We start from the raw sequence: 57,671 nt of genomic DNA, 5'->3' as shown, positions 1-57,671 counted from the left end.
AGCGCCTCGGCGTAGCGCTTGGACTCGTCGTACACCGCTCGCGGACCCACAGGGTTCACATTGCCCCAGTAGGACTCCGGCTGGGGGTGCTGGGCGGGATCGCCGTACACCTCCGAGGTGGAGGCGAGGACGAAGCGCGCCCTGTGCGCGGCGGCCACCCGCAGCGCGTTCTCCGTTCCCGCCGACCCCACCCGCAGCGTCTCCAGCGGCATGCGCAGGTAGTCCAGCGGCGACGCCGGCGAGGCCAGATGGACGACGTAGTCGACCGGCCCGTCCACGGTGAACGGCTCGGTCACGTCGTGGCGGATCAGGTGGAAGCGCGGCGACCGCTCCACGCCCGCCAGGTTGCCCGGCTCACCGGTACACATGTTGTCCACACAGATCACGGAGCAGCCCTGCGCGACGAGTGCCTCGCAGAGATGGGAACCGATGAAACCGGCCCCGCCCGTGACGACCGCGCGGGCGCCTTCCAGGCTCTTCATCGGGCCACCAAGGGGTCGTGAACTCGATCACGATGGTCCCGCGCCACCTGGCTCACTGGACCGGCTCCTTCCTGCACGCGGCGACGATGTCGCACACCTCCGCCGACACCCGCTCGTGCAGGACCTCGATCTCGGTGAAGCCCGCGTTCTTCAACGCCGCGAAGAGCGACGGGCGATCCAGCCAGCGCACGTCCACGCTGAGCCCGCGGGCCTGGGGTTCGGGGTGTCCCTCGCGGACGTTCTTGACCGCGTACCCGGCCAGCGCGTCCAGCCCCTCGGAAGCGCCCCAGTAGTGGGTCGAGAGGTACAGGCCGCCGGCGACGCTCGCGATGTTCTCCAGCAGGGTCCACGGTTCCTGGACGTGGTACATCAGCCCCGCACACAGCACCACGTCGAACGCGCCGAGCTCGGCGAAGTCGAGGCTCTCGACATCGGCGAGCCTGAGCTCCACGTTGGTCAGGCCGAAGACCTCCACCACGAACTCGGCGCGGCTCAGGTTCTCCCGGCGCCCTTCCAGCGCCAGGACGGAGGTTCCCGGGCGCCGTGCCAGCGCCACGGTGTCGGCCCCTTCCAACGCGCCGAGTTCGAGAATTCTGCCGGCCCGGGGAAAAGCGGCGAAGAATGCCTCGGCCCGCTGCTCCGGGTCCTGGCTCAGCAGATAGTCGTGGGAAGATCCTTCGGCATAACGCACCCCGCTGTATTCAAATCCGTTGACCCATGGCTCCAGCTCGCGCACACGGCGCTGAATTTCCTCGGCGTCCATCACAATCCTTATCGGTTCGCCCGGTGCAGAGTGTCGGTGTTTTCCAGTCTCTTCTCTACGAGCCGCGCCCATTCCGGAACCCGGTCGCCGCCGATTTCCAGGGCGAACGACGACTGCAGTTCCGCCGGACCGACGGATGCCGCCCATTTCGCGGTCCGCGCGAGCCCTTCGGCCAAAGGCGTGTCCGCCCAGTTCCCGAAGATGGAGCGCGCCTCCTCCGTGGCGGTGTAGGCCACCGTCACCTCGTTCCTGGACGGCAGGTGGGCGATGGGATGCTCGGGCACCCCGGCGGCCGACCGCACGGCCAGCGCCAGCTCCAGCACGGTGTTGGTGCTCGCCGATCCCACATTGAGCACCCGTCCCCGGGCGCCCTCGGTCTCGGGGGCCCGGCTCACCACGTCCACCACGTCCCGGATGTAGGTGAAGGCCCGCACCTGGCCGCCGTCGCCGTACACCGTGATCGGCTCACCGCGCATGATCTGGTTGAAGAAGATGGCCACCGCGTTGCGGTAGGGGTCGCGCATGTTCTGCCACTCGCCGTACACGTTGTGCATGCGGAAGGCGGTGAACGGAAGCCCCTGCATCCGCATCGTGATCTCAAGCTCGCGCTCGATGACGTGCTTGGCGTTGCCATAGCTGTCCACCGGCACCGGGACCGAGGACTCCCGCATGGGGGTCTGGCCGTGGCCGTACACCGCTACCGACGAGGCGAAGCAGAAGAACGACACCCCCGTCTGCAGTGCGGCGTTGATCAGGGTGATGCTGCCCATCACGTTCGTTCCGTAGTTGAGGCTCTTGACCGAGTGGCTGATCGCCTCGGCGGCGAACGCGGCGAAGTGAAACACCCGGTCGAAGCGGCGCTCGTGGAACAGGGTGTCCACGAGCGCGGCGTCGGTCACGGAACCGACGACCAGTTCCGCCCCCGCCGGAACACGGCTTTCGCTGCCCCCGCTGAGATCGTCGAGAACGGTGACCGTGTGACCGTTCTCGAGCAGACGCTCAGCCAGGTGGGAACCGATGAAACCGGCTCCCCCGGTCACCAAACAGTGGGTCATCCAGCCTCCTCGGGCTACGCGACGGCGCGCGATTGCTTGAGCGGTTCCCACGAGTCACGGTGGGCTTCGTACCAGCGGACGGTCTCGATCAGACCGTCCTCGAAGGCGACGCGCGGCTCGTATCCCAGCCGCCGCAGTTTGGCGTCCGACAGTGAATATCGGCGGTCGTGTCCCTTTCGGTCCTGGACGCGCTCGACCCGGTCCCAGCCGACTCCGCAGGCGTCAAGCAGCCGCCGGGTAAGCTCGATGTTGGTCAGCTCGGCGGTACCCGCGATGTGGTAGACCTCCCCCGGCTCGCCGCGCTCGGCGACAAGTTGAATGCCACGGCAATGGTCGTCCACATGGATCCAGTCACGGACGTTGGCGCCGTCTCCGTAGAGGGGCACCTTCAGGCCTCGCAGGAGCCGGGTGGCGAACAATGGAATGATCTTCTCTGGATACTGGTACGGGCCGTAGTTGTTGCCGCAGCGGGTGATGCTGACCGGCAGCCCATGGGTGCGGAAGTACGCGCGGGCGATCAGGTCGCCACCGGCCTTGGCCGCCGAATAGGGAGAGTTGGGTGCCAGCGGGCTGTCCTCGTCCCACGAACCGGTCTCGATGCTGCCGTAGACCTCGTCGGTGGAGACCTGAACGACGCGGGTGCCCCCCGCGTTCAGACACGCCTTCAGGAGGCACTGAACGCCCAGCACATTGGTGCGCACGAACGCGGCGGAGTCGGCGATCGACCTGTCGACGTGCGACTCGGCGGCGAAGTTGATCACGATGTCGTGGCCGGGCACGAGGTCGGCGAGCAGGTCCTCGTCGCAGATGTCGCCCCGCACGAAGACCAGTCGATCCTTGACCGGTTCCAGGTTGGCCAGGTTGCCGGCGTAGGTCAGCAGGTCGAGGACCGTCACCTCGGCCCCTCGCCAGGCCGGATAGGCGCCGGACAGCAGCGCGCGGACGTAGTGCGAGCCCACGAAGCCGGCGCCACCGGTGACGAGAAGACGGGGCATCAGTGGCCCACCTGCACGTCGCTGTGGTCGCCCAAGACGAACCTGTGGGTCTTGGAGACGTCCTGGGTGGCGACCACCCGCGTCTCCCTGCCGATGAGTGACCGCTCCAGGCGGGCGACGCTCTCGATGTGGGCGCCGCGCAGCACGATCGAGTGCTCGATCTCACTGTCGATCACCACGCAGTCCCGGTCGATGGAGGTGAACGGCCCTACGAAGGAGCCGTGGACCACCGATCCGGCGCCGAGGACGACCGGGCCAACGATCTTGGAGTCGGTGACGACGGCGCCCGCTTCCACGACGACGTGGCCGATCAGCTCGCTGGCCGTGTCCACCTCGCCCGTCACCGCGGGCTCGATGCCCTCCAGGACGAACCTGTTCACCGCAAGGATGTCCTGGACGCTGCCGGCGTCGCGCCAGTAACCCGAGGTGACCACCGAATCGACCCGGTGGCCGTGATCGATCAGCCACTGGATCGCGTCGGTGATCTCCAGCTCGTTCCGCCAGGACGGCGTGATCTCCACGACCGCCTGGTGCACGGTCGAGTCGAAGGCGTAAACGCCGATGAGGGCCAGGTCGCCCTTGGGATGCCGGGGCTTCTCCTCGACGCCGACGACGGCGCCGTCCTCGCCCAGTTCCGCCACCCCGAACGCCTGCGGGTCGGTCACCTTCGTCAGCATGACCTGCGCACGCGGGCCTTCGCGACGGAAACGGTCCACGAAATCGTTGATGCCGCCGATGACGAAGTTGTCACCCAGGTACATGACGAAGTCGTCATCCGCCAGGTACTCGCGTGAGATGACCACGGCGTGCGCCAGCCCGCGCGGCTCGGACTGGAAGATGTAGGTCACCTCCAGCCCGAACGCCGAGCCGTCGCCGACCGCCGCCTCGATCTCTTTCCCCGTGGTGTCGCCGATGACGATTCCCACCTCACGGATGCCCGCGTCGCGGATCGATTCGAGACCGTAAAACAACACGGGTTTGTTGGCGATGGGGAGAAGTTGTTTGGCGAATGTGTGCGTGATCGGACGTAATCGTGAGCCGATTCCGCCCGCCAGCACAAGCGCCTTCACGAGTCGACTCCGACGGACGGGCCGACAGTGGCAGGCTGTTTCACGTAGGCTCCAGTGGTGTCGGCGATCTGGATTCTTCGCAAAGCTACCAAATTCAGATTCATAATTTCCCTACTCTCGTCCTCCGGCCCGACGGACAGATCCGGACGTCACTGATTTCACCGTCTTCCAATAACCGAAAGCGCTTATTTTTCGGGAAATTATCTTCTGCTGCCGTCAGACCTCCGCCAGCAGCCCGGTCAGATAGTCGGCGATGCCCTGGACCGTGGGCCGCTGCCAGAACAGGGTGGCCGGCAGGCTCTGCCCCAGGCGTTTCTCCAGCCTCCGGCGGATCACCACCGTCATGACCGAGTCGAGTCCCTGCTCGGCGAGTGGGCGCCGGAGATGCAGATCCGCGGCGGACAGCCGCATCTCCGTCGCGATCTGGGCGCGTACCTCCTCCAGCACGTGCTCGCGCAGCCGCTCGGGCGGCAGGTCGGCGAACGGCACGGCCTCCTCGGCCGCCCCGTGGCCGTCCTCGGACGACGCGGGCGCGTCGATCACCTGGTAGCGCAGGCCGACCACGCTCGCGAGCACATGCCCCGCCTCGTCGGCGACCACGGCGTCGACCGCGTCGGGCCGGTCCTCGTCGAGCACCACCTCGATGGTCGCGGTCTCCGGCGGCGCGCCGGCCGTGACCATCTCTTCGATGTGGACCGCCATTCGCAGCAGCCGGACCCCCGGGAAGGCGACCGGGGCTATGGACATCACCGCGTCCAGCGCCGGCGCCCAGGTGCTCGCGTCGGCGAAGCGCACGCGTGTTCGCAGGACACCGTTGCCCGACAGCAAACTCTCGATGGTCCATTCGAAACCGGTCGACGGCACGCCGACCTCGGACAACGCCCGGCGCACCAGGCCGGGGTCGGCCGGTTCCAGGCGATACTCCGCGGCGTCCACCAGCGAACCGGGCGCGTGCACGGGTTGCTCACCGACCCTGGCCTCGGCGTGGACGAGCCAGCTGGGATCCTCCCCGCCGTCGTCACCGGCCATGCGTGACGCCAGTCGTACGGCATGGCCGTCGTGGACGACCTGGACCTCCCTGAGGTCGGCCGTGATCAGCGGGTGGCGCATCGCGAGCTCGGCCAGCACCGGCGATCGGCCGTCGCGCGCGGCCACGTCGAGGAAGGTGACGGCGAACACCGCGGCGGGAACGATCTCCACGCCGTTCAGCGCATGGCTGCCCGGATACGGGCGGCTCGCGTCGTCGAGCGCGGTCTGCCACACCATCAGTGGGCTTCCGGCGATGCTGGTTCTGGTGCCCAGCAGGCTGGCCGAGGCCACGCTGTGGCCTCGGCCCCTCACCCGCGTCCGCGGACCCGGCCGGTGCCAGTGCGTGCGGTGCCGCCACGGATAGACCGGCAGCGTGGCCGGCTCGCCCTTCGGGTGCAGCACCCGCCAGTCGACTGCGATCCCGCCGCAGTGGGCCTTGGCCACGGCGGTGAGGAAGGCACGGGCTTCCGGCGTGTGCCTGCGCAGAGTCGAGCCGACGAAGGCGTCCTCCACACCGAGCTCGGCCAGCGTCTCGTGGATGGAGTGCGTCACCACCGGATGCGGGGAGATCTCAAGGAAGGCGCGGTGGCCGTCGGCGACGGCCTCGCCGACGGCGGCGGCCAAGCGCACCGGGTTGCGAAGGTTCGCCGCCCAGTAGGCGCTGTCGGCCGTCATCGCCGCGCGCGGATCGTCCAGGGCGGTGGTGTAGATCGGAATACGGGTCTGCTTCGGCGTGAGGTCGGCCGCCGCGGTCGCGAGGTCGTGAAGCAGCGGGTCCATGTGCGGGCTGTGGAAGGCCACGTCGGAGGAGACGCGTCGGACCCCGACGCCCTCTCCCGGCCACTGCTCGATCAGCGCCTCGATCGCGTCCCGGTCACCGGACACCACCGTGGAGTGGGGCGAGGAGGCGATCCCCGCCACCACGTCCGTCCGGTCGCCCAGTCGCGCGGCGGCCTCCGCGAACGGCAGCGTGACCATCGCCATCGCCCCCTTGCCGGAGACCCGGCGCAGGAGCGCCGAACGCCGACAGATCAACCGGGCCCCTTCCTCCAGCGTCAGGACCCCCGCGACGACGGCCGCCGCGATCTCGCCGACGGAATGCCCGATGACGGCGTCCGGGCTCACCCCGCGAGAACGCCAGAGCGCTGCGAGCCCGAGCTGCATCGCGAAGATCATGGTCTGGACGCGGTCGACGTCGTCGAGCGCGTCCTCCAGCAGCACCTGCCTCGGGGAGAACCCGATCTCCTTGCGGTAGATGGGCTCCAGAGCCTCGATCACCTGCTCGAACGCCGGCTCGGCCAGCAGATCGCGGCCCATGCCCGGCCACTGGGAGCCGTGCCCCGAGAAGACCCAGACCAGCCTGGTGTCCTCCCCGGCAGGTGAACCCGCGACGACACCGTCCGTGGACTCCCCCGCGGCCAGCGCGCGCAGTCCCCCGACGAGTTCGCCGCGACCGGCGGCCACCACCACCGCTCGCTCGGCCAGGTGCGAGCGGCGCAGGGCCAGTGTGTGCCCGATGGAGGCCAGGTCCCCACCCTGCTCGATCTGGTCGGCCAGGGCCTCGGCCATGGCGGGGAGCGCGGACGGCGACGCGGCCGAGAGAGGAAAGAGCGTCTCGACTTCGCGCGTGTCCTCTCGCTGTGGCGTCACCCGGGCCGGGGCCTGCTCCAACAATACGTGCGCGACGGTCCCGCCGTACCCGAAGCCGGACACGCCCGCACGGCGCGGGTGGCCGCGCTCGGGCCACGGGGTCTGGCCGGTCACCAGCTCCAGCCCCAGCCGATCCCACTCGATCGCCGAGTTGATCCCGGTGGCCAGCACGGTGGACGGGATCTCGGCGCGGTCCAGCGCCAGGACCGCCTTGATGACACCGGCGACGCCGGCCGCGCCCTCCAGGTGGCCGATGTTGGACTTCACCGAGCCGACCAGGCAGGGATCCGTCTGGCCCACGCCGTAGACGGCGCCGATCGCCGCCGCTTCCATCGGATCGCCGAGCGGGGTTCCCGTCCCGTGGGCCTCGATGTAGTCCACCGTACCCGGCTCGATCCCGGCAGCCCGCAACGCGCCCGTCATGACATGTTCCTGCGCCTGGCCGCACGGCGCCATGATCCCGTTGGTCCTGCCGTCCTGGTTGACCGCGCTGCCGCGCAGTACGGCCAGCACCCGGTCACCGTCGCGCTCGGCATCGGCCAGGAGCTTCAGCACCACGACGCCGCAGCCTTCGCCACGACCGTAGCCGTCGGCGGAGGCGTCGAACGACTTGCTGCGCCCGTCAGGGGCGAGCGCTCCCGCGGCGTCGAGCGTGAGCGACTGTCCGGGGGAGACGAGCAGGTTGACGCCGCCGGCGAGCGCCACGGTGCTCTCCCCCAGACGCAGGCTCTGCGCCGCGAGGTGCAGGGCCACCAGCGAGGCGGAGCACGCCGTGTCCACCGTCATGCTCGGCCCGCGCAGGTCCAGGGCATGCGAGACGCGGTTGGAGACCGCGCAGTTCGCGGAGCCGATGCCGGTCCAGGCGTCGAGGCTCGGCAGGTCCTCCATCTGCCGGCCGCCGTAGTCATAGGTGCAGATGCCCGCGAAGACGCCCGTGTCGGTGCCGGCCAGTGCGCGGGGCGGGATGCCCGCGTGCTCCAGCGCCTGCCAGGCCACCTCAAGGAAGATCCGCTGCTGCGGGTCCATCAGTTCGGCCTCTCGCGGGGAGATACCGAAGAACTCCGCGTCGAAGCCGTCGATCCCGCTCAGGAAGTTGCCCGCCCTGATGACCCGCCGCAGCATGGTCTCGAACTCGGGCCCAAGGTCCCCGTAGGCGTCCCAGCGGCCTTCCGGCACCTCTCCCACGGTGGTCTCGCCACGGGTCAGCAGGTCCCAGAACGCGTCGGGCGAGTTGACGTCTCCTGGGAAACGGCAGCCGATGCCGATCACGGCGAGCGGTTGGTGAGCCGCCGGAGGCGGCTGGAGCGAGGTGGGCTTCACGGACGTCCTCTGCTGTCGATTTTCTAGGCCCACGCGGTCTGCTCCAGGACCTGGACGATCGCGCAGGACAGGACGAGGCCTGGCGCGGTTCCGAGCATCAGCATGTGCTCTCCCGGCTTCAGTTCGCCGGTGCGGACCAGATGCTCGAAGGAGAGAATGTGGTCGCTCGCCCCGCAGTGTCCGATGGCGCGGCCGAACTCCCAGGTCGAACGGTCCATCGGCAGGTCCCACGCGGCCATGACGCGCTGCTCGACGACCTCCTTGGAGTAGTTCATGAAAGCCACCCGGGCGATGTCGCCCATCTGAATGCCCGACTCCTCGAGCGCCCGGCCGATCAGGGCCGTCATCTGCTCGGGCATCGTGGCCATGGCCGCCGCCGCCGGGCTCTGAGTGGCGAACTGCTGGCCGATCCTGGCGCTGAAGTCCGTGGGCCGCCCGCGGGTGATGCTTGGCGGGAACAACGGCTCGTCACCGCGGTGCAGCGCCTCGGCCTCGGGGATCGTCTTGGAGCACACCGAGCGAAGCCTCGCGAACCCCCCTCCCTTGGTCAGCACGAGGGCTGAGGCGGCGTCACCGCCGATGAATCCGGGCCCCATCCGCCAGCGGTTGATCAGCGGCGTGCCGTAGTTGTCCGCGGCGACGAGCAGCGCGCTGTTGCGCTCCGGTACGGCCAGCAGGCAGCCGGCCGCGAGTTCCATCGCGGCCATCATGCCGTTGCAGCCCTGCCGTATCTCCAGTGCGAGCAGGTCGCCGCCCACCAGGTGCCGCTGGAGGTAGGAGTGTGGCGGCCAGCCGTCCGGCCCCTGGTGCCAGGTGCTGGCGTACAGGAGAAGGTCGAACCCCAGAGGTGAACCGCCCCATCGCTTGACCGCCTGGTGCGCGGCGCGCAGGGCCATCTCCGGGGGTGGGATCTCACCGGCGATCGCGGTCCCGCCGAGTTCGTGCATCTCGACGTCCTCGGAGGGATAGTGGCCGTTCGCGACGGCCCACTCCACGCTCACGGTCGGGGGTATGAAGGTCCCAAGCGCGCCGATGAAGATACCTGGTGTGCGCACGAGTCCGTCTCCTCAGGGGATGATCTCCATCTGGGCCATCATTCCGAGCGCGGAATGCTCGGGGAAATGGCAGTGGTACATGTAACGGCCCAGGTAAGGGGTGTCGAAGGTCATCTGGATGCGCACCGACCCCATCGGTGACACGTAGACGGTGTCCTTGAGACCCGCGTCCTCGGGCAGCGGCGGGCCGTCGTTCCTGCCGATCACCTGGAACTGCAGCAGGTGGGTGTGGAAGGGGTGATCGAAGGGAAACGGGGACACGTCGGCGTTGACGATGTTCCAGATCTCCGTGGCGCCCTGCTTGATCTGTGTGTCCACCCTGTAGGGGTCGAACGGCCTGCCGTTGATCAGGCCGATGGGGGGCCTGACCGACATGTCCATGCTCATGACCATCGTGCGTTCGACGGTGGCGGCGGCGAGCGCCGGCAGCGGAACCAGGTTGTCGGGCACGTCGCTGTGGTCGGAGCGGCCGTGCGCCCGCGACACGTCGAAGCGCAGGATCGGGTTCTCCCCGTCGTACAGATATAGCGGGCCGTGTCCCAGGTGGGGGGCGAAGTCCACGACGATCTCCACTCGCTCGCCCGAGGAGACCTCCAGTTCCGTCCGCTCCACCGGTGCGGGCAGGAGCCCTCCGTCGGTTGCGATCTTCGTCATCGGCACGCCGCCCATGTTCAGCCGGAAGACGTGCTTGAGGGCGGAGTTCAGCAGCCGGAACCGGTACCTGCGCGCGGCGACCGGCAAGTACGGCTGCGCCTTGCCGTTCACCAGGATGGTGGTCCGGTTGTCGGGGTGGCCGAAGACCAGGGCGCCGTCCTCGTCGAACTGCGCGTTGCGCAGCATGATGGGCACGTCGTACGCGCCGTCGGGCAGGTTGAACCGCCGCTCGGCCCTGTCCTCGATCAGGTAGAAGCCGTGCAGGCCGCGGTAGATGTGGTCGGCTTCCAGCCCATGTGTGTGGTCGTGGTACCACAATGTCGCGGCACGCTGCGCGTTCGGATATTCGTAGGCCCTCGCCTGCCCGGGCGGGATGAGGTCCATGGGGTGGCCGTCGTTCTCCGGCGAGACGTGGCCGCCGTGCAGGTGCACGTTGGTCGGCCGGTCCAGCTCGTTCGTGAAGGTCACCCGCGTCCGGCGGCCTGTCCTGGCCCGGATGGTCGGGCCGACGAACTGGCCGCCGTAGGTGAGCACAGGGGTGCGCAGACCCGGGACGAGTTCCGCCTCGGCGGCCCTGACGGGCAGCGTGTAGATGTCGGTGTCCGCGGTCTTGTGGGACGGCCTGAGCGTCGCGGGCACGGGCATCCGCTGAGTGAACGGGGTGAACGTCACGTTGGTGGCGTCCACCGCCGCGGCACTCCCCCCGTGGCCGGCGTGATGTGCGTTCGCGATGGGTGGTGGCGGGGACAGCAGGTCCCCGGTGAGCGGCAGGACCGCGGCACCACCCAGCGCGGTGGCGCCGAGGGTGACGAAACGCCGTCGATTCAGCATACGAATTCCTCGTTCAGCGGGTCCGGCCGATGCCCAGTGTGGGGACGGTTCTCAGGTACAGGCCGGTGACGGAGTCGAACAGGTCGTGGGCGTCGAGCTTGCCCGGCGCCTCACTCACAGGAGCCTTCGGCGTGTTGCCCGTGGCCATGAGCCTGGCCTGTTCCGCCGCCAGGAAGAGCTGGTTGACCGAGTTGTCGGCGTGCGTGGAGGAGTCGGCCTGGCTCTCGTGTCTGCCTTCCATGGCGTCGTCCATGTCCGCGATTCCGGCGACGAGCTGGGCGAAGGCTCTGGCCCCGTCCACCTTCTCGTACTCGATCTCACCCCTCTCGTTCACCAGCGCGTCGGCCAGGCCGAAGTACGCCTCCTTGCCCGCCTGCTGCTGGTAGACGCCGGCGACGAGGGTGAACAACCGGTCGTAGGCGTTGCGGTACAGGGACTCATAAAAAGCGCGTGCCTCTTCCTCGCCGACCTCGCCCTCGACGGTGGCCAGGATCGAGGCCGCGGCCAGCATGCCGCTGTAGAGCGCCAGATGCACCCCGGTGGACAGCAGCGGATCGAGAAAGCAGGCGCTGTCGCCCGCGGCGAAGTATCCGGGACCGCAGAAGGAGTCGGAGACGTAGGAGAAGTCCTGCTCGACGCGGACACCGGGCTGATAGGTCCCGTTTTCGAGCAGGCCGCGCACCGACGGGGACTCCTCTATCAGCGACGCCAGCATCGCCTCCAGCGACTCGTGTTCCCTGCGCCGTTCCAGGAACCGCCTCTGGTGGCAGACGAACCCCACGCTGTACCTGTCGCCGCGCAGCGGAATGACCCAATACCAGCCGTCGGGGGCGGAGATGACGTTGATGCCGCCCGACGGGGATCCGGGGAGCAGCGAGCCGCCCTGCCAGTAGCCCCAGATGGCGACGTTCCTGAACGTTTCCGTCGGGCGGCGGTGCTTGAAGTGCTGCGAGGGGATCAGCCCGGCCCGACCCGACGCGTCCACGATGAAGTCGTACGCGCCGATGCGCGACTCGCCGGAGACCGGATCGACCCATTCGGCGCCCACGGCCCGGTCGCCGTCGAACAGCACCTTCTTCACCTCGGCGCCCTGGACCACCTCGGCGCCCTGCTTCACCGCGTTGTTCAGCAGGACATGATCGAATTCATCGCGATCGACCTGCCAGGAGCGCACACCCGTGCCGAAGATCTTCGCCCAGTCGATCGCCCAGTCTTCCTTGCCCCAGCGCAGCAGCACGCCGGTCTTCTCGGTGTAGCCGCGGGCGTTCACCTCGTCCAACGCGCCCACGTAGTCGACGATCGTCCGGCACGAGGACGCGATGGATTCGCCGATGTGGTAGCGGGGAAACGTCTCCCTCTCCAGCAGGTGCACAGACAGACCCGCTCTGGCCAGCAGGGCCGCCGCCGTGGAGCCGGCAGGACCGCCGCCGATGACCAAGACCGTGCTTGGCATTGAGCTCCAATCATAAAGCCAAAACAATGTCATCCGACCTAATGACTACTCACTCTACGGTCGACGAAAATCCAGATCAATGGCACCGGAAACATCTAGTGGAACATCTAGTATGCAACTCGCCCACCGGTCTTGACTGCATTCTTTGCTATCGTTTTCTCGCGACCCCTACGAGGATGGCCATGGACAACATGTATGACCGGAGTCCGCTTTGGGAGCGGTACGGAAGAACCCGGATGACGAAAGAGGCGGTAGCCGATCTCACCAACTTCAAGTCGAACGAGGTGAACTTCAAACTCGCACTTTGGGATCCGCGAGTCAATGGCGTGCGATATTTGAAGACTTTGATTCACTCCTTGAGCTCCGAGCTGAGCGCGGCCAACTGGACGAGGCTCCGCAGAATCCGCAACCGGGAGCTGGGCAACCCCATCGCCATCAGGTACGACGGCGAGACGATCTGCCTGGACTACCTGCAGGCCGTGTTCGAGGTGGAGTTCATCTCGGCCGGTACCGAGCTGGACGGCGCGACGGTCGTGGAGATCGGCGCGGGTTACGGCCGGACCTGCCACGCGATGCTGTCCAATCACGATGTCGCCGGCTACCACATCGTCGACCTGGATGATTTGCTGCCGTTGTCCCGCGGCTACCTACGCGCCGTTCTGGACGACAGGCAGTTCGCGAAGGTCCATTTCCATTCCGTGGATGACGTGACCGCCCTGTTTCGCGACCACCGCTTTGAGCTGTGTGTCAATATCGACTCATTCGCGGAGATGAACGCGGAGACGGTGCACGCGTATCTCGCCCGAATCGCGGAAAGCTGCCGCCATCTCTACGTGAACAATCCGGTCGGGAAGTATATGGACAAAAACCTGGACGGCCACTCCCAGGGGAACGAGCTGGTCACCCTGGCGCTGCGGACAGGACTCCTGCGCGACATCATTGATATTCACGACAACCGGGCGGTCGAGTCCCAGTCGCGTAGGTTCGTCGCCGCCTATCTGCCCGGTGACGACTGGCGCTGCGTCGCCGAGGGCCGGACGGTCCCGTGGCCGTACTACTGGCAGGCGCTCTACCGGAGCGACAGATGACCCGGCCGCTGATCACGGTGCTCGGCGCCTCCGGGTTCGTGGGTTCCGCGGTGCTGGCGGCTCTCGCCGAACGTCCCGTCACCGTGCGGGCCGTCGCGCGCAGGCCTGCGGCGGTGCCGTCGACGGGTCGGGCCGACTTCGAGACGCGCGCGGCCGACCTGACCGTCCCCGGTCACCTCTCGGCCGCGGTGGCCGGGGCGGACGCGGTGGTCAATCTCGTGCTCGACACCGCGGGCTGGCGCGGCGCCGACCCCTTCGCGAGCGCCCGGGTCAACGTGGGCGTGATGCGCGATCTCCTCGACTGCCTCCGGGCATCCCCCCGGCGGCGTCCCCCCGCGGTCGCCTTCGCCGGTTCCGTCTCCCAGGTGGGCCTGGTGTTCAAGACGCCTATCGACGGCACCGAGCCCGATCGCCCCCAGACCGTCTACGACCGCCAGAAGCAGGCGGCGGAGAACCTGCTGAAGCGGGCCTCGCGCGCGGGCGTCGTCCGGGGGCTCTCCCTGCGACTGCCCACGGTGTTCGGCGGCGGCGCCGACCGGGGGGTCCTGGCGACGATGGCGCGGCGAGCCCTGGCCGACGAATCGATCGACATGTGGCACGACGGGACGGTGGAAAGGGACCTGCTCCACGTCCGCGATGTGGCCGACGCCTTCGTAACGGCGCTTGATCACGCAGACTCCCTGACCGGCCGTCACTGGCTGCTCGGGCGTGGCCGTAGCGAGCCGATCGGCAAGGTCTTCAGGACCATCGCCGAGCTGGCGTCCGCGCACACCGGGCGGCCTCCCGTGCCGGTGGTCTCCGTTCCGCCGCCTGCCGACGCCCCGCGCACCGACTTCGCCAGCGTGGCGGTGGACGCCACGGCCTTCCGCTCCGTCACGGGATGGCGTCCCCGGCTGCCCCTGCACGAGGCACTCATCGCGATGATGCGGGCTCTTGCCGAAACTTCGCCGTCAGTTCGCGGCAACGCCGGTAGTCGGGCAGCAGGCCCAGGCTCCGGGCCTGCTCAAGGCTCGGTGCCGCCCGGTCGCGGTCGGACAGGATGACCTCGATACCGTCGGGCAAGGGGAGCCGCAACGCGGGGTCGAAGGGCGACAGCGCCAGCTCGTTCTCCGGCACGTACTCCTGCGACAGGGTGTAGGACATCACGCTGTCGTCCTGCAGCGCGACGAACAGATGCCCGACGCCCACGGGAAGGTAGAGGGAGCCGCGGTTCGCGGCGTCGAGGGTGACGCTGTCCCACTCGCCGAACGTGGGGGAACCGATCCGCACGTCCACGACCACGTCCAGCACTCGCCCCCGGGGACAGCAGACGAGCTTGGCCGTGCCCGGCGGGGTGGCCGTGAAGTGCACACCCCGCACGACGCCCCGGCGGGAGACGCTGTAGCTGATCTGGCCCACCGGGAACAACGGATGCCCGACCGTCTCGGCGAACACCGACCTCAGAAACGGCGAGAGAAAGAAGCCTCGCTCATCCGGGTACACAGCCGGGGCGAACACGAAGGCGCCCTCGACTGCCAGCTCACGCGCCTGCAATGTGGACCTCGGGGACGTAGAGGATCCACTGCCCGCCCGCTCTGCGGAACTCCTGCTCCTTGGCCATGATCTCCTCGGCGTGGTTCCACGCGAACAGCAGCGCGTAGTCGGCGGCTTCGGTGGCGAAGGCGTCCGGCGACCGGACGGGGATGTGCATCCCCGGTGTCAGCCGTCCCTGCTTGGCTGGCGTCGTGTCGCACACCCACGCCACCAGGTCGGGGCCGATGCCGCAGAAGTTGGTCACGGTGGCGCTCTTGGCCGTCGCGCCGTACGCGACGACCGTCTTCCCCTCGTCCTTCAGCCGGCGCAGCAGACCGACCAGATCGTCGCGGATACCGTGGATGTCGGCGACGAAGCGGTGCAGCCGGCACAGGTCCGACAGACCGCGCGCGTCCTCCTCGGCGATCAGCCGCACAAGGGCCTCCGAGGGGCGGCGCGCCCCGGCGCGGGCGATCGTGTAGCGCACCTCGCCGCCGTGCACCGGCAGCCGCTCGGCGTCGATCAGCTCGAACCCGAAGCGTGCCGCCATCGCCTGCACCGAGCGCGCGGTGAAAAAGAAGAAGTGCTCGTCATAGATCTGGTCGAAGGACCTCTTCTCCAGAATGTCGCCCAGGTAGGGGTCCTCGAAGACGAAGACGCCGTCGGGGGCGAGCAGCGCGTCGACGCCACGGAAGACGGACTTCAGGTAGGGGATGTGGCAGATCGTGTTGGCTCCGTAGACGACGTCGGCGGAGCCCTCGCTCTCGTGAACCTCGATCGCGCTCACCTCCTCGAAGAAGTCACCGTGCACCCGCAGGCCGCTCGCCCGTGCCACGTCGGCCACCTTGCCCGACGGCTCGAATCCCAGGTGCCGGACACCAGCCTCGTGGATGGTGCGCAGCAGCACCCCGTCGTTGGAGCCGATCTCGACGATGAAGGGATCGGGGCCGGTCAGCTCGGTCTTCAGAAAGCGGCGCGCGGTGTCCTCGAAGTGCTTCTGCATCACCGACGATCCGGAGGAGTAGTACGGATAGTCCTCGTGAAACATCTTCTCCCTCGGCACCTCCTTCATGAGCTGCACCATCGTGCAGTCCCCGCACACGCCGACGGCGAGGCGGTAGAAGAACTCGCCGGGCAGGCCGGGTCCGCTTCGGAAATGGTCGGAAAGCGGCTGGCGGCCGAGGTCCAGGAACTCCACGACGTCGCCGTCGCACACCCGGCACGTGCTCATCACGATCTCCTTCGGTTTCACAGTGTTGTCAACACCTCACGCAGAGCGTCGATCACCACGACCTGGACATCAAGGGCTGTCGGCGGACACCTGCGGACACTCCGCGGCCTCGCTCCGAGTCCGCGCCGAAGCCGGCGAGCAGGCCGACCGTGGCCCCGCCCTTCGGCCCGATCGGCGCCTCCGGACCTGTCGTCGACATCGCGTGTTTCCGTTTCCACAGTTACGGCCGGTTATGCCGAGCCCTCCAGGAAGCCCTGGCACAGAGCACCATAAAATATGTTGACGGACCGGTTTGAAAGCATCCAATTAAAGATGATCAAGGAGTCTAGGAAAACACTTAATCTTTCCGGGGCGTTGTGCGGCGACCGCCCGGTTGAATATACATTTAGCCGACCCGGATCGGAGGACTAGTGAAGATACTCTTTATCGCCGGACCGACGAAGTCGAGCGTATTCGGCCTCGCCCCCCTCGCGACCGCCGCCCGGGCGCGCGGCCATCACATCATCCTCGCCTCCTCACCGGAGGCCGTGTCCGCGTCCGTGGGCATCGGCGTACCGGCGTTCTCGATGACTCCGCTGACCCTGACGCAGCTGATGACACTGGATCGCGCGGGCAAGGACCTGCGCGTCCCGCAGAACGAGGCGGAGATACCGCTCTTCGTCGGCGGCATGTTCGGGCGGCTGACCGCCGCCGGTTTCGACCGCCTGCACGACCTGATGACCGAGTGGCGGCCCGACCTCGTCGTCGGCGGCCCGCACTCCTATGCCGCGCCCATGCTGGCCGGCCCGCTTGGACTGCCGTGCGTACGGCACCTGCTGACCGGGAACACGGCCGACAGGGAAGGCGTCCACCCCGGAGTGGAGGAGGAACTTCGCCCCGAGCTGGACAAACTGGGGCTGGAGCACATCCCCGCATTCGACCTGACCGTCGACATCCTCCCGGCGAGCCTCCGGCCCGAGGGGACCGGTCCCGTGCAGCCATTGCGGTGGACCCCGATGAACGAGCAGCGTCCGCTCGAACCATGGATGTTCAGCCGGGGAGAACGCCACAGGGTGGTGATAACCGCGGGCAGCCTCGCGACCACCAACCACAGCCTGACCTTCCTCCTCGGTCTCGTCGATGCCTTCACGGCCCTGGACGTCGAGGTGATAGTCGCGACGCCGGACGAGGTGGCGGAGGGGTTGCGCGGCGAACGCGGCATCGCCCACGCGGGCTGGTTCCCGCTGGATGCGGCGCTGCGCACTTGCGACCTGATCGTTCACCACTCTGGCGCCATGACCGCGCTGGCCGCGCTGAACGCCGGGGTGCCTCAGCTGATCATCCCGCAGGAGAGCAGGTCCGTCGGGTGGGCGCAGATGCTGGCCGCCGCGCACACCGCGATCACGCTGCCGCCAGGGGAGGACAGCCCTGACGTCCTGGCCACCGCCGGCCGGGAACTGCTGGACAACCCCCTGTACGCCCGGGGTGCGGGCGAGATCTCCAGGGAGATCACCGAGATGCCCTCGCCCACCGACGTCGTCGGCGTCCTGGAAAAGCTCGTGGGAGCCTAGGAGGAACATGCGCGTGCTCGTGACCGGTGGATGCGGGTTCATAGGTTCACATCTGACGGACGCGTTGTCCGAACGAGGGGATGCCGTAACCGTTCTCGACGACCTGTCCACCGGCCTGGCCGGACGGGTGAACCCGCAGGTCAGCGTCCACCTACAGTCGATCACGGACGCCGCGGCGCTCGCCGGGGTGGTACAGCGGGTCCGCCCGACCGTGATCTGCCATCTGGCGGCCCAGGCCGACGTGCGGGTCTCGGTCGCCGCGCCCGCGACGGACGCGGGGATCAACGTGGTCGGCACCGTCAACGTGCTGGAAGCCGCGCGCGCGGTCGGCGCCAGGGTCGTCTTCGCCTCCACCGGCGGCGCCCTGTACGGCACCGCCACCGTGAGCCCCTCCCCCGAAGGGCTCACACCCAAGCCCGAGTCCCCCTACGGCACCGCCAAACACTGCGCCGAGCAGTACATCGGCCTCTACAACAGGTTGTACGGCACCGGTCACGCCGTGCTCCGGCTCGGCAACGTCTACGGCCCGCGCCAGGACCCGTCGGGAGAGGCCGGCGTCGTGGCGATCTTCTGCGGCCAGGTCCTGCGTGAGCAACGGCCGACCGTGTACGGCGACGGCAGGCAGACCCGCGACTACGTTTACGTCGGCGACGTCGTCGAGGCCTTCCTCGCCGCGATCGACCACGGGGGGCCCGGAGTATGGAACATCGGCACCGGGAAACCGGCCACCGTCCTGGAGGTCCTGGAGGTCATCGGACGGGTCGCCGGCCGTACCCCCGAGCCGTTGTTCGCCCGCCCCCGCGCCGGCGAGTCGCTGCGCTCCGCCCTGGAGGTGAGCAGCGCGGCCGCCGAGCTGAAGTGGCGCGCCCGCACCTCCCTCGGCGAAGGGATCGCCCGGGTTTACGCGTGGGCGGCGGCCGGTAGTCCGATTCGCGCCCAGCGCTGATATTTGGGGTTCTCCTCAGTTTTCCGGAGATTTCCTCCGCGTACAGTGATGCCATGCCTTCATCGGGAAAGGGAGTTCCTTGACGAGCGCACCGGAACGATCCCGTCACCTTTATCGAGAGATGCGCCTGATCCGCGAATTCGAAGAGCGCTGCCTTGAAATGGCCATTTCCGGGGAACTCGTGGGTGGAATTCATCCGTACATCGGCCAGGAGGCGGTCGCGGTGGGCGTGTGCTCCAGCCTGGCCGTGAACGACATCATCACCAGCACACACAGGGGGCACGGGCACGTGCTGGCCAAAGGGGCCGATCCGAAGCGGATGCTGGCCGAACTGTGCGGCAGCACCGAGGGCCTCAACCGCGGCCGCGGCGGCTCGATGCACGCGGCCGACGTCGGCCTGGGGATCTTCGGCGCGAACGGGATCGTGGGAGCGGGCGCGCCCATCGCGGTCGGCGCGGCGTGGGCGGCCAGACGGGCCGGCCGCGATCAGGTGGCGGTGAGCTTCTTCGGCGACGGGGCACTGAGCCAGGGGGTCGTGCTGGAGGCGTTCAACCTGGCCGCGCTCTGGTCACTGCCTGTCGTGTTCGTCTGCGAGAACAACGGGTACGCGACCAGCCTGCCGGTGACCACGGCACTGGCGGGTGACCCGGTACAGCGGGCCGCCGGTTTCGGCGTCACAGCGCGCGCGGTTGACGGCATGGACGTCGAGGCGGTGACCGAGGCGGCGGCCGAGGCGGTCGACGGCTGCCGACGCGGCGCCGGCCCCTACTTCCTGGAGTGCCGGACCTACCGCTTCAACGGCCATCACTCTTTCGAGCACCAGGTGGGACTCAACTACCGCGACGACGACGAGGTCGCCCGCTGGCGCGATCGCGATCCTCTGGCGCTGCAGGCCGACCGTCTTCCGGCAGATGTCGTCGATGCCGCGGACGAGGAGGTCGCCGCGCTCGTGGCCGACGCCGTGGCGTTCGCCCGATCGAGCCCCACGCCGAATCCGGGAGACGCACTGCTCTACCTCTACGCCAACCAGATGAGGACGCGAACCGGGGCGGTGCTCTGATGGCGCATCTGACGTACATCGCCGCGCTGAACCAGGCTCTGCGCGACGAGATGGGCCGCGACGAGCGGGTGTTCGTCCTCGGAGAGGACGTCCGGCTCGGCCTGACCGGCATCACGTCAGGGCTGGCCGTGGCCTACGGCGAGGACCGCGTGGTCGACATGCCGCTGTCGGAGCAGGGCTTCACCAGCCTCGCGACCGGCGCGGCGATGGCGGGTCAGCGCCCGGTCGTGGAGTACCAGATCCCGTCTCTGCTGTACCTGGTGTTCGAGCAGATCGCCAATCAGGCGCACAAGTTCTCGCTGATGACCGGTGGCCAGGTGAGCGTTCCCGTCACATACCTGGTGCCGGGCTCGGGCTCGCGCTCCGGTATGGCCGGGCAGCACTCCGACCATCCCTACAGCCTCTTCGCGCACGTGGGAATCAAGACCGTCGTGCCGGCAACGCCGTCGGACGCCTACGGCTTGCTGTTGTCGGCGATCCGCGACCCCGACCCCGTCGCCGTGTTCGCCCCCACCCTCCTGATGGGAACGGCCGAGGAGATCACCGGAGAACCGGGGCCGGTTCCGCTCGGCAGTGCCAGGGTCCACCGCGAGGGCACCGATGTCACCGTGGTCGCCGTCGGCCACCTGGTGCAGACCGCCCTGCAGGTCGCGGCCGAGCTGGCCGACGAAGTCTCGATCGAGGTGGTCGACCCCAGGACCGTCTACCCGATCGACTGGGCGACGCTGGGTGCGTCCGTCGCGAAGACCGGGCGGCTGGTGGTGATGGACGACTCCAACCGCGCGTGTGGCCTGGGCGGCGAGATCCTCGCCACGGCGGCTGAGGAGTTCGCACTGGTCGCCCCGCCGAAGCGGGTGTCACGGCCGGACGGGGCGGTCATCCCGTACGCGCTCGCGCTGGATCACGCGCTGCTGCCCAGCGCGCGACAGCTCACCGAGGCCCTCCGCGCCGTACTGAAGTGATACACGTGATCGACGCGGCGATGAGGCGATGAGGCCGGACAGGCCGCGGCGCAGGACGGTGATGTACCGCGGGCAGCCGCCCTCCGTCGTCGCGTCGTCCGGATGCCGAGCCCCGGCGAGTCCGGCGCGGGTCCGTGCGGGCCTCGTCCTGACGCCACGGGGCCGGCGCGCCTCACCTCGGCGGTTTCAAAACCACGTGCCGTGGAATTCGGGCTCCTGCGCCGGAATTCCGCCGGTGAAGGTTCCCCCTTCATCCGCATTACTTCCTCACTGGGGAATCTCCCGGCCACAGACGATACAGGGGGCCGGGAGACGAGTCGCGGCTTTGTGTCGGAGAATAGGGAATCAACTAGTTTTGTCGGGAAATACATGGTCAAAGTCGATTATTGAATAATAGCCGTGCAAGACTCGCCACGATGCCTTGATGATGCTGGAGCGAGTTGTCATGACTGGATACAGCGCCACCGCGTTGGATGTCGGCGGAGTCATTTACTATGACGAACCTTTCGAGCTGGCCTGGCTCCAGGGCACGTTCGACCGGCTGTGCGCCACCGACCGGGGAATGACTCTCGAGACTTTTACCGAACAGGTCGAGCGGCACTACTCGGGGGACGAGATCCTTGCCCATTCCGAGGAGGCGGCGGAGAGCTGGACACACGTCCGTGGCGCCTGGAGCGAACTCGCTCAGGAGATTCCCGGCGCGGTGCGGGCCGTCGCCAGGTTGTCCCGGGAGATGCGCACGGTCATCGTGGCCAACCAGCCACCGGAGTGCGCCGGCGTCCTTTCCGCCTGGGGGGTCAGCGCCGCCTGCGAGGCGATGTTCCTCGACTCGCTCGTGGGGGTGGCCAAGCCTGACCCGGCGCTGCTCGGGATGGCCCTGGACCATCTCGGCGTGCCTCCGGCCGACCTGCTGATGGTGGGCAACCGGGTCGATCACGATGTCCTGCCCGCGCTGGGCCTGGGATGCGCCGTGGCCTTCGTCATGGAGGACTCGGGTTACCGCCGCCCCTTTGGGGTGCATCCGGAGCTGGAGAGGGCGTATCGCGCGATCCGCTCGTCCAGGCCCGTTCCCACCGAGGGAGAGCGGGTCACGATCACCGCCTCCCTGGCCGAGTTGAGTACCGGTTCTTACTGACCGAGAGGAAGGAGCGCACGTGCGAAAGCGCCCGTCGGCAGTGATCGGGGCTACCGGATTCATCGGATCCCGGCTCGTGTCCGGGCTGCGCCTGGCCGGGCACGAGCCGGCCTCGTTCAACCGCACCTGCCCGCCCGTGGCCGACGGCCGTCCCGCTCCGGGGCTGTGCGAAGCCGAGATCGCCTTCTTCCTCGCGACGCGGACGACCCCGGCCCTCGCGGAATACCGGCCCGGAGAGATCGTGGCGGAGCGGGCGCTGCTCATCAGCGTGCTGGAGGAACTGGCTAAATCGGGCCGCCGGCCGCTGTTCGTGCTGGCCAGCTCAGGAGGCACGGTCTACGCCCCGCACGCCTGGCCGCCGTACGCGGAGTCCGCCCCCACGGGGCCCACCTCCGCGTACGGCCGGGCGAAGCTGCAGTTGGAGCGCGATCTGCTGCGCTACGCGGACCGGGTGCAACCGGTGGTGCTGCGGCTGGGCAACGTCTACGGGCCCGGTCAGCGGCCCACGCAGGGCTTCGGCGTGCTCGCCAACTGGCTCACGGCCGCGGCCCGCGACGAGCCGGTCCGCCTCATCGGCGACCCCCAGGTGGTCAGGGACTACGTACACGTGGACGACACCATCAGGCTCCTGGGGATGCTCCATCAGTGCGTCAGGGAGGACAGGGCCGACAAGGTGCCCTCCATCCTGAACGTCGGCTCCGGCGTGCCCACCTCCCTGGCCGGGCTGCTGGACATCGTCTCGGCCGTGGTCGGGCGCGAGCTCACCGTGATCAGAGAGCGCGGCCGGCACTTCGACCAGCGCAGCACATGGCTGGACTCCTCCCTGGCCGCCGCCTCGCTGGGGTGGCGGGCGACGATCAGTCTCAAGGAGGGCGTGCGCCAGTACTGGAAGCAGATAATGGAGGCCAAGTCCAGCGTGGACGTGATCGGTAGCCTGTGATCACCTCTGGTCGGACCGGTACCGGGAGGACATCGGCGTGCGAGGCCGACGCAGTCTCAGCAGGAGCTCGTGGACCGCGCCGACGGCGGTGGCCGCACCGTACAGGCAGGCCAGTGGCCAGCCTGCGGTGCGGTGCCTGTTCCACTCTTTGCGCAGTCCCGGGACCGTCTCGTTCCTGCCGGCCTCCGTCCTCCCTTGCCAGTAAGCCCGCCGCAGGAGATAGCGCAGCCGCAGCCGGCCGCGGTCCACGTCATGCACGACGGAGTGCTCCGGCAGCAGTGCTTCCCGTCCCCCCGCCTGTTTCATCAGCTTGATGAAGGTGGTGTCCTCGCCGGACTGGAGGCTTTTACCGGTACGGCTGAGCTTCAGGTCGAAGCGGAGACCGTGGGCATGGGCGAAGGCGGTGTCCACCGCCATGCATGCTCCCCAGATCTTGATCTCGCCTTCGTCCTGGTGCCAGCCGACGAGGTGGAACTGCCCCGAGGTGAAGTACCACGGCAGGCGCCACGACGGTCGGCGCAGCCGGACGCCGGCCATGTGAGCACCGGCGCGCAGGGACTCGCGGACGGCGGTGACGGCCGCCTTGTCGAGCCGGACGTCGTCGTCGGCGAACATCACATGATGCTCCGGCCATTCCGCGAGCACTTCGTTGCGGGAGGCCGACAGCCCTCGAGTGGCACCGATGATGCGCATGGTTCCGCCCGCCGCGCGCACCTCGGCGACCGCCTTCTCCGCCTCCGGGCTCGTGGGCCGGTCGAGGAGCACGAAATACTCGTCTCCCGACAACTGGGCCAGGTTATGACGCACGTGCTTCAGCACGTTCTCGCAGCGGAAAGCGCAAATCGCCACCACCATCGGTCGGTCCCGCGGACAGTCGTCTCGCATCGTTCAGTCTCCACCCGTCGGCGTTAAAAATTCGAGGCCGGCCTTGCCGTCGTTTTATAGGAAAATTCCCAGTATATTGCCGAGCTGGTTGCGCGCACGCCAAACAATATGAACGCACACTTATTCCGGCTGGAGGTCGGGCCTGACTTCCACAGGCATGCCGACCGGCCGCAGGAGATTCGCTGCTCACCTTCCGCGGCGCGGTGTCGCCGGGAAGCCGAGAACGGCATCGCGCCACGGCGGATGCCTTTCACCGACCACCGGTTTTTCTTCCCCAAGGTGGTATGGGCCGGGTGGCGACGCCCTCGGGAACGCGGATGACGTTCACGACCGACGCGAAACGACCACACCGTCGTCACACGGTCGGGCCGGCGCCCGGGGCGGTTCTTCCGAGTCTCAGGGGCGGGGAGCCCATCTCGCCCGGTCGCCCCGACTCGCCGCAGTCGCCCGGTCCCCGAAACCGGATCCGGCCTCACCCGCCCTGGGAGCGGGCCGCCACTTACGGCCGTCCTGCAACCCGCTGACGGATCTCATCACCCGCCGCCCGCGTCGACATCCACGGCACGCGCGGTCTCAACAAGTTCACCTACCGGGCGAAGCCCACAGGGCCGACCCGACTTGTTCGGGACAAACATCCAACAACTCCATTCGTCGAGTCGCATCCCCGGCCGCCCCGGCACAACCGCTTCGAGACCCCGGGCGCGTTCTCGGTGAGGCGGCTTGGGAGCACACCCGGCAGGTGGTGGAGCGGCTACGCGGGCACAGCGACGTGAATTTGTCCTGTCCAACGGCCCGGATGTGTCCGGAGCAGAACGGGAGGGCTTGTATTTGGAGTCGCGGGCATCGACCCGCCGCGTTTCAACGAGCCGGCCACGACATTATGGCGAAGCCTTCCGAGGCCTCGTTCCGGCTCTCAGGGAACGGTGAATCTCTCCAGGCGGGGCGGTGGGATGCGTCCGTCCGTCCGGGGAGCTTCGGGCGGCCACGTGCCGGGCAGCAGAATTCCCATCGAATACGCTTTGGCGACGAGGGCCGGACGGTTCGGCACCCGAAGCTGTTGCAAGAGCTTGCTGACGTGATATTCGACCCCTTGGCGGCTCAGATAGAGTTTGCCGGCGATCTTAAGTGTTCGCTCACCTGCGGCGATGCTTTCTATGATTTTGACGTGTAGTTCCGATAAGGGGGTAGTAGAGTTGGATTGCATGATCCTCTTATCTATCGGCCTTATCCATTCCCATCGACGCCTGTCGATGTGATCGAAGATCTCGCCTCTGATTTGTTCTTACATGGCATCCCCCTCTCACCGGACAGAGATCCGGTCATGCCGTATTGCTTGGTGATGCCGTGCCCCTACACATAGATCACCGGGCGCGTCGAGACACGATTTAACAACCCATACCCCACAGGAAACTCGCCTGTCAAGGTCTGGGTAACTAGGCATAACTCAAGCAGTTAGGAATACACCGCAACAATAACACGGAAGGTCAGGCCGACAATGATCTTGAAATCGCTCTAGTGGATTTACTAACATTGGTTGCGGAAAACCGAATCGGCCACTGATCCAGCCGTGATGAAATTGGTGTTGATATGCCGGTTTGCGGCGGTGCCCGAGTGGCGCTCGGCCTGCGGACAAAGGCATCCGCCAGTGGGCGTCTTGGCATTGACGGCGTACGCGACACTCGTGGCCGGCGGGGCCGGGCGTGACGGCGATCCGGCGGTGAGCCGTCCGCACCTCCCCGGGCATCGCAGCGGACGGGCGCCTACCATGATGCGTTCATCGGCCGGTTCACCGTGTCCGGCGAGCGGACCTTCCGCGTGTCCTGACCGATCCGGACGCCGACGCGCCGGCCCCGGCGATCAGTGGTTACGCCACCGACGTGTCGGCCTGGCCGCGGTACGTAGAGCGCGCCCGGTCCCTGATCTGATCGACCAACCGCGCCTGAACGCGGATCGCCACCTCCGCGTCGGCCGACCGCTCGGAAGCGCTCACAGCGCGAAGGAACGCGCGGAGGGTATTGGCGAACTGGTCCTCGGGCGGCAGGATCACCTTCCGCACCTCGTTCTGGCGCTCCAGCCGGATCACCGGGTGCCAGGTCGGCGGAGGCGTGTAAGCGCGGTCGACGAAGATCCGCCCTCGGCTGCCCCACAGCGCGTAGTCGCAGCGGTACACATGCTCGAACCCGAAGGCGACATGAGCCGTCCTGCCGTCGGGCGTGGAGAGCAACGCGTTGCCCGCCACATCGACGCCGTAGTTCGGATCCTCCTTCAGCGTCGCGCCGACCACCTCAAGATCGGGGCCGAGGAAACGCTGGGCCGCGCTGAGCGGGTACACGCCGACGTCGAGCAGGGCGCCGCCGCCCAGGTCTGGCCGGTAACGGATGTCCTTCGGGCTGAGCGGCGGAAAGCCGAAGGTGGCGCTGAGCATGCGCAGCTCGCCGACCTCCCCACCGGCCACCAGGTCCTGGACGGCGGCGTGCAGGCCGTGCCGGAGAAAGGTGAGGTTCTCCATCAGAGTCAGCCCTCGTGCCCCTGCCAGCTCCAGAACCTCGATCGTGTCGACGTATCGCGTGGTCAGCGGCTTCTCCACGAGCACGTGCTTGCCCGCGTTCAGCGTCCTGACGATCCACTCGCGATGTAGTCCAGCGGGCAGCGGGATGTAGACGGCGTCGATGTCCGGCCGTTCCAGAAGCGCCCGGTAGTCCTCCACGGCCTTACCGCCGAAATGATCGGCGAACACCTTGGCCTTGGCCATGTCCCTGGCCGCGACGGCCACCAGCTCGACCGCGGGCTCGCACTGGATCACCGGCAGGGTGCGACGCCAGGCGATGTCGGCGCAGCCCAGCAGGCCGAGCCTGATCGGATGCGTGGGCATGACGCTCACCACAGACTGTGCAGACAGGTCAGCAGACTGCGGGCTTCCACGTTGACGTAGTAGCCGTGCCGCAGCAGGGCGGTGAGCTGGTGGGCGGTGACCCAGCAGAAGTCCTCCGGTATATCCAGCGGGAAGTCTTCGTCCGCCTCCACCAGCAGGTAGCGGTTCTGCGAGTGATGGAACCTGCCGCCCTCCTCGGCGAGGATCGTGTCGTAGAGGATCCGCCCGGCGGAGACGCTCAGCACGTAGTCGAGGAAGATCGGCGGGCCCCCGGGATAGTTCTCGGGGTTGCACTGGACGGTGGGCCCCATCTCCATGGCGTCCAGCAGGCCTGCCTGGAAGCGCGCGTGAACGAGCAGGTGCGCCACCCCGTCGATGTTCTTCACCACGAAGGCGACCAGTCCGCGCCCCTGCGGGTGCAACAGCGGCTGGTCCCACTCGGTCACCTCGCGGTGGTTCGCGCGTACGGTGACCCCGATGATGCTGAAGTGCCGCCCGTCATCGTGGGTGATCTCGTCCCCGGTGTCGCGCCAACCCGGCAGCCCGCGCAGAGGCACGCGGCGGACGGCCAGCTCATGGCGGCTCTTGGCCGAGGTGAACCAGCTCAGGACGCCCACCATGCCGTGATGGGCCGTGCCCTGCCCGTTGACGGAGCGGGCCAGCGCCGCGGCCATACCCTCTCCCTCCGCGATCGTGCTGCCGACGTGGCAGAAGAGGGCGGGCAGGCAGGACAGCACAGTCCTGGTGTCCATGTTCACGAGCCCGTCGATCCGCAGCAGTTTCCTGATCTCCCGCAGGGACAGCCAGCAGTGCTCGTCGGAGACGGGCAGGTCTTCGTTGACCTGGACGACCATGTTCCTGTTGCGCTTGCGCAGAAACCAGGAGCCCTGCTCCGACTGCAGGACGTCGACCAGGACCTGCCGGGCGGGCGGGTGAGTGAAGTACTCGAGATACTTCGTGCGGCTGCCGCGGTGGACGCGGGTGTAGTTGCTCCGCGTGGCCTGGACGGTCGGCGAGAGCTGCATCGTGTTGAGGTTGCCCGGCTCCATCTTGGCCTGCATCAGGCAGTGGGGCACGCCGTCCACCATCTTCACCAACAGGCCAAGGATACCGATCTCCGGCTGGTTGATGATCGGCTGGCTCCACTCGCGAACCGCGCCGTAGCTCGTGCGGACATGCAGCCCTTCGACCACGAAGAACCGACCGCTCTCGTGCGCCAGATTTCCCGTGGCCTCGTCGAACGCCCATCCGCGCAGCTCGGTCAGCGGTGCGCGGTCCACGTGGCAGCCGGACATCCGGGTCCGCTCCGCGAACCAGGAGAGGAATCCCTCCCGTTCGCCGCCTCCGCAGGCGGCAAGGTTACGGTGACTATCCAGATCTGCTGAGGTCATCACGTGTCCTTAGGTCTTTGGGCCGTCCGGCACGAGGGCTCACCACGACGACGCCACCTCGGGCACCTGAGTGTTGAGGTCGTGGCGCGAGTCCCGCAGCAACCGCATATCGCTGTCCACCATCATGGCGACCAGTTCCTCGAAGGGGACGGCGGGCTTCCAGCCGAGCTTCTCCCCCGCCTTCGCCGGGTCGGCGCACAGCTGGTCGACCTCGGCCGGACGCAGCAGCAGGGGGTCCACGACCACGTACTTGCGCCAATCCAGACCGACGTGCGCGAAGGCCGATGCGACCAGCTCTTTCACGCTGTGCGTGACGCCGGTGCCCAGCACGAAGTCCTCCGGCTCGTCCTGTGCCAGCATCAACGCCATGCCCCGCACGTAGTCGCCGGCGAAACCCCAGTCGCGTTCCGCGTCCAGGTTGCCCAGCTGCAGGGAGTCACGCAGACCGAGTTTGATGGCGGCCACACCGAGCGACACCTTCCGTGTCACGAACTCGGCGCCGCGTATCGGCGACTCGTGGTTGAACAGAATGCCGGAGACCGCGAACATGCCGTACGACTCACGGTAGTTCTGCACCGTGTAATGGCCGAACGTCTTCGCCACGCCGTACGGGCTGCGCGGATGAAACGGCGTGAGCTCGTTCTGTGGCGTTTCTCTGGTCTTTCCGAACATCTCCGACGAGGATGCCTGATAAAAGCGCGACTGCCCCGGTCCCGGAGTCTGGGAGGCGGTTACCCCGCTGACGATCCTGAGCGCTTCCAGAGCACGAAGAACGCCCATCCCGGTGATCTCCGCCGTGGTCGCCGCCTGCTGCCACGAGATGGGGACATATGACAGCGCACCAAGGTTGTAGACCTCGGCCGGCTGCACCTTCTCGATCGACGCGATCAGGCTGGACTGGTCCAGCAGATCACCGCTGACGAGCCTGACCTCCGGATTGGGCCGCTTCCTGTCACGGGTGGCAGGCGGCGCCTGACCCCGTATCATCCCGAATACCTCATAACCGGCCGCGAGAAGGTACTCAGCGAGATAAGTGCCGTCTTGGCCGGTAATCCCAGTGATCAATGCGCGCTTAGTCAGGATAATCTCCAGCCATGAGGCCATCCGCGCGAGGTATCACCCTACGCCGACGGTCAACTGTCATCCAGCCATAGTCGAAACGGGCACATTGCCCATATCACGGCTCACGATACGCAATATTCTTTCCGACATCACGAATCAGGAAAACAGTTTAGTGAATTTACTAGTGAATGCCGAGGTACCCGGCGCATCCGCCCTGGGCGGACGCCGCCGCAGTCGGCCGGCGCCGAAATCTAGCATTTCCCTCAGCTCCAATCCCGCTAAGGCACGTTAACCTCGGTTACTCCTGCGCCCAAAGGAACGAGCCGAGTGGAAGTTGTATGAAAATCGAAGTCCTCAAACCGTCCTGCAACCTGGATACCGTCAGAGACGGGCGCGGCGGCATTTTCACCTGGGTGCCACCCGACCCCATCTTGGAATTCAACATGCTGCACCTGCACCCCGGAAAGGTCCGCGGCCTGCACTACCATCCGCACTTTGTCGAATACCTGCTCTTCGTCGAGGGTGAAGGCGTGCTGGTCACCAAGGACGACTCCGACGACCCGAAGTGCCCCGAGGAGTTCATCCACGTCTCTCGTGGGGTGTGCACCAGGACGCCGATCGGGGTCATGCATGCCGTGCACGCCATCTCGTCCCTGACGTTCATCGCCATGCTCACCAAGCCGTGGGACGAGTGTGACCCACCGCTGGTGCAGGTCGAGCCCTTGCCGCACACCCTGGAGCGCGTGTGAGAGTCGCTGTCGCCGGCGCGCGGGGCTTCGTCGGATCGGCCATCGTCCGCGCCCTCGGCGGCGCGGCAGTGCCCGTCGATCGCGAGAACTACGAGGAGGCACGCCGCAGCGGCCCGTTCGACGTGCTGATCAATGCGGCCTGCCCGTCCCGCCGCTACTGGGCACGCCACCACCCCGAGGAAGACCGCCGCGAGACGGTGGCCAAGACCGAGGCGTTTATGCGCGACTGGGAGTGGAAGAGGTTTCTCCAGATCAGTACCATCTCCGCGCGCACCCAGCTGGACACCCCCTACGGCCGACACCGGGCCGAGGCCGAGGAGCTCTGCGCGGGCGGGCTCATCGTTCGCCTGGGCCCCATGTACGGCACCGGCTACACCAAGGGTGTCCTACAGGACTTCCTCGGCGACCAACCGGTTTACGCGGCGGGGTCGTCACGGCAGAGTTTCGCACCGGTCGACTGGTGCGGCCGGTGGGTGGCCGACCATCTCGACGCCGAGGGGCTGTGGGAGCTGGGCGCGCGGACGACGATCACCCTGAGGGAGATCAGGGACGCCGTCGGCTCACGCTCCACCTTCGACAGCGACCGGGTCGATGACCAGTTCCCCGTGGTCACCGAGCCCGAGGCCGACTGGCCGGACGCCTCGAACGTGGTCTGCTGGCTCAAAGATCACAGCCGAGCACGTCTTGGAGAATCATGACGGACCAAGCACACATGACGGTCATCGACCGCTGCCGCATCTGCGACAACACCGACCTGCTGCCCGTGCTCGACCTGGGCGCGCAGGCGCTCACCGGCGTCTTCCCGCGCACCCTCGACGAGCCCGTGCCACGGGTGCCGCTGGAACTGGTGGTCTGCTCGCCGAGCGGCTGCGGACTGGTGCAGCTGCGCCACACCGCGGACTTCGGTCTCATGTACGGAGAGCGCTACGGCTACCGGTCAGGTCTGAACCGCTCCATGGTCGAGCACCTGCGCGGCAAGGTCGCCGCCATCACGAAAAAGGTCGAGCTCGGCGCCGGCGACGTGGTCGTGGACATCGGCAGCAACGACGGCACCCTGTTGTCGGCCTACCCCGCCGACGGCCCCACCCTGGTCGGCGTGGATCCCGCGGCCTCCGCCTTCGCCGAGTTCTACCCCCCGCACATCGAGCGGATCACCGGTTTCTTCTCCCGCGACCTGCTCGGCGGACGCCGCGCCAAGGTCGTCACCTCCATCGCGATGTTCTACGACCTGCCTCGCCCGCTGGACTTCATGCGCGAGGTACGGGAGCTGCTCACCGACGACGGCATCTGGGTGATCGAGCAGAGCTACATGCCCGCGATGCTCCGCGCCACCGCCTACGACGTGGTCTGCCACGAGCACCTGGACTACTACGCGCTGCGCCAGATCGAGTGGATGGCCGAGCGCGCAGGGCTGAAGGTCCTGGACGCCGAGCTGAACGCGGTGTACGGCGGAAGCCTCTCGGTCGTCCTGGCCAGGCGTACGGCCCGCTCCCAGGTCAACGAAGCGGCCCTGGCGGCCATCCGTGACGGAGAGAGGGACCTCCCGCTCGCCTCGTTCGCGCGGCGGACCGCGGAGCACCGCGGCCGCCTGCTCGACTTCCTCGCCGAGTCACGGAAGAACGGCCTGCTCACCCTCGGGTACGGCGCCTCCACCAAGGGCAACGTGATCCTGCAGTACTGCGGGCTCGGCGAGGCCGATCTGCCGTGCATCGCCGAGGTGAACCAGGACAAGTTCGGCTGCTACACCCCGGCCACCGGCATCCCGATCGTCTCCGAGCAGGAGGCCAGGGCACGCCGCCCCGACCAGTTCCTGGTCCTCCCTTGGATCTACCGGGAGCCGGTGATCAACCGCGAACGCGACTTTCTGCGCTCCGGCGGGAAACTGGTCTTCCCACTGCCCGAGCTGGAGGTGGTGAAGGCATAGGGTGGCCTACTGGAGCGGTCGGTCGGGCTGAAAGACATCCCAGGTCATAACTGTGTCAAGTCGTAGCGATTCAAGGATGATGCGACCAGGTGGTTGCCTCCTCGGGGAGCCTGCCGGTTTCGAGGCGGCCGGAGAGGATGCCGACGAACCGGCCCCGCCTCCTCGCCCGAGCGCTCCATTCTCCCGGCCAACCAGCGGGGCGCTGTCCTTCAGCAGGGTTCAAGGCCCGGGGCACAGAGGTGCCCACCCGCCGGACGGCCACCGACCAGCGAGCCGCCCTACGGCGACCCGCTACGACCGATGAGGACACACGTGCCGGCGATTCGGCGAATCACCACGCGCAATGCTCGGTTCCAGCAGTGGGAGTCTCTGCTCACCAACCGCAACAAGCGGACCCGAGCCCGCGAATTCCTGGTCCAGGGAGTCCGTCCGATCTCGCTCGCGGTGAAACACGGCTGGCCCATCCACGCGCTCATCTACAACGAGCAGCGCAATCCTTCGAAGTGGCTGGAGGAGCTGCTGCGCACGGTGCGAGTCGACCGGATCGCGATGGATCCCGAGATGCTGGCGGATCTGGGCGAGAAGAACGAGGCGCCGCCCGAGGTCGTCGCCGTCGTGGAAATGCCCGCTGACGACCTCGGCCGCATCGCGGTCGCTGACGACTTCCTGGGCGTCGTGTTCGACCGTCCGACGAGCCCCGGCAACATCGGCAGCATCATCCGCTCGGCCGACGCCCTGGGCGCGCACGGGCTGATCGTGGCGGGTCACGCCGCCGATGTGTACGACCCCAAATCGGTCAGGGCGAGCACGGGCTCGCTGTTCTCCCTGCCGGCGGTCCGGGTGCCCGCGCCGAGCGACGTGTTCGGCTGGGTGGCCGTGCAACGTAAGCGCGGCAAGCCGATCGTCGTGGTGGGCACCGACGAGCACGGCGACTGCGACGTCTTCGACTTCGACTTCACCCAGCCGACGCTCCTGCTCGTCGGCAACGAGACCAGCGGGCTCAGCAGCACATGGCGCGAGGCGTGCGACACGATGGTGAGCATCCCCATGGCCGGGGCGGCGAGCTCGCTGAACGCCGCGAACGCGGCCACCGCGATCCTCTACGAGGCGTGCCGGCAGCGGATCACCGCTGCGCGGACCGGTCGGCCGCGATGAGGTCGGCGGCGACGAAGAAGGCGACCGCTCTGGTACCGATCCGCAGCAGCTGACGGGGACGGACGCCCGCCCCCACGGGCACGCGACGGCCACGGACGGCCACGGCGACCACCGTGTGCGGTGGCAGGACCTCCCCCAGCGCCGCCATCATCGCCGGCAGGCCCTTGTCCTGATGGCCTCCCTGCCAGTTGGTCTGCTCGTCGTAGGGCGGATCGGTGATCACGATGTCCGGCTCGTGGCCGTCGATCGCCGCGGCCAGCTGGGCGGGATCGAAGACGTCGGCCCGCCGGAGGCGGTGGGGCACCGGGCCGCCGCCCGCGGTCAGCCGGCGGGCGAGCCGCTCCGCCGCCTCGGCGGCCCGCGCGTAACCGGGTTTGCCGAAGCGTTCCGCCCGGTCCGCCAGTTCCGCCGCCCTGCTTCGCAGGCCGGTCTCGGTCAGCAGGTTCAGGTTGGCCCGTGCCGTACCGAGTGCGTCCTCGGAGAGGTCGGAGGCGAGCAGCGCCTTGACGCGCGGGCGTTGGAGGAGGGCCAGCACGGTGAGCAGGTAGCCGCTCCCGCAGCAGGGGTCCCACACCACGGCCGGCTCCGTGCCACCGCGCAGAGCCAGGGCACGCTGGAAGATCTCGGCGGCGAGCCGTACCGGGAAGGCGGGCATGCCGGGGGCGGAGTGGAGAACGGAGCCGCCGGCGAGGTCGCTGTGATCCACCCGTGCCGTCTCGTACAGGTATACCAATCTGCCCGTCCTTGTCGTCGAGGCCCCCAGGTTACCCCGGCCGCGCCTCGATCCAGCAGAAGCCGGTTGGCGGCAGTGGCTCGATCCCGGTCAGGGTGAGGCCGCCGCTGGCGCACAGCCGCTCGAAGTCGGCGCGAGTCCGCTCCAGGCCGTGGCCGTTGACGAGGAGGTTGAGGTCGTTGAGATAGGTGAACGGATTCGCGTTCGGTGGTACCTCGTCGGGAAGAACGTGCTCGATCATCAGGATCCGCCCGTGGGGGGCGACGCTTTGCCCGCAGTGCCGCAGGATCGTCCCCGCCCGATCGTCGTCCCAGCCGTGCACGATGCTCTTGAGCAGGTAGAGGTCGGCGCCGCCGGGAACACCGGCGAAGAAGTCGCCGGCCTCGACCGCACAGCGTTCCGCCACCCCCGCCCTGTCAAGGGTCTGCTTCGCCGCTGACGCGCCTGCGGCGCTGTCGTAGACCACTCCTCTCAGCCCCGGGTGCGCCCGCAGCACGGCGGAGATCAGCGTGCCATCTCCACCGCCCACGTCCACGATGGTCTCGAATCCGCTGAAGTCATAGCCTTTCACGACCGCTTCGGCCACACTCAGCGTGCCCTGGCTCATCGCCGCGTTGTACAGCCGCGACAACTCGGGGTGATCAGCCAGATAACCGAAGAAGTCGGTCTTGAACGTCTCCTCGAAGGCGGGGCTGCCGGTGCGCAGGCTGAACTCCAGGTTCTGCCAGGCGCTCAGCATGGCGGGCTCAGTGATCATCCGGGCGAGCGCGTACATCGACCCGGGCCGGTCGGCGCGCAGGAGCTCCCCCACCTGGGCGACGCCGAAGCGGCCCGGGCTCGCCTCCGTCAGGACCTCCAGCGCGACCAGCGCGCGCAGCAGCCGGAGCATCGCGTTCTCGCGCATGCCGTACTCGGCCGCGAGGTCGTCCGCGCCGCGCTCGCCGTCACCGATCGCGTCGGGCAGCTTGAGCCGCGCCGCCAGGCCCACCACCTGCGTGGCCATGCCTCCGAGGACGAGCCCCACCAGGCTCTGCCACGGGGGATTCTTCGTTCGTTCTTCCATGGCGCTAACGCTCGTCCTCCCTGCCCAGGCCGAGGCGGATCGCACGCTCGACCGGTGAACACTCTCCATCCGCCCGGTCGAGGTCCAGTTCCCCGACCGGCAGCAGCGACGGCTGGGCCATGAACCGGGGGCGCAGGCCCGTGTTGGAGATGGGCGTGTGCACCAGGAACGGATGGCAGAGGTAGGCATCGCCCGCCTCGCCCGTGGCCAGGGTGAGCGGCCTGTGCGCTCCCACGCCCGCCGCCTCCAGGTAGGTCCCCTCCGGACCGTACGGCGCGAGCAGCGGCGGCACGTCCAGATGGGAACCAACGCGCAGGAGCGTCGGCGCGTCACGCTCGCCCGTGTCGGTGTAGAGCAGGAGCAGCAGCAACGACCGGCCCCGCGAGGTCACGTTGCAGCGAAGGATCTTGTCATAGTTGGGCGGGACGAGCGCCAGTTCGCCCTCCCAACTCAGCGCGTTCGCCGCCTCCGCTTCGGCTGTCAGGAAACTGGCGTCGATGTGCCAGCCGTAGTCCTCGGCCTCCTCCGGCAGCTTCGTCCGGGGAAATCGCACCGGAAATGTGCCGACCTTCTCAATGGGCGTCCATCGTCCGGGCCCGACCAATTGATCGAAAGCGGCGTGCAACTCGGGAGTGTTGGCACTGCGCACGAACGGCTCGGCGTCCTGGAGTCCTAGCCTGACCACTTCTCTGGTCCACGTCCCCGGGTCGTCCGGATCCATGTCGAGCTGCTTCCACAGCAGGCCGCACGCCTCGGCGGCAAGATCTCTGGGGAACGCGCCCTCCACCTTCACGAATCCGTCCTGAACGAACCTTTCGATTTGCTCGTCTGTCAGCAACCGGGCATCCATCGCGCTCCTTACTGGAGAGGAGTATCCCGCTCGTTTATATCCACGGAATCGGCTCCGGGCGCGAGGTGGCGATAAGAACTAGAATTTTCCTCAGACCCGTGGCCCAATGCCGTTTAGATAGGGATTTTGACTGATACTTTCCCTTGGTGGCGGAGGACATTGAGGTCGGCGGGCCCTCCGGCCGACGGATCGGGTGGCGCTGCCGCCGTCGGCGGCGCCGAACTAGAACCGGTCGTACGGTCACGTCACGAGTTCCACGGCTTCGGGGAAGTCGCTCGGGACCCACAGCGCCGACGGCCGGGGCCCGCCGCCTCACCCGCGGTCATGATGTGGCGGGCTCGGATGTGAATCCAATGCCTTGACGATCTTGGATCGCGGAAGGTCGCTCTTGGCGTAGCTCGTGAACCGTCTTCTCGCCCGGGTCGATATCCGGACCGGCACCGCGCCCGGATCATGGCGAACCCGCGAGACCCGGCCATCGACCTGGCTCGCCTGATCGGCTGGACCGATATCGTCGCCGCGCCCTATCGTCGCCACCCCGCGGACGGTCAGGTCTCATAACCCGAGAACGCTTCGGTCCCGAGGCCGTACCGGCCGTAGCGAGGGAGACGGGCCTGCACGCCCGGGGTTTGGCCGTCCCGCCACTTGGGGCGCGCACGGGGGAACCCGGGACCCTCGCCTGGTCGCATGCGGACTGGAGGACAAAGAGGATAAATCGGACGCCGTTGAACAGCGGGCGACGTTCGTCGTTCCTTCCGCACCCTCACCACGAGAGCGGGGCTGGACGCGGAGAGGTGGAGATCTCTGGAGGTGTGGCGGCCGGGTCGGACCTTCCCGGGCATCACCGAGGCGGCGTGGTCGCACGGCACGGTCATGAGCAGAGGAAGGCCCCTCGGCTGGTGTCAGCCGAGGGGCCCTGACCTGCTTCTTGCTAGTGTGGGCGATACTGGGATCGAACCAGTGACCTCTTCGGTGTGAACGAAGCGCTCTCCCGCTGAGCTAATCGCCCGCCCTGTGCGGCCCCTCACGGTGCCGACGTGGAAAACCATACAGCAATCCGGGAGCACTCGCGAAGCGGTGTTCGCCACTAGGATGATCTTGAAAGACGACACGGTCGGGAGGCAAAGGTCTGAGGATGCATCCGGCGGGGGGCTACGGTGTCATAGCATCGTCCTGATCCGTAGAAGCACCGAACGACCCGCGCTCGACCCGAATCACCCGAGACGCCCCGCCAGGGAGTCGACGGTGACCAAAACGAGACGCAAAACCCTTGCAAATACGGCCCTGTTGGTGATGTTTAGCCAGGTAGATGCCCAAATGTCGCACTGTGATGTGTGTTACAGAAGGGCGTGGAGGCGGAATCTTTCCTACAGGTTTCTTTGTTCCGCGTGGTAGCTCGCGAGGGACGAAGCCGTTCGTAGCAGTGAGAGCAGTGAAAGCCCCGCAGAGGGGACCGACGACGAAAAAGGTTTGGCTGACGATGAACAGCTCCACCGTCTCTGCCGAGCTAGGCCTTCGGCTTGTGGTCCCCGACCGTACCACCGTCCCCCTGCTCGCCGGACTCAGCTATACGGCCGGTGATCCGTACGCGATCAGGATGGCCTTCCACGTGGGCAACGACGAGCCCGTCGAGTGGATCTTCGCTCGCGAGCTGCTGACGGTCGGCATCGTGCGGCGGGTCGGCGACGGGGACGTCCAGGTGTGGCCGGCGCGCGCCGACGGCGAGCGCACGTTGCACATAAGCCTCACCTCGCCGTTCGGCCAGGCCCTGTTCGAGGTGCCGCTGGCCCCGCTCACGGAGTTCCTGCACCGGACCTACGAGCTGGTCCCCGCCGGTCGCGAGACCGACTTCATGGACCTCGACGCCGAGCTCAGCAACATGCTCTGGAGTTCCTGACCCGCGCCCCGCGGGGGGCTGCCCGGCTGTCGGAATCGTCCGCGGCGCTCCGCCCCCAGGCCGGGGAGCACGTCAGGTTCCGGATCTGAGCAGGTCCCGCATCCGGGCGATCTCGATGCCCTGGCCGGCCACGACGTCCTTGGCGGTGGCCAGCATGGCCCGGTCGGCGCCCTCGCGCAGCTGGAGCCCGGCCATCGTGACCGCCGCCTCGTGATGAGTGATCATGAGGGTGAGGAAGAGCGTGTCGAAGGCCGGCCCTCTGGCCGCCCTGAGCCGGTTCATCTCCTCCAGCGGGAGAGTGTGCGCGTCGTGGTCGCCGTGCTCGCCCGGAGTCCTTCCCACCGTCTTCAGCCATGAGGTCATGGCCGCGATCTCGGGTCGCTGCGCGGCGGTGATCCGCTCGGCGAGCCTTCGCAGGGAGGGGGACGACGACCTGGAGGGCACCAGCTCCGCCATCTCCAGCGCCTGCCGGTGGTGCGGGATCATGCCCTCGGCGAACCTCACGTCGGCCGCGGTGACGCGCGCCTCGGACTCTCCCAGCCTCTCGCCCGGTCTCGCCGTGCGACCGCTCTCCCCGGGGCCACCAGGAATGATCACGGGCGCGCCGGATTCGGCGACGAGCGGGGCAGGCCGCTCCGATCCGGTCTCCGCGCATCCACCGAGAACCGATGCCACCATGATCATGGCGATAACCTGACTCGGCACACGCATCCTCCGCATAGCTTCAATAATGGGGCAAGTGGACCGACATATTGGGGGCACCGTGCGACCGATCGTGGCATTCGGCCTGGCCGGGTTACTTCTCGTGGCCGGGTGCGGGGCGGACCCGACTCCCGCGGCCTCGCCGCCGTCCGCCGCCACCTCTGCCCCTCCGGCCACGCCGGAGGAGAGCCCGAGCTCCACGGGGCAGACGACCTCCGCTCCCGGCGTCTCCGGTGACGGCATCCACAGCGACAACATCACGCATGTGGCCAACGTGCCTCCCGGCGCCCCGCTCGACGGGCCCCAGGCATGGGGGACCGACCTGGCCTTCCAGGGGGACTACGCGTTCGTCGGCAACTTCGAGGGCTTCACCGTCTTCGACATCTCCGAGCCGTCGAGCCCCTCGGTGGTCAGCCGGGTGCTCTGCCCCGGTGAGCAGAACGACATCTCGGTGAGCGGGGACCTGCTGTTCCTCTCGATCGACTCCGTCCGGGCCGGCACCGAGTGCGACGCCCAGCGTGGAGAGCCGGAGTCCGACGGTTTCGAGGGCATCCGGATCTTCGACATCTCGGACAAGAGCCACCCGAAGTTCGTCTCCGCGGTCCGTACCGACTGCGGTTCCCACACGCACACCCTCGTGCCCGGCAAGAGCTCGGACAAGGTCTACCTCTACATCTCCTCCCCCGGCCCGGAGCCGGAGTCGACGACCTGCCCCGCGCCGCACAACAAGATCTCCGTGGTCGAGGTGCCCGTCAAGGCTCCGGAGACCGCCAAGGTGGTCTCGAAGCCGGTGCTCTCCGGCCAGCTGCCCGAGGACGGGATCGGCGGCTGCCACGACCTCACGGCCTATCCCGAGAAGGACCTCGCCGCCGCCGCCTGCTTCGGCGACGGGTTCCTGCTGGACATCGCCGACCGGGTCAATCCCAAGGTGCTCCAGCGCGTGAGCGACAAGCAGAACTTCTCCATCTGGCACTCGGCGACGTTCAACAACGACGCCACCAAGATCGTCTTCGGGGACGAGCTGGGCGGCGGTGTCAGCGCGACCTGTGACTCCAACACTCCGAAGACCAAGGGCGCCAACGCGGTGTACGACCTCGGCAAGGACCGCAAGCTCACGCTCCGCGGCTACTTCAAGATCCCGAGGGAGCAGGCCGCCGAGGAGAACTGCGTCGCGCACAACGGGTCGCTGCTGCCGGTGCCGGGCAAGGACATCATGGTCCAGGCGTGGTACCAGGGCGGGGTGTCCGTCTGGGACTTCACCGACGCGGACAAGCCCCGGGAGATCGGCTTCTTCGAGCGGGGCCCGATCCCGGGGCTCGGCGGATCCTGGTCGGCGTACTACTACAACGGCCACATCTACTCGAGTGACATCACCAGGGGCCTGGACGTGCTCCGGATCGACGACCCGCTCACCGATCCGGCCTCCAAGGTCAGGATCAAGGAACTGAACGCGCAGACCCAGGTGTCCTACTAGCCCCGTTTCCCACCCGCGCCACATCGTCGCGCCTCAGCGGCGATGTCCGATCGACACGGTCCGATCGACGCGGCGGGTGAGCCCTCGCGTCGATCGGGGGGCGCGTGCGGGACACGGGATCGGCGGGCAGCCGGACGACCGGCTCCGGGGAGCGTACGCTCACCGGAGCCGGAACCCGGGGCTCAGCGGTCGCTCAGGGGTCGAGGTCGGCGGCGGAGCGCTCGGCGAAGACCCGCATGGCCTTGGCGGTGATCGGGCCGGGCGCGGCGGGCAGCACGGTCTGGTCGACCGCGCGGATCGGCTGGATGTCGCGGGTGGTGGAGGTGAGGAACGCCTCCTCGGCCTCGTACAGGGCCGAGAGCGGGACGTCCTCCTCGATGCCCCCGCACCACTCCAGGGCGAGCGCGCGGGTGACCCCCGCCAGGCAGCCCGAGGCGAGCGTGGGGGTGAGCAGCCTCCCGTCGCGTACGACGAAGACGTTGCTGCCGGTGCCCTCGCAGAGGTCGCCCGCGAGGTTCTCGAAGATCGCCTCGCCTCCGCCCCTGGCCTTGGCGTAGAACAGCGCCTTGGCGTTGTCGCCGTAGGAGGTGCTCTTCACCCCGGCGAGCGCGCCGCGCTCGTTGCGCGGCCAGGGCACGACGGTGACGTCGGCGGTGGCCGGGAACGGCTTCTGCTCGTCGACGATCACCACGGTCGTGCAGCCCTGGTCGCCCCGGTCGGAGCCGAGCGGTCCCGGGCCGCTGGTGTAGGTGACGCGGACGCGGCCGAGCTTCCAGGGCGGGGCCTCGGCCAGGCAGGCGCGGACCCCGTCGGCGATCGCCTCCACGTCGGGGTCGGGCAGATCCATCCGCCGCGCCGAGAGCGTGAGCCGGTCGAGGTGGCGAGTGAGCGCGAACGTGGTGCCGTTCACGCACTTGATGGTCTCGAACACCCCGTCACCGACCATCAAGCCGTGATCGAACACCGAGACGGTGGCCTGATCCGGAGCGACAAGTGCCCCGTTAAGCCATATAGGTACGTTCATCCGACTCCTTCTGAACCTGATGTTGATGCCAGCGCGATGAGCCGGGAGGCCTTCAACTCGGTCTCGTCCCATTCGCGTCGCGGGTCGCTCCCCCAGGTTATGCCCGCGCCCGTACCGAAACGGATTTCGTCGGACGACAACCAGAACGTGCGGATTCCCACGGCCAGGCAGGCCCGCCGCCGGTCGGCGTCGACCCAGCCCACGGTTCCACAGTAGGGCCCGCGCGGCTCGGGTTCGAGCTCATCGATGATCCTCAGAGCCGAGGATTTCGGGGCTCCGGTCACCGAGCCCGGCGGGAAGGTCGCGGAGAACAGGTCCGGCCACCCGTACTCCGGCGCGAGCCGCGCCCGGACCGTGGAGACCAGGTGTACGAGACCCGGGTGCTCCTCCACCTCGCACAGGGCGGGCACGCTCACCGAACCGACCACGGCGACCTTGCCCAGGTCGTTGCGGACGAGATCGACGATCATCACGTTCTCCGCGTAATCCTTCTCCAGCAGGTCCCCCGCGGTGACCCCGGTTCCCTTGATCGGCCCGGACTCGACCACGTCGCCGTTCCTGGACAGGAAGAGCTCCGGGGAGGCCGACACGACGGCCAGTCCCGGCAGGCTCACCGTGGCGGCGTAGGGGGCGGGGTTGCCCTCCGCCAGCCGTACGGCCAGGGCGAGCGGGTCGGGCTCCTCCCCCGCCGGGAGCGGCGCGGTCAGCACCCGGCAGAGGTTGGCCTGGTAGACCTCGCCCCGCTCGATGTAGGCGCGGATGCGCCGCACGCCGTCCTCGTAGGCGGCCCGGTCCAGGGAGGTGCGCCACGACGACGGGTGCGGGCCCCGCCAGGGGCCGCGCGGCGCGGGCAGCGGTGCCCTGCGGACGTCGCCGAACCGGGCACACGTCACCTTGCCCTCGTAGTCGACCACGACGGCCCACCATCCCTCGCCGTCCAGCGCGGCGAGATCGGTGGTGAGGTCCCGGAGACCGGTCGCCAGATATCCGGTGACATGCGCAAAAGAATCATGCACTTCCCTATTGTCCCGCCGCTCCGGCCAGCAGCCGTACCAGGGTGCGGGCGGCCGGGCCGCGCCCATGATCCTGTCACTCAGGCAACGAGCACCGGATCGGGCGAGTGGCAGAGGTGGCAGGCGGTGGAGAGGAGATCACCGTGCCTTCGAACCCCTGCCGGCGCCGTTACCCCTACGACAGAGGGCCGGTGACCGTCTCCGCCGCGGCGACGATCGCGTTGGCCGCGACGAGCTGGACCACTGTCTCGATCTCCGGAGCGAGGAAGCGGTCGGGGCCCGGCCCGGGAACGGACTGGCGCACGACGTCCACGACGGCCGCGGTCGCCGCGGCCGACCGCAGCGGAGCGCGCAGGTCCAGGGCCCGCGCGGCGGTGAAGACCTCCACCGCGAGCACCCGGGTGAGGCCGTCCACCGAGCGGCGCAGCTTACGCGCGGCCGACCAGCCCATGGAGACGTGGTCCTCCTGCATCGCGGAGCTCGGGATGGAGTCGACGCTCGCGGGCGCGGCCAGGCGCTTGAGCTCGGAGACCACCGCCGCCTGGGTGTACTGGGCGATCATGTGGCCGGAGTCGACGCCGGGGTCGTCCGCGAGGAAGGCGGGCAGGCCGTGGTTGCGGGCCACGTCCAGCATGCGGTCGGTGCGGCGCTCGGAGATGCTCGCCATGTCCGCGACCGCGATGGCCAGGAAGTCGAGCACGTAGCCGACGGGGGCCCCGTGGAAGTTGCCGTTGGACTCCACCCGGCCGTCGGCGAGGACCACCGGATTGTCGATCGCGGAGGCCAGCTCCCGCCCGGCGACCAGGGCGGCGTGCGCCAGGGTGTCGCGGGCGGCCCCCGCGACCTGCGGGGCGCACCTGAGGGAGTACGCGTCCTGGACGCGGGTGCAGGTGCCGTCCCGGTGGGAATCCATGATCTGCGAGCCGTCGAGCAGTGCCCTGAGGTTGGCGGCGCTGGCCGCCTGCCCGGGATGCGGACGCAGGGCCTGCAGGTCGGCGGCGAAGACGCGGTCGGTGCCCAGGAGCGCCTCCACGCTCATGGCCGCGCTCACGTCGGCGGTCCTGAACAGGCGGGTGAGGTCGTCCATCGCCAGGATGAGCATGCCGAGCATGCCGTCGGTGCCGTTGACGAGCGCGAGCCCCTCCTTCGCCGCGAGTTCCACGGGCTCGATCCCCGCCTGCTTGAGCGCCTCCGCGGCGTCGGCCCGCTCCCCCGCGGCGTCGCGGACGACACCTTCGCCCATGATCGTGAGGGCCACGTGGGAGAGCGGCGCGAGGTCGCCGGAGCAGCCGAGGCTTCCGTACTCGTGTACGACGGGGGTGATCCGCGCGTTGAGCAGGCCCTCCAGCACCCTGGCCGTCTTCGGGCGCACGCCGGTGTGGCCGGTGGCCAGGGTGTGCAGGCGCAGCAGCATCATCGCCCGGGTGACCTCGACCTCGACCTCGGGGCCCGAGCCGGCGGCGTGCGAGCGTACGAGGGATCGCTGCAGCTGGGCGCGGAGCGAGGGGTCGATGTGCCGGGTGGCCAGCGCGCCGAACCCGGTGGAGACGCCGTAGGCGGGGGTGGGGCTCTCGGCCAGCTCGTCCACCCGGGTGCGGGCCGCCGCCATGGCGGCCAGGGCGTCGTCGCCGAGGCGTACCGGGGCACCGTGCCTGGCGACCCTGACGACCTCCTCGAAGCTCAGCGGCTCCGGCCCGATGGTCACGACATCGTTGTCGCGCATACTGCCAACTCTCTCGCGTAGGGTGAGTCGTGGTAACTGGTGAAACCATAGCTGGCTCCTTACATCTCACGATAGCGGCCGTATTCGGTTTGGGGAGTCGCCGGGTATTCGCTAGAGTTCTCACAGTGAGTCCGGGCCGGTCCCGGAAGCACGCGGAAGTGGCTCAGTGGTAGAGCATCACCTTGCCAAGGTGAGGGTCGCGGGTTCGAATCCCGTCTTCCGCTCGGAAAAGGGGCATCCGCCCCCCACTCGGTGGAGTGGCCGAGAGGCGAGGCAACGGCCTGCAAAGCCGTCTACACGGGTTCAAATCCCGTCTCCACCTCTGGTTTTCAGCGAGGACGATTAGCTCAGCGGGAGAGCGCTTCCCTGACACGGAAGAGGTCACAGGTTCAATCCCTGTATCGTCCACCATCCGCCACGGAACACGGCGAAACGGCCGTCGACACCCCCGCTCGGGGTCGTCGACGGCCTTCTTTTTGTTCCAGGTCGAGCTTCCTGTTCCGAGCCGACCTCCATCGGCCCGGCCGGGTTTCCTGTTCCTGCCCCCGCCGCCATCGGCCCGGACGGGCCACCCGCCGCCCGCTTCGCCCGGCGAGCACCCGGCCCGGCTCGTCCGAGCGGTTACGGGCCGCCCACGGATCAGCCTGGAAGGGTGGTTCGAGCCCTTCGGCCCGTTCACCTGTGCACCACTCTCTCGCCGGTACCCGAGAGCCCGCCGATGCACCCGGGGCGCCGCCGGGCCGGGTGAGCCCGGCGGCGCGGTTCTCAGCGGTCGGCGGGCGGCGACTCCAGCGACTCCAGCCAGCCCTCGATGGCACGGGCCATCGAGGGTGACCTGTCCTCCAGCATGGTGTAGTGGTCACCCTCGACCTCACGGAGGACGTGGTCGGTGTGCCAGGAGGCGCGCCAGTCGTCGGTGACGGGTATCTCGCCGTCGAAGCCGGTCAGCGGGGTGTCCGGGTGCAGGAACAGGATGGGCGCGCGTACCTCGCCCACCGTGCTCTCACGGAACAGCCGGTAGTAGCGACCCATCGCCGCCAGCCGTGCGCTGGTGAACGGGCCGAACGACGCCTCCCTGTCGAACATGCCCCGCACCAGTTGCATGCCGATGTCGTCGATGACCTTGCCGTCGGGCATGAAGGTGTCCAGCAGGACCAGTCCTCGCGGGTTGATCCCGATACTCTCCAGGTAGCCGACGGCGGCGTGCGCGAAGATACCGCCCGCGCAGTAGCCGAGGACCGCGAACGGCTCGTCCCCCGCGGCCCGGCGTACGGACTCCGCCCACACCCGCACCGCGGCGTCGACCGTGCCGGGAAGCCTCTCCTCCTTGGCGAAACCGGGCACCGTGAGCGCGAAGAGGTCCCGGACACCGCGGAAGTTCGCGGCGAGCCGGGCGAACTGGGTCGCCCCGCCCAGCGCCATGGGGGTGCTGAAGCAGAACAGCGCGGGTGTGCCGGGCCCGGAGGCGAGCTTGACCGGCGGCGGGATCTCGTCGAGCTCCTCGACCGAGGAGAAGGAGGGACGCAGGTCGGCCATCGCCCGCAGCAGCCCCATGGCCTCGTGCATCTTCCCCGCGCGGGCGGCCTCGTGGAACAACGCGCTGGGGGTCTCCGAGGGGTCCGCACCGCCCGGCGCGTTCTCCCCGGCACCGTCCAGGCGGGCCGCCAGCTCACCCAGGAGGTGTTTTGCCAGGTCGGAGGGGTTGGGATAGTCGAAGATCACCGTCGCGGGCATCCGCAGCCCGGTCGCCTTGACAAGGCCGTTGCGCAGTTCCATGGAGGTCAGCGAGTCGAAACCGGCCTCCAGGAAGTTCTGGTGCGCGTCGACCGCGTCGGGGCCGGGGTGTCCGAGCACCCTGGCGGCGTGCGCCCGTATTGCCTCGCGGAGCACGTCCAGTCGCTCCTCCTCGGGCAACCCGGAGAGCCTCGCCGTCAACGGCGCTCCGTCCGTCTCCTCCTCGGCGTCGCCGTCGTCGAGGATCGCGGTGACCTCGGGAAGGGCACGCAGCAGCGGGCGGGACCTGGAGAGGGTGTACGCGGGGGCGAACCGGCTCCAGTCGATGTCGGCCACCACCAGGTGGGACTCGTCGTGGTCCAGGGCCTGGCCGAGCGCGGCCGTGGCCGAGGAGGGCTCCATGGCACGCACGCCGAGGCGGCGCAGCCGGGAGCCGACCTCGTCGTCCACCATGCCGCCGCCGCCCCAGGCACCCCAGGCGACGCAGGTGGCCGCCGTGCCGCGGGCGCGGCGCCGAGCGGCCAGCGCGTCCAGGAACGCGTTCGCCGCGGCGTACGCCGCCTGTCCCCCCTGCCCCCACACGGCGGCCCCCGAGGAGAACAGCGCGAACAGGTCCAGCGGCCGGTCGCCCAGCAGTTCGTCCAGGTGACGCGCGCCCACCACCTTGGCCAGCCCGACCTCGGCGAACTCCTCGACCGTGGTGCCGGGCAGCGGCGCGCCGTCCCTGACGACGCCGGCCGCGTGGACCACCGCGCGCAGCGGGTACTCGGCGGGCAGCGAGTCCAGCAGGCGGCGGAGGTCCTCGCGGTCGGCGACGTCGCACGCGGCGATCGTGACCGTGACGCCCAGGGCCGCGAGCTCGGCCTCCAGCTCGGCGGCACCCTCGGCGGCGCGGCCGCGCCGGCTCGTCAGGAGCAGGTGCTCGACGCCCCGGCCCGCCAGCCAGCGGGCCACGTGCGCGCCGACCCCGCCGGTTCCGCCGGTGACGAGCGCGGTGCCGCTCAGCCGCCGGACACCGCCGGAGCCGGAGGCGCTTTCGACCGCGCCGATCGGTGCCCGCACCATCCGGCGGGCGAGGATCCCGTTCTGCCTGACCGCCAGTTGTTCCTCTCCGCCCGGCCCTGCCAGCACGCCGCAGAGGCGGTCGACGGCCCGCTCGTCCGGGGAGGGGGGCAGATCGACGAGGCCGCCCCAGGTGTCCGGGTGGTCCAGGGCGAGGACGGTGCCGATCCCCCAGACCTGCGCCTGGAACGGGGCGGCGTCCCCGCTTCGTCCCGGCTCCGCCCGGGAGGTCTGCTCGGCCCCCGAGGCGCCGGTGTCCACCGCGCCGGAGGTCACGGCCCACAGCGGCGCCGTGACGCCCGCGTCGCTCAGGGCCTGGACGAGGGTGACGGTCGCCGCCGTGCCGCGTGAGAGTCCCGGGTGCACCGGGTGGAGGTGTTCGTCCAGCGCCAGCAGGGAGAGCACACCGGTCACGGACTCGTCGGCGAGCCGGTCGCGCAGCGCCGAGGCGAGCGCGGCGCGGTCCTGCCCGCCCACCTCGAGGGGAATCACCCGGGCGCCGTTCCTGGCGAGCCCCGCGACGACCGCGGTCGTCGCGGGGGCGTCGTCCGCGGGCAGGGCGACCAGCCACGAGCCGGTGAGCGTGCCACCCACCGGCTCGCCGACCGGCCGCCAGGCCACCCGGTAGCGCCAGAAGTCGATCGTGGCCCGCTCCCGCGTGCGCCGACGCCAGGAGGACAGCGCGGGCAGCATCTCGTTCAGGACGTCGGGAGCGACCCGCAGGTCGTCGGCGAGGCTCAGCGCGTTCCCGTGCTCGACGGCCTCCCAGAAGGCGGTGTCCACCGGGTCGGCGGCCGGGGCCCGCACGGCCGCCGGGGACTCCAGCCAGTAGCGCCGCCGCTGGAAGGCGTAGGTCGGCAGGTCCACCGGGCGGGCCCCGGGATACAGGCCGGACCAGTCGACGGTGACGCCCCGGACGTGCAGCTCGGCGGCGGAGGCGAGGAGCCGGGGCAGCCCGCCCTCGTCGCGGCGCAGGGTGCCGGTGACGACGGCGTCGTGGCCGAGCGCGTCGAAGGTCTCCTGCAGGCCCATGGTGAGCACCGGGTGCGGGCTGGTCTCGACGAACACGCCGTACCCCTGCGCGGCGAGCGCGCGGACGGCGCCGTCGAAGCCGACCGTGCGGCGCAGGTTGGTGTACCAGTACTCGGCGTCGAGGCCGGTGGTGTCGATCCAGTCGCCGGTCACCGTGGAGATCATCGGCACCTCGCCCGAGCGGGGCTCGATCGGCCCGAGATCCTGGAGCAGGCGCTCGCGCAGCTCCTCGACCTGCGCGGAGTGCGAGGCGTAGTCGACGGGGACCTTCCTGGCCCGCACGCCCTCCCCGGTCAGCCCGTCGATCAGCTCGTCGAGGGCGTCCGGGACGCCGGAGACCACGACCGAGCGGGCCCCGTTCACCGCCGCGACGGAGATCCGGTCCCGCCAGGGCTCCAGCCGCGCGGTCAGCTCATCGACGGGCAGCCCGACGGAGACCATGCCTCCGCGCCCGGCGAGCACGTCGCCGATGGCCCGGCTGCGCAGGGCGGCGACGCGGGCGCCGTCCTCGAGGGAGAGCGCCCCGGCGACCGTGGCGGCGGCGATCTCACCCTGGGAGTGGCCGATCACGGCGTCGGGGCGGATTCCGTACCCGCTCCAGAGCCGGGCGAGCGACACCATGACCGCCCACAGCACCGGCTGGACCACGTCCACCCTGTCCAGCGGGGGCGCCCCCGCCTCCCCGCGCAGCACAGCGGACAGCGACCAGTCCACGAACGGCGCCAGTGCCCGCTCGCAGTCGGCGAGGTGCGCGGCGAAGATGGGGGAGGCTGCGAGCAGTTCCGTGGCCATCCCGGCCCACTGCGAGCCCTGGCCGGGGAAGACGAACACCGTCTTGCCCGGCGTCCCGGCCGCCACCCCGGTGGTTGTGCCACCGGCCGCGCCGGTGATCGCGCCGGTGACGGTGTCGCCCGAGATCAGCCCGCGCACGCCGGCCAGCAACTCCTCACGGTCGCGTCCCACCACCACGACCCGGTGCGGGAAGGCGGTGCGCGCGGCCAGGGCGAGGCCGATGTCGGCGGCCGGCCGCCCCGGGTGGTCCTCGGCGTAGGCGAGAAGCCGGTCGAGCTGTGCTCGCAGGACGGGCGCGCTCTTCGCCGAGACCGCCCACGCCGCCGCGCCGCCCGGCAGCGCGAGCATCGGCGCCGGCTCCCTGACCTCCCCCGGCTCCCCGGACGCGCCTTCGGCGGCCGGGGCCTGCTCGACGATCACATGGGCGTTGGTGCCGCTGACGCCGAAGGAGGAGACGCCCGCACGGCGGGGCCGGTCCACGTCGTCCGGCCACTCGACGGGTTCGGTCAGCAGCCGGACGTTCCCCGCCGTCCAGTCCACGTGGGAGGAAGGCTCGGACACGTGCAGGGTGGCGGGCAGGACACCGGCGCGCAACGCCATCAGCATCTTGATCACGCCCGCGACCCCGGCGGCGGCCTGGGTGTGGCCGATGTTCGACTTGATCGAGCCCAGCCAGAGCGGCCGGTCCTGCGGACGGTCCCCGCCGTACGCGGCGAGCAGGGCCTGCGCCTCGATCGGGTCGCCGAGAGTGGTCCCGGTGCCGTGCGCCTCGACGGCGTCCACGTCGAACGCGGCGAGACCGGCGTTGGCCAGCGCGCGGCGGATGACCCGTTGCTGGGACACCCCGTTCGGGGCGGACAGGCCGTTGCTCGCACCGTCCTGGTTGACCGCGGAGCCGCGGATGACCCCGAGGATCGGGTGGCCGTTGCGGCGCGCGTCGGACAGCCGTTCCAGCAGCAGCATGCCCGCGCCCTCACCCCACCCCGTACCGTCGGCGTCGTCGGAGAACGCCTTGCAGCGGCCGTCTCGCGCGAGACCCCGCTGGCGGCTGAACTCCACGAAAGCCTCGGGCGTGGCCATCACGGTCACCCCGCCGGCCAGGGCGAGCGTGCTCTCCCCGCGCCGCAGCGACTCGCACGCCCAGTGCAGCGCCACCAGGGACGACGAGCACGCGGTGTCGACGGTGACCGCAGGACCCTTGAGCCCGAACACGTAGGCGACCCGACCGGAGATCACGGCGGTGGAGTTGCCGGTCAGCAGGTGGCCCTCCACCCCCTCCGGCAGCGCGTCCAGGCCGGTGCCGTACCCGCTGGAGAAGGCGCCGACGAAGACACCGGTCTGGCTGCCCTTCAGCGAGGTCAGGTCGACGCCGGCCCGCTCGAACGCCTCCCACGACACCTCAAGAAGCAACCGTTGCTGCGGGTCGGCGGCGAGCGCCTCACGCGGCGAGATGCCGAAGGAGCCCGCGTCGAAGTCTCCGGCGTCGTAGAGGAAACCGCCCTCGCGGGTGTAGCTGGTCCCCGGCCGGGTGAGCTCAGGGTCGTACAGGGTCTCCACATCCCAGCCCCGGTCGCCGGGGAACTCCGAGACGCCGTCGCGGCCCTCCGCGACGAGCCGCCACAGCTCCTCGGGGCTGCGCACGCCCCCGGGGAACCGGCATCCCGCCGCGATGACCGCGATCGGCTCGCGGTCCTTGGCCTCCGCCTCGCGCAGCCGCTGCTGGGCCTGCTGGAGGTCCGCGGTCACCCGCCGGAGATAGCCGAGGAGCTTCTGCTCGTCCGCCACGTCACGTCACCTTCCCCACACGTCGAGCCGAGCGCCCACCGCTGGGGCATTCGGTACGGAGAGACCGTTCATCACGGCAGGAACATTCGGGAACACGGGGCTCAGAGCCCCTTGTCGATCAGTGCGAACAGTTCGTCGGCGCTCGCCGACTCCACGCCCTCGCCGACGGCCGCGCCTACTCCGTCCGGCTCGGGCCTGTCTCCGCGCCACTGGGCCAGCAGACCTCCCAGACGTGTGGCGATCGTGAACCGCGTCTCCTCGTCGGGGGTGATCTCGGTGAGCACCCGACCCAGCCGGTCGAGTTCCCGCAGGACCTGTGCCTCGGTCGGCGCCTCGTCCGGCACCAGTTCCGCGCGCAGGTAGTCGGCGAGGGCGGTCGGGTTCGCGTAGTCGAACACCAGCGTGGCGGGCAACCGCCTGCCGGTCGCGGTGTTCAGCCGGTTGCGCAACTCGACCGAGGTGAGCGAGTCGAAGCCCATCTCGTCGAAGGCCCGGTCGGCCTCCACCTGGTCGGTGGAGGTGTGGCCGAGCACGGCGGCGACCTCGGCCCGCACCAGGTCGAGCAGCATCCGGTGACGGTCGGCCGCGGGGAGCGCGGCCAGGCCGGCGAGCAGGCCCGCGCCGGTCTGCCCGCCCCCGGCGGCCGTCGCGGTACGGCGGGCCGGCGCGCGCACCACACCCCGCAGCAGCGGCGGCAGCCGGTCGCCCTTGGCCGCCAGCGCCTTGGCGTCGAGGCGGATCGGCACCAGCGCCGACTCCGGCCTGCCCGCCGCGGCGTCGAGCAGGGCCAAGCCCTCCTCCGGTGTCAGCGGCACGACACCGTCGCGGGCCATCCGGCCGATGTCGGCGTCGGTGAGAGTGCCGAGCATGCCGCCGACCTCGGCCCACGGGCCCCAGGCGAGCGAGAGCGCGGGCAGTCCCCGCGCGCGCCGCAGCCCGGCCAGCGCGTCCAGGAACGCGTTGGCCGCGGCGTAGTTACCCTGCCCGGTGCTGCCGAACGTGCCGGCCACCGACGAGAACAGTACGAACGACGACAGGTCGAGGTCGCGGGTCAGCTCGTGCAGGTTCAGCGCGGCGTCCGCCTTGGGGCGCAGCACCCTGTCCACCCGGTCGGGGGTGAGTGAGGCGATCGTCCCGTCGTCCAGTACGCCCGCGGCGTGCACCACCGCGGTGAGCGGGTGCTCGGCGGGCACCCCGGCCAGCAGCTTCGCCAGGGCGGTCCGGTCGGCCGCGTCGCAGGCGACGATCTCGACGTTCGCCCCCAGGTCCGTCAGTTCGGCACGCAGCCGCTCCGCCCCCTGGGCGGCGGGACCGCCACGGCTGGTCAGCAGGAGGTTGCGGACGCCGTGGGCGGTCACGAGGTGGCGGGCGACGAGGCCGCCGAGGCCGCCGGTGCCGCCGGTCACCAGCACGGTGCCGTCCTGGGCGAGCGGGACGGGCATGGTGAGCGCGACCTTGCCGACGTGTCTGGCCTGCGACAGGAAGCGGAACGCCTCGGGGGCGCGGCGGATGTCCCAGGCGACCACCGGCAGCGGCCGGATCGCCCCCCGCTCGAACAGGTCGAGGAGGGCACGCAGCATCTCCCCGATCCGGTCGTACCCGGCCTCGACGAGGTCGAAGTCGCGGTAGCGGACGCCGGGATGCTCGGCGGCCACGGCCTCGGGCGGGCGAACGTCGGTCTTGCCCATCTCCACGAACCGTCCGCCGCGCGGCAGCATCCGCAGCGAGGCGTCGACGAAGTCGCCCGCCAGCGAGTTGAGCACCACGTCGACCCCTCCCCCGCCGGTCGAGGCGAGGAAGGAGGATTCGAAGTCCAGGGTGCGCGAGGAGGAGATGTGGGCCTCGTCCAGCCCTATGGAGCGTAGGACATCCCATTTTCCGGTTCCGGCGGTTCCGTAGACCTCGGCTCCGAAATGCCGGGCGAGTTGCACGGCCGCCATGCCCACTCCGCCCGCGGCGGCGTGGATCAGCACCTTCTCCCCCGCCTTCAGGGCCGCCAGGTCCACCAGCGCGTAGTACGCGGTGAGGAAGGCGACCGGCGTCGACGCGGCCTGGGCGAAGGTCCAGCCGCCGGGCACGGCGACCAGCTGGCGGTGGTCGGTGACGGCCAGCGGGCCGAACGCGCCGCCGTCGAACATGCCCATCACCCGGTCGCCCTCGGCGAACGCGGTGACGCCGGGACCGACCTCCACGACGCGGCCCGCTCCTTCGAGGCCCATCGCGCCCGCCTCGCCCGGATACATGCCGAGCGCGTTGAGCACGTCCCGGAAGTTCACCCCGGCGGCGCGGAGCTCGACCCTGACCTGTCCCGGTGCCAACGGGGCGACGGCCGCGGGCGCGTCCAGGAAGGCCAAATTCTCCAGGGTGCCCTTGTCCAGGCTGTCCATCCGCCAGGAGGCGGCGCCCTCGGGCGGCACGAGCCCGGCGCCGGTCGCCCGGACGAGCCTGGCGGCCAGCACGGCTCCTCCTTCCCTCAGCGCCACCTGCGGCTCGCCGGTCGCGAGCGCGGCGGGGAGCCGTCCCGCCGACGCGGCGTGACCGTCCAGGTCGGCCAGGACGAACCTGTCCGGGTTCTCCGCCTGGGCGGAACGGACCAGGCCCCACACCGCGGCACCCACGACGTCACGGGCGGTCTCCCCGGACCCGGCGGAGACCGCTCCCCGGGTCACGAAGACCAGCCGGGAGTCGTCGAGGCGGTCGTCGGCCGACCAGGCCCGAGCCAGGTCCAGCGCCCGCTGGACGGCCGAGCGGACGGCCCCCGCCACAGCCTCCGTGCCGGTTTCCGTGTCGATCTCGGTGTCGGTGTGGGGTCCGGCGGCGTGAGCGGTGGTCCCGCCGGCGCTCTCCGCGCTCACGAGGACAACGTCGGGAACGGTCGCACCGGAGTCGAGGGCCGCGACCAGTTCCTCGATCCCGGCGTAGGAGGCCGGGGAGATCCCGGCCGCGCGCAGCGCCTCCCCGGCGGCCGGGACGTCGCCGCCGAGCAGCGCCCACTCCTGCACCGGTACGGTCCCGGCCTCGGCCGGGACCCACTCCACCCGGTGCAGCGAACGCCCGGGGTCCGTGCGTGCGCCGGCGAGGTCGGCGGAACCGATGGGCCGCAGTACGAGCGAGCCGATCGACACGACAGGACGCCCGGCCTGGTCGGCCGCCTCCAGGCGCAGCGAGTCGCCTCCGGTCGGCACCACCCGCACCCGCAGGCCTGACGCCCCGGCGGCGTGCAGTTCCACCTCCGACCACGTGAACGGCAGCGCGGCGTGCTCCATCGAGGCACCACTGAGGGCGAGGGCGTGCAGGGCGGCGTCCAGCAGGGCCGGGTGGACGCCGAAGAGCGCGGCGTCGGCGGCGACGCCCTCGGGCAGCGCGATCTCGGCGAACACCTCGTCGCCACGCGTCCAGGCCGCCCTGAGGCCGCGGAAGGCCGGACCGTAGCGGAGGCCGAGGTCGACGAGCCGGTCATAGAGGCCGTCCGTCTCCACCGGCTCGGCACCGGGCGGCGGCCACTCGCCGAGGTCGAAGTCTCCGGCGGTGCCCGAGGCGGTGAGGAGGCCGGTGGCGTGCCGGGTCCACGCCTCGTCGGCCGCGGTCTCCTCGGCACGTCCGTAGACGCTGATCGCACGGGCCCCGGAGTCGTCGGGCGCGCCGAGCACGACCTGCACCTGGACACCGCTCTGGCCGGTCAGGACCAGCGGGGCCTCCAGGGTGAGCTCCTCGATCCTGTCGCAACCGACCTGGTCTCCGGCGCGGACGGCGAGTTCCACCAGCCCGGTGCCGGGGAACAGCACCGTCTCGCCCACCGCGTGGTCCGCGAGCCATGGGTGGGTACGGGCCGAGAGACGGGTGGTGAACAGGTGTCCACCGGAGTCGGGCAGCTCGACCGCGGCACCCATAAGGGGGTGACCCGGCGTGTCGAGGCCGACGGACTCCGGGTCGCCGGAGGTGGGGACGTGCAGCCAGTAGTCGCGGTGCTGGAAGGCGTAGGTGGGCAGTTCGACCCGGCGTGGTCTCCCCACTCCGGCCGCTGTGGCGGCGTCGGTGAAGAACGCCTCCCAACCAACGGCCACCCCCCGCGTATGCAAAGCGCCCAACGCGGTGACCAACTCCGAAGCCTCACCACGATCCCGGCGCATCACCGGCACGAACACCACCCCGGACCCCACCCCCGAACCAACACCGCCACCGGAACCATCGCCGGCCAGACACTCCTGCCCCATCGCCGACAACACCCCGTCCGGCCCCACCTCCACGAACGTCTCCACCCCCGCAGAAACCAACACCCCCACCCCATCGGCGAACCGCACCGCACCACGCACCTGCTCCACCCAGTACTCCGGCGAACACAACCGCTCCGCCGTCGCCGACTCCCCCGTCAACGTCGACACGATCGGAATCCGCGGCGGGTCGTAGGTGAGCGTCCGGGCCAGGGCGCGGAACTCCTCCAGCATCGGATCCATCAACGGCGAATGGAACGCGTGCGACACCCGCAACCGCTTCGCCCTGATCCCCCGCTCCTCCAGAGCCGCGGCCACCTCCAGCACCGCCTCCTCCACCCCGGAGACCACCACCGACGCGGGACCGTTCACAGCGGCGACCGACACCTGCTCCTCGCGCCCGGCCAGCAGCTCGACGACCTGCTCCTCGGAGGCCCGCACCGACACCATCGCCCCACCGGCGGGAAGCGCCTGCATCAACCGCGCCCGCGCCGCCACCAACACGCACGCGTCCTTCAGCGACAACACCCCCGCCACATGAGCCGCCGCGATCTCCCCGACCGAATGACCGGCCAGCACATCAGGCCGGATCCCCCACGAGGACACCAGCCGGAACAACGCCGTCTCCACCGCGAACAGCGCCGGCTGCGCCCACCCCGTCCGATCCAGCAACTCCGCTTCCGCAGATCCCGGCTCGGCGAACAGCACCTCACGCAGCGACCCGTCCAGCAGCGGATCCAGCTCGGCGATCACCGCGTCCAACGCCGCCGCGAACACCGGGAACCGCGCGTACAACTCCCGGCCCATCCCGGCCCGCTGACTGCCCTGACCGGTGAACAACACCGCCACCCGGCCATCACCCACCCGACCCCGCACCACACCCGAACCCGAACCGCCGGCCAACACCGACAACCCGGCCACCACACTTCCACGGTCCCCGCCCACCACCACCGCACGATGATCGAAGGCGGACCTGCCGGTGGCCAGCGAGTACGCGATGTCCAGCGGCCTCAGGTCCTCGCGCTCCTCCACGAACGCCGCCAGGCGGGCGGCCTGCGCGCCCAGCGCCTCCTCGCCGCGCGCCGACACCACGAACGGCAACGACAATCCCCCGGCGAGCTCCGCCGTCGGAACCGGCAGAGCCCCCTCGATCTCGGTGTCGACGGGCGCGGGGGCCTGCTCGATGATGACGTGGGCGTTGGTGCCGCTGATCCCGAAACCGGAGACTCCCGCGCGGCGCGGGTGGCCGTTCTCCGGCCACTCGACGGGCTCGGTGAGCAGCGACACCGCACCCGCCGACCAGTCGACGTGCGGGGTGGGCTCGTCGACGTGCAGGGTCCTGGGCAGCAGGCCGTTCCGGAGGGCCATCACCACCTTGATGACGCTCGCCACCCCGGCGGCGGCCTGGGTGTGGCCGATGTTGGACTTCACCGAACCCAGCCACAGGGGACGGTCGGCCGGGCGGTCCTGACCGTAGGTGGCGAGCAGCGCCTGGGCCTCGATCGGGTCACCGAGCATGGTGCCGGTGCCGTGCGCCTCCACCGCGTCGACGTCGGCGGCCACCAGTTCGGAGTTGGCGAGCGCCTGGCGGATGACGCGCTGCTGGGAGGGTCCGTTCGGAGCCGACAGGCCGTTGCTGGCACCGTCCTGGTTGACCGCGCTGCCCCGCACCACCGCCAGCACCGGATGACCGTTGCGACGCGCGTCCGACAGCCGTTCCAGCAGCAGCAGGCCGATCCCCTCGGAGAAGGCGGTGCCGTCGGCGGCCGCGGCGAAGGCCTTCACCCGGCTGTCGGGGGCGAGGCCGCGCTGGCGGCTGAACTCCACGAAGATCTCGGGGGTGAAGATGATCGTGACGCCGCCGGTGATGGCCATGGAGCACTCGTCCCTTCTGAGGGACTCGCACGCCATGTGCAGGGTCACCAGCGAGGACGAGCAGGCGGTGTCGGCGGTGACCGCGGGTCCCTCCAGGCCGAGGGTGTAGGAGATCCGCCCGGACATGACGGCGGTGGAGGTGCCCGTCAGCAGGTGACCCTCGACCCCCGCGGGGAAGACCCCCTGGCCGATGCCGTACCCGCTGGAGGCCGCGCCGACGAAGACGCCCGTCCGGCTGCCCTTCACCGTGGCGGGATCGATGCCCGCCCGTTCCAGCAGTTCCCACGAGGTCTCCAGCAGCAGCCGCTGCTGCGGGTCGGAGGCCAGTGCCTCGCGCGGGCTCATCCCGAAGAAGCCCGCGTCGAAACCACCGGCGTCGGCGACGAACCCACCCTCGCGGGCATAGGTGGTGCCGGGGGTGTCCGGGTCGGGGTGGTAGAGCCGGTCCAGGTCCCAGCCCCGGTCCCCGGGGAACCCGGACATGGCGTCCTTCCCGTCCGCGACCAGCCGCCAGAGTTCCTCCGGGCTGTTCACCCCACCGGGCAGGCGGCAGCTCATGGCCACGACCGCGATCGGCTCGCGTTCCCTGGCCTCCACCTCACGCAGGCGGCGTCGGGTGTGCTGCAGGTCGGCGGTGGCACGCTTGAGGTAGTCACGCAGCTTGTCGTCATTCGGCATCGGACGTCAACCAGCCTCGGGGCAGTAGGGATTCGTCATGGGGTGCTCCGTCAAAAGACACCGTCGGGAGGCGCCGTCAGGAGGCGCCGAGTTCCCCGTCGAGGACCGCGAAGAGCTCGTCGTCGGTGACCGACTCGAAGTCCTGCCGGGGCTCGGTCTCCACCGGGTCGCCGTGCGTGTCGTCCCACTTGCGGAGCAGCGCCCGCAGCCGGGCTGTGATCTTGTCGGTATCCCCGCCGTTCCTCGCGTACAGGAGGGTCTCCAGCCGGTCGACCTCCGCGAGGACGGACGCGGCGGGGTCGGCGGCGGGCGGGGCGATCTCGTCCCTGATGTGCTCGGCGAGCACGCCGGGGTTGGGGTAGTCGAAGACCAGGGTGGTCGGCAGGCGCAGCCCGGTGGCACCACCGAGCCGGTTGCGCAGCTCGACGGCGGTGAGCGAGTCGAACCCGAGCTCCTTGAACGCCCTCTCGGGTTCCACCGAGTCCACGCTCGTGTGCCCGAGCACCCCGGCGACCTCGGCGCAGACGAGCTTGACGAGCGCGGCCAGCTGCTCGTCCTCCGACAGACCCGCCAGGCGCTGTTCGAGACCGGAGGCGCTGGGGGTGACGCCTCCCACGGTCCGGACGACCCGGCGGGCGGGGGCGCGGACGAGACCCCGCAGCAGCGCGGAGCGCAGGCCGTTCTCGCCGCGCAGCGCGGCGAGGTCGAGGTTGATCGGCACGAGCAGCGCCTCGTCGAAGGCGCGGGCCGCGTCGAACAGGGCCATCCCCTCCTCCGACGACAGGGCGACCAGTCCTGAACGGGCCATCCGCTCCACGTCGGCGTCGGCGAGGTGGCCGGTCATGCCGCTGCGCTGGTTCCAGAAGCCCCAGGCCAGCGAGAGTCCGGCCAGCCCCTGAGCCCTGCGGTGCGCCGCCAGCGCGTCGAGGAAGGCGTTGGCGGCGGCGTAGCCGCCCTGCCCCGCCCCGTCCAGCACCGCCGCGGCCGAGGAGAACATCACGAACGCCGACAGGTCCAGGTCACGGGTGAGCTCGTGCAGGTTCCACGCCGCGTCCACCTTGGGCCGCAACACCGCGTCCACCCGTTCCGGGGTGAGGGAGTGGACCAGTCCGTCGTCGAGGACGCCGGCGGTGTGCACCACCCCGGTCAACGGCCGATCCGCGGGAATCCCCGCCAACACAGCCGCCAACCCCTCACGATCGGC

The 57,671-nt window shown here is 69.5% G+C and carries 40 protein-coding genes, 4 tRNA genes and 1 pseudogene (1 of these 45 running past the window's edge); 18 read left to right on the top strand and 27 right to left on the bottom strand.

Annotated features, from left to right (window positions below):
- From ACFY3D_RS32990 to ACFY3D_RS32950, 9 genes are all read right to left on the bottom strand, one after another.
- A protein-coding gene (locus ACFY3D_RS32990; protein WP_389986850.1) for an NAD-dependent epimerase/dehydratase family protein crosses the window boundary here: on the bottom strand, positions 1 to 482 show its 5' end (the start). The gene continues 484 nt to the left of window position 1, outside the view; 482 of the gene's 966 nt are visible here — the first part of the coding sequence; its start codon is at positions 480 to 482; its stop codon lies beyond the left edge, outside the window.
- A 52-nt stretch (positions 483 to 534) separates the two neighbouring features.
- Positions 535 to 1,245, bottom strand: coding sequence for a class I SAM-dependent methyltransferase (locus ACFY3D_RS32985; RefSeq protein ID WP_389986847.1), 711 nt, complete (start codon positions 1,243 to 1,245; stop codon positions 535 to 537).
- A gap of 8 nt (positions 1,246 to 1,253) precedes the next feature.
- Complete coding sequence (locus ACFY3D_RS32980; protein ID WP_389986844.1) at positions 1,254 to 2,300, bottom strand: NAD-dependent epimerase/dehydratase family protein; 1,047 nt, start codon at positions 2,298 to 2,300, stop codon at positions 1,254 to 1,256.
- Between the two features lie 14 nt (positions 2,301 to 2,314).
- A complete protein-coding gene (rfbB, locus tag ACFY3D_RS32975) occupies positions 2,315 to 3,295 on the bottom strand; it encodes a dTDP-glucose 4,6-dehydratase (RefSeq protein ID WP_389986841.1) in 981 nt (326 codons plus the stop codon).
- Complete coding sequence (locus tag ACFY3D_RS32970) at positions 3,295 to 4,353, bottom strand: glucose-1-phosphate thymidylyltransferase (protein WP_389987020.1); 1,059 nt, start codon at positions 4,351 to 4,353, stop codon at positions 3,295 to 3,297. The genes rfbB and ACFY3D_RS32970 overlap by 1 nt, the downstream gene beginning before the upstream one ends.
- A gap of 228 nt (positions 4,354 to 4,581) precedes the next feature.
- Positions 4,582 to 8,364, bottom strand: a complete 3,783-nt coding sequence (locus tag ACFY3D_RS32965) for a type I polyketide synthase (RefSeq protein WP_389986838.1) — start codon at positions 8,362 to 8,364, stop codon at positions 4,582 to 4,584.
- A 23-nt stretch (positions 8,365 to 8,387) separates the two neighbouring features.
- A complete protein-coding gene (locus ACFY3D_RS32960; RefSeq protein WP_389986835.1) occupies positions 8,388 to 9,419 on the bottom strand; it encodes a ketoacyl-ACP synthase III family protein in 1,032 nt (343 codons plus the stop codon).
- Between the two features lie 12 nt (positions 9,420 to 9,431).
- The gene (locus ACFY3D_RS32955; RefSeq protein WP_389986832.1) at positions 9,432 to 10,904 is read right to left on the bottom strand and encodes a multicopper oxidase family protein; all 1,473 of its coding nucleotides are present in this window, start codon (positions 10,902 to 10,904) and stop codon (positions 9,432 to 9,434) included.
- 13 nt (positions 10,905 to 10,917) lie between these two features.
- The gene (locus tag ACFY3D_RS32950; RefSeq protein ID WP_389986829.1) at positions 10,918 to 12,357 is read right to left on the bottom strand and encodes an NAD(P)/FAD-dependent oxidoreductase; all 1,440 of its coding nucleotides are present in this window, start codon (positions 12,355 to 12,357) and stop codon (positions 10,918 to 10,920) included.
- 182 nt (positions 12,358 to 12,539) lie between these two features.
- On the opposite strand from ACFY3D_RS32950, the gene ACFY3D_RS32945 reads away from it, so the two are divergent.
- Positions 12,540 to 13,445, top strand: a complete 906-nt coding sequence (locus tag ACFY3D_RS32945; RefSeq protein WP_389986826.1) for a putative sugar O-methyltransferase — start codon at positions 12,540 to 12,542, stop codon at positions 13,443 to 13,445.
- A pseudogene (locus ACFY3D_RS32940) lies at positions 13,442 to 14,347 on the top strand (NAD-dependent epimerase/dehydratase family protein); the annotation flags it as partial. The gene ACFY3D_RS32945 and the pseudogene ACFY3D_RS32940, both read left to right, overlap by 4 nt.
- A 10-nt stretch (positions 14,348 to 14,357) precedes the next feature.
- Here ACFY3D_RS32940 and ACFY3D_RS32935 read toward each other — a convergent pair.
- Together ACFY3D_RS32935 and ACFY3D_RS32930 are read right to left on the bottom strand one after the other, a co-directional pair.
- Positions 14,358 to 14,927, bottom strand: a complete 570-nt coding sequence (locus ACFY3D_RS32935; protein WP_389987017.1) for a dTDP-4-dehydrorhamnose 3,5-epimerase family protein — start codon at positions 14,925 to 14,927, stop codon at positions 14,358 to 14,360.
- Positions 14,928 to 14,964: 37 nt separating this feature from the next.
- Entirely contained in the window at positions 14,965 to 16,188 is a 1,224-nt protein-coding gene (locus ACFY3D_RS32930) for a methyltransferase domain-containing protein (RefSeq protein WP_389986823.1), read from the bottom strand.
- A 410-nt stretch (positions 16,189 to 16,598) separates the two neighbouring features.
- Between ACFY3D_RS32930 and ACFY3D_RS32925 the strand changes: the two genes are divergently transcribed.
- The 6 genes from ACFY3D_RS32925 (at position 16,599) to ACFY3D_RS32900 (ending at position 22,781) form a co-directional block, all read left to right on the top strand.
- Positions 16,599 to 17,738: a glycosyltransferase gene (locus ACFY3D_RS32925; RefSeq protein WP_389986820.1), complete on the top strand. Its 1,140-nt coding sequence runs from the start codon at positions 16,599 to 16,601 to the stop codon at positions 17,736 to 17,738.
- A 7-nt stretch (positions 17,739 to 17,745) separates the two neighbouring features.
- Positions 17,746 to 18,684, top strand: coding sequence for an NAD-dependent epimerase/dehydratase family protein (locus ACFY3D_RS32920; RefSeq protein ID WP_389986817.1), 939 nt, complete (start codon positions 17,746 to 17,748; stop codon positions 18,682 to 18,684).
- 121 nt (positions 18,685 to 18,805) lie between these two features.
- Positions 18,806 to 19,744: a thiamine pyrophosphate-dependent dehydrogenase E1 component subunit alpha gene (locus ACFY3D_RS32915; protein ID WP_389986814.1), complete on the top strand. Its 939-nt coding sequence runs from the start codon at positions 18,806 to 18,808 to the stop codon at positions 19,742 to 19,744.
- Positions 19,744 to 20,706: an alpha-ketoacid dehydrogenase subunit beta gene (locus tag ACFY3D_RS32910; protein WP_389986811.1), complete on the top strand. Its 963-nt coding sequence runs from the start codon at positions 19,744 to 19,746 to the stop codon at positions 20,704 to 20,706. Before ACFY3D_RS32915 ends, ACFY3D_RS32910 begins: the two co-directional genes overlap by 1 nt.
- 445 nt (positions 20,707 to 21,151) lie before the next feature.
- Positions 21,152 to 21,841, top strand: a complete 690-nt coding sequence (locus tag ACFY3D_RS32905; protein WP_389986808.1) for an HAD family hydrolase — start codon at positions 21,152 to 21,154, stop codon at positions 21,839 to 21,841.
- Between the two features lie 19 nt (positions 21,842 to 21,860).
- Positions 21,861 to 22,781, top strand: a complete 921-nt coding sequence (locus tag ACFY3D_RS32900; RefSeq protein ID WP_389986805.1) for an NAD-dependent epimerase/dehydratase family protein — start codon at positions 21,861 to 21,863, stop codon at positions 22,779 to 22,781.
- On the opposite strand, the gene ACFY3D_RS32895 is transcribed toward ACFY3D_RS32900, so the two are convergent.
- The gene (locus ACFY3D_RS32895) at positions 22,782 to 23,636 is read right to left on the bottom strand and encodes a hypothetical protein (protein ID WP_389986802.1); all 855 of its coding nucleotides are present in this window, start codon (positions 23,634 to 23,636) and stop codon (positions 22,782 to 22,784) included.
- Positions 23,637 to 23,848: 212 nt separating this feature from the next.
- Between ACFY3D_RS32895 and ACFY3D_RS32890 the strand changes: the two genes are divergently transcribed.
- Positions 23,849 to 24,190, top strand: coding sequence for a hypothetical protein (locus ACFY3D_RS32890; RefSeq protein WP_389987014.1), 342 nt, complete (start codon positions 23,849 to 23,851; stop codon positions 24,188 to 24,190).
- A 389-nt stretch (positions 24,191 to 24,579) separates the two neighbouring features.
- Here the strand turns inward: ACFY3D_RS32890 and ACFY3D_RS32885 are convergent, their stop codons facing one another.
- The 4 genes from ACFY3D_RS32885 to ACFY3D_RS32870 all read right to left on the bottom strand — a co-directional run bounded on the left by ACFY3D_RS32885 (position 24,580) and on the right by ACFY3D_RS32870 (position 29,033).
- A complete protein-coding gene (locus ACFY3D_RS32885) occupies positions 24,580 to 24,870 on the bottom strand; it encodes a LuxR C-terminal-related transcriptional regulator (protein WP_389986799.1) in 291 nt (96 codons plus the stop codon).
- Positions 24,871 to 25,530: 660 nt separating this feature from the next.
- Positions 25,531 to 26,538, bottom strand: a complete 1,008-nt coding sequence (locus tag ACFY3D_RS32880) for a Gfo/Idh/MocA family protein (protein WP_389986796.1) — start codon at positions 26,536 to 26,538, stop codon at positions 25,531 to 25,533.
- A gap of 5 nt (positions 26,539 to 26,543) precedes the next feature.
- Positions 26,544 to 27,929, bottom strand: a complete 1,386-nt coding sequence (locus ACFY3D_RS32875; protein ID WP_389986793.1) for an NDP-hexose 2,3-dehydratase family protein — start codon at positions 27,927 to 27,929, stop codon at positions 26,544 to 26,546.
- Between the two features lie 39 nt (positions 27,930 to 27,968).
- Positions 27,969 to 29,033 (bottom strand): GDP-mannose 4,6-dehydratase, encoded by a 1,065-nt coding sequence (locus tag ACFY3D_RS32870; RefSeq protein ID WP_389986790.1) that lies wholly within the window; start codon positions 29,031 to 29,033, stop codon positions 27,969 to 27,971.
- 296 nt (positions 29,034 to 29,329) lie between these two features.
- Between ACFY3D_RS32870 and ACFY3D_RS32865 the strand changes: the two genes are divergently transcribed.
- From ACFY3D_RS32865 to ACFY3D_RS32850, 4 genes are all read left to right on the top strand, one after another.
- The gene (locus ACFY3D_RS32865) at positions 29,330 to 29,740 is read left to right on the top strand and encodes a cupin domain-containing protein (protein ID WP_389986787.1); all 411 of its coding nucleotides are present in this window, start codon (positions 29,330 to 29,332) and stop codon (positions 29,738 to 29,740) included.
- A complete protein-coding gene (locus tag ACFY3D_RS32860) occupies positions 29,737 to 30,438 on the top strand; it encodes a hypothetical protein (RefSeq protein WP_389986784.1) in 702 nt (233 codons plus the stop codon). Before ACFY3D_RS32865 ends, ACFY3D_RS32860 begins: the two co-directional genes overlap by 4 nt.
- Positions 30,435 to 31,664 (top strand): class I SAM-dependent methyltransferase, encoded by a 1,230-nt coding sequence (locus ACFY3D_RS32855; RefSeq protein WP_389986781.1) that lies wholly within the window; start codon positions 30,435 to 30,437, stop codon positions 31,662 to 31,664. Before ACFY3D_RS32860 ends, ACFY3D_RS32855 begins: the two co-directional genes overlap by 4 nt.
- Positions 31,665 to 31,976: 312 nt before the next feature.
- Complete coding sequence (locus ACFY3D_RS32850) at positions 31,977 to 32,819, top strand: RNA methyltransferase (protein ID WP_389986778.1); 843 nt, start codon at positions 31,977 to 31,979, stop codon at positions 32,817 to 32,819.
- On the opposite strand, the gene ACFY3D_RS32845 is transcribed toward ACFY3D_RS32850, so the two are convergent.
- From ACFY3D_RS32845 to ACFY3D_RS32830, 4 genes are all read right to left on the bottom strand, one after another.
- Positions 32,788 to 33,552, bottom strand: coding sequence for an rRNA methyltransferase (locus tag ACFY3D_RS32845; protein WP_389986775.1), 765 nt, complete (start codon positions 33,550 to 33,552; stop codon positions 32,788 to 32,790). The genes ACFY3D_RS32850 and ACFY3D_RS32845 overlap by 32 nt on opposite strands.
- Positions 33,553 to 33,583: 31 nt before the next feature.
- Positions 33,584 to 34,615, bottom strand: coding sequence for a methyltransferase (locus ACFY3D_RS32840; RefSeq protein ID WP_389986772.1), 1,032 nt, complete (start codon positions 34,613 to 34,615; stop codon positions 33,584 to 33,586).
- Between the two features lie 4 nt (positions 34,616 to 34,619).
- Entirely contained in the window at positions 34,620 to 35,408 is a 789-nt protein-coding gene (locus ACFY3D_RS32835) for a phytanoyl-CoA dioxygenase (protein ID WP_389986769.1), read from the bottom strand.
- A 994-nt stretch (positions 35,409 to 36,402) separates the two neighbouring features.
- A tRNA-Val gene (locus ACFY3D_RS32830) sits at positions 36,403 to 36,474 on the bottom strand.
- Between the two features lie 471 nt (positions 36,475 to 36,945).
- Between ACFY3D_RS32830 and ACFY3D_RS32825 the strand changes: the two genes are divergently transcribed.
- Positions 36,946 to 37,362: an SsgA family sporulation/cell division regulator gene (locus ACFY3D_RS32825; RefSeq protein WP_350949129.1), complete on the top strand. Its 417-nt coding sequence runs from the start codon at positions 36,946 to 36,948 to the stop codon at positions 37,360 to 37,362.
- A 72-nt stretch (positions 37,363 to 37,434) separates the two neighbouring features.
- Here the strand turns inward: ACFY3D_RS32825 and ACFY3D_RS32820 are convergent, their stop codons facing one another.
- Positions 37,435 to 38,040 carry a DUF305 domain-containing protein gene (locus ACFY3D_RS32820; RefSeq protein WP_389986766.1) on the bottom strand — a complete coding sequence of 202 codons (606 nt, stop codon included), beginning with the start codon at positions 38,038 to 38,040 and terminating at the stop codon, positions 37,435 to 37,437.
- An 85-nt stretch (positions 38,041 to 38,125) separates the two neighbouring features.
- Here ACFY3D_RS32820 and ACFY3D_RS32815 point away from each other — a divergent pair, with 85 nt between their 5' ends.
- A complete protein-coding gene (locus tag ACFY3D_RS32815) occupies positions 38,126 to 39,538 on the top strand; it encodes an LVIVD repeat-containing protein (RefSeq protein ID WP_389986763.1) in 1,413 nt (470 codons plus the stop codon).
- Between the two features lie 193 nt (positions 39,539 to 39,731).
- On the opposite strand, the gene ACFY3D_RS32810 is transcribed toward ACFY3D_RS32815, so the two are convergent.
- From ACFY3D_RS32810 to hutH, 3 genes are all read right to left on the bottom strand, one after another.
- Entirely contained in the window at positions 39,732 to 40,562 is an 831-nt protein-coding gene (locus tag ACFY3D_RS32810; RefSeq protein WP_350949126.1) for an aminotransferase class IV, read from the bottom strand.
- On the bottom strand, positions 40,559 to 41,578 hold the full coding sequence (locus ACFY3D_RS32805; protein ID WP_362907346.1) for a chorismate-binding protein: 1,020 nt from the start codon (positions 41,576 to 41,578) through the stop codon (positions 40,559 to 40,561). Before ACFY3D_RS32805 ends, ACFY3D_RS32810 begins: the two co-directional genes overlap by 4 nt.
- Before the next feature lie 172 nt (positions 41,579 to 41,750).
- Positions 41,751 to 43,298, bottom strand: coding sequence for a histidine ammonia-lyase (gene hutH, locus ACFY3D_RS32800; protein ID WP_389986759.1), 1,548 nt, complete (start codon positions 43,296 to 43,298; stop codon positions 41,751 to 41,753).
- A 152-nt stretch (positions 43,299 to 43,450) separates the two neighbouring features.
- Between hutH and ACFY3D_RS32795 the strand changes: the two genes are divergently transcribed.
- From ACFY3D_RS32795 to ACFY3D_RS32785, 3 genes are all read left to right on the top strand, one after another.
- Positions 43,451 to 43,522: transfer RNA gene (locus ACFY3D_RS32795), tRNA-Gly, on the top strand.
- 27 nt (positions 43,523 to 43,549) lie between these two features.
- Positions 43,550 to 43,620, top strand: a tRNA-Cys gene (locus ACFY3D_RS32790).
- Positions 43,621 to 43,634: 14 nt separating this feature from the next.
- Positions 43,635 to 43,709: transfer RNA gene (locus ACFY3D_RS32785), tRNA-Val, on the top strand.
- Positions 43,710 to 44,063: 354 nt separating this feature from the next.
- On the opposite strand, the gene ACFY3D_RS32780 is transcribed toward ACFY3D_RS32785, so the two are convergent.
- The 3 genes from ACFY3D_RS32780 to ACFY3D_RS32770 all read right to left on the bottom strand — a co-directional run.
- On the bottom strand, positions 44,064 to 49,703 hold the full coding sequence (locus ACFY3D_RS32780) for a type I polyketide synthase (protein ID WP_389986756.1): 5,640 nt from the start codon (positions 49,701 to 49,703) through the stop codon (positions 44,064 to 44,066).
- A 101-nt stretch (positions 49,704 to 49,804) separates the two neighbouring features.
- The gene (locus ACFY3D_RS32775; RefSeq protein WP_389986753.1) at positions 49,805 to 56,467 is read right to left on the bottom strand and encodes an SDR family NAD(P)-dependent oxidoreductase; all 6,663 of its coding nucleotides are present in this window, start codon (positions 56,465 to 56,467) and stop codon (positions 49,805 to 49,807) included.
- Positions 56,468 to 56,543: 76 nt separating this feature from the next.
- On the bottom strand, positions 56,544 to 57,671 hold a 1,128-nt coding region (locus tag ACFY3D_RS32770; RefSeq protein WP_389986750.1), incomplete at its 5' end, for a beta-ketoacyl reductase.

It is taken from the genome of Streptosporangium sp. NPDC000509 (assembly GCF_042898365.1).
Classification (GTDB): Bacteria; Actinomycetota; Actinomycetes; order Streptosporangiales; family Streptosporangiaceae; genus Streptosporangium.
This window is presented reverse-complemented; position numbering and strand designations above follow the sequence as displayed.

Excerpts from the sequence above, each read along its gene's own strand:
- ACFY3D_RS32985 (WP_389986847.1), bottom strand. The coding sequence starts at position 1,245 with ATGGACGCCGAGGAAATTCAGCGCCGTGTGCGCGAGCTGGAGCCATGG.
- ACFY3D_RS32980 (WP_389986844.1), bottom strand. The coding sequence starts at position 2,300 with ATGACCCACTGTTTGGTGACCGGGGGAGCCGGTTTCATCGGTTCCCAC.
- rfbB (WP_389986841.1), bottom strand. The coding sequence starts at position 3,295 with ATGCCCCGTCTTCTCGTCACCGGTGGCGCCGGCTTCGTGGGCTCGCAC.
- ACFY3D_RS32955 (WP_389986832.1), bottom strand. The coding sequence starts at position 10,904 with ATGCTGAATCGACGGCGTTTCGTCACCCTCGGCGCCACCGCGCTGGGT.
- ACFY3D_RS32950 (WP_389986829.1), bottom strand. The coding sequence starts at position 12,357 with ATGCCAAGCACGGTCTTGGTCATCGGCGGCGGTCCTGCCGGCTCCACG.
- ACFY3D_RS32945 (WP_389986826.1), top strand. The coding sequence starts at position 12,540 with ATGGACAACATGTATGACCGGAGTCCGCTTTGGGAGCGGTACGGAAGA.
- ACFY3D_RS32930 (WP_389986823.1), bottom strand. The coding sequence starts at position 16,188 with ATGAGCACGTGCCGGGTGTGCGACGGCGACGTCGTGGAGTTCCTGGAC.
- ACFY3D_RS32920 (WP_389986817.1), top strand. The coding sequence starts at position 17,746 with ATGCGCGTGCTCGTGACCGGTGGATGCGGGTTCATAGGTTCACATCTG.
- ACFY3D_RS32915 (WP_389986814.1), top strand. The coding sequence starts at position 18,806 with ATGCGCCTGATCCGCGAATTCGAAGAGCGCTGCCTTGAAATGGCCATT.
- ACFY3D_RS32910 (WP_389986811.1), top strand. The coding sequence starts at position 19,744 with ATGGCGCATCTGACGTACATCGCCGCGCTGAACCAGGCTCTGCGCGAC.
- ACFY3D_RS32905 (WP_389986808.1), top strand. The coding sequence starts at position 21,152 with ATGACTGGATACAGCGCCACCGCGTTGGATGTCGGCGGAGTCATTTAC.
- ACFY3D_RS32895 (WP_389986802.1), bottom strand. The coding sequence starts at position 23,636 with ATGGTGGTGGCGATTTGCGCTTTCCGCTGCGAGAACGTGCTGAAGCAC.
- ACFY3D_RS32885 (WP_389986799.1), bottom strand. The coding sequence starts at position 24,870 with ATGCAATCCAACTCTACTACCCCCTTATCGGAACTACACGTCAAAATC.
- ACFY3D_RS32880 (WP_389986796.1), bottom strand. The coding sequence starts at position 26,538 with ATGCCCACGCATCCGATCAGGCTCGGCCTGCTGGGCTGCGCCGACATC.
- ACFY3D_RS32875 (WP_389986793.1), bottom strand. The coding sequence starts at position 27,929 with ATGACCTCAGCAGATCTGGATAGTCACCGTAACCTTGCCGCCTGCGGA.
- ACFY3D_RS32870 (WP_389986790.1), bottom strand. The coding sequence starts at position 29,033 with ATGGCCTCATGGCTGGAGATTATCCTGACTAAGCGCGCATTGATCACT.
- ACFY3D_RS32865 (WP_389986787.1), top strand. The coding sequence starts at position 29,330 with ATGAAAATCGAAGTCCTCAAACCGTCCTGCAACCTGGATACCGTCAGA.
- ACFY3D_RS32855 (WP_389986781.1), top strand. The coding sequence starts at position 30,435 with ATGACGGACCAAGCACACATGACGGTCATCGACCGCTGCCGCATCTGC.
- ACFY3D_RS32840 (WP_389986772.1), bottom strand. The coding sequence starts at position 34,615 with ATGGAAGAACGAACGAAGAATCCCCCGTGGCAGAGCCTGGTGGGGCTC.
- ACFY3D_RS32825 (WP_350949129.1), top strand. The coding sequence starts at position 36,946 with ATGAACAGCTCCACCGTCTCTGCCGAGCTAGGCCTTCGGCTTGTGGTC.
- ACFY3D_RS32820 (WP_389986766.1), bottom strand. The coding sequence starts at position 38,040 with ATGGTGGCATCGGTTCTCGGTGGATGCGCGGAGACCGGATCGGAGCGG.
- ACFY3D_RS32810 (WP_350949126.1), bottom strand. The coding sequence starts at position 40,562 with ATGAACGTACCTATATGGCTTAACGGGGCACTTGTCGCTCCGGATCAG.
- hutH (WP_389986759.1), bottom strand. The coding sequence starts at position 43,298 with ATGCGCGACAACGATGTCGTGACCATCGGGCCGGAGCCGCTGAGCTTC.
- ACFY3D_RS32775 (WP_389986753.1), bottom strand. The coding sequence starts at position 56,467 with ATGCCGAATGACGACAAGCTGCGTGACTACCTCAAGCGTGCCACCGCC.